This is a genomic window from Polaromonas sp. P1_E12, from assembly GCF_056405975.1.
This window is the reverse complement of sequence record NZ_JBFUBB010000004.1, coordinates 280,408-338,078: the sequence shown is the minus strand read 5'-3', so window position 1 is coordinate 338,078 and position 57,671 is coordinate 280,408. Positions and strand designations below refer to the sequence as shown.

Genomic DNA, 57,671 nt, shown 5'->3' with positions numbered 1-57,671 from the left:
CAGCAACTGGCCTGTACTTCCCAGCGCGATCAGCGGGGCCACCGGTTCGTCCTGGATCGCATGCTGAAGCGCGGCGCCTGTGCCCTGGCTCAGGTCGATGAGGCTGTTGCAGGAACTGCAGGTGATGCTTTTGCTGGCAGCCAGCGTAACCGCCACCGTCGCTCCGCAGTTGGGGCAGCTGAATTGCCTGCCGCTTTCTTCCTTGGCAGACTCGTCCTTCAGGCCAGCCAGCTTCAACTCGTCAAGCAGTACCGAGCGGCCCACCGACAGCGCCGGCGCGCCGCCACCGGATGCCGTGCCGTAGTCGACGCTGAGTACATCGCCATCCGTGCTGCGCAATTCAACCACGGCAAAAGGCATGCCCAGCGCTGGCAGGCGCGGCAGCTCGCCCTGTGCCGACAGCAGCACAACGCTCTCGTTGGAGGCCACACTGAAGGACTTGGCATTGATCGCCGTGGTGGCGCCGATGCGAAAGTTTTCTGCGGGCGGTACGGCGCGCTGCAGGCTGGTGGGCCGGCTGAAAACATAAGCGCCGTTGTCCTCGCTCAGGAAGGCCGCGCTGCCGTCGTCCAGGATGGCGTACCACTCGGTCCAGGTTCCCTGGGCGTACTTGTATTGCAGCCGGCCGACGAGCGTGAAGTTGCGGCCCTGCCAGACCCCGGAGGCCTGCAGCTGCAGGGGGCTGAAGTCGTTGAACAGTTCAGCCATTTTGCCGATGCGCGACAGCGTGTCACCATCGCGCACGACAGTGCTCTGGCAGTAGCCGCACACCGCATGGGTGGACTGCGCGCTGCGGAATTCAACAGGCGCACCGCAGCCGGGACACGGCGCGCGGTAGGCGCGTTGCTGGGTGACGTCAGTCACAGCAGATGAAGCTCAGTGCCGGACAGAAGGCACGCGCAGCGAAGGGCCGCCCCGAGCAAGCGACGGCCCCCTCGGGGGGCAGCGCAGTACACGAAGTGACAAGCGTGGGGGCCACATACTTAAACTAACTTTTTGAGCAGCTCGGCCTTCTTGGCGTCGAACTCTTCCTGTGTGAGGATGCCCTTGGCCTTGAGCTCCCCGAGCTTCTCGAGCGTTGCCATGACATCGTCGGGCTTGACCGCCGCAGCCGCCGCAGCCGAAGCCGCCTGGGCTGTGTTGCCCTGCAAGCCCTGCTGCAGGTTTTGCGCCAGCACCTGGCCCAGCGCCACACCGGCACCCAGGCCCATGGCGTCACCGGCAATACCGCTGCCGCCCCCGCCGCCTTCGGCGAACTTCGGGATGGCCTGCGCCGTCTGGTACTGCATGAACTTGCCCATGTCGTTGCCGACCATGCCCATGCCGATTTTCTGGTCGAGGATTTTTTGCAGCTCTTCGGGCAGCGAGAGGTTCTGCACCGTCATGCCCTCGAGCTTCAGGCCGATCTTGGCAAATTCGGGCACAAGCTGCGCCGCCAGCGCCTGGGCAAACACGAGCTGGTTCGCGGCCAGGTCGAGGAAGGCAATGTCGCTGGCTGCAATGGCGGCGGAAATATTCTGCAGCACCAGGCCCCGCAGCTGTCCGTCAAGGTCGGCCGTGGTGTAGCGGTCGCGTGTGCCTGAAATTTCGGTGTGGAAAAGCTTGGGGTCGGCAACACGGAAGTTGTAGTTGCCGAAGGCGCGCAGCCGGACAGCACCGAAGTCCTTGTCGCGAATGGTGATGGGCTGGGGCGTGCCCCACTTCTGGTCGATCTGCTGGCGGGTGCTGAAGAAGTAGACGTCGCTCTTGAAGGGAGACTCAAACAGCTTGTCCCAGTTCTTGAGGTAGGTCAGCACCGGAATGGTCTGCGTCGTCAGCTTGTACATGCCGGGACCGAACACATCGGCGATCTTGCCCTCGTTGACGAAGACCGCCATTTGCGATTCGCGCACGGTGAGCGAGGCGCCGTACTGGATCTCCATGTCGGCCATCGGGAAACGCCAGGCCAGTGTGCCGTCGTCGTCCTCGGTCCACTGGATGATGTCGATGAACTGTTTCTTGATGAAGTCCATTAAGGCCATAGCGCGCTCCCTTGAGTGGTTGTCGGCCACATGATACCCGCCGATAACGACGTTTTTACGTTATTTACTGGCCCTGACCGCCTCCAGCGCAGTTCAGGCCGCGGCCCTGCTCCGCGCAGTCCTGCAGGACCAGCCCGGCACTGCGCGGATCAGGGAACCCAGCCAGGCGGAAAGTCGGCACATCGGCCGCAACGCCGCCTTCGGCATCCTTGATGCCGGCGGCGCGCAGGGACTGCTGACGGCGCTCATCGCCTTCCAGGACTGGCAGCGCCGTACCGTTCACAATGCGCGCGTCACCGGTACGCTCCGCGGTACTGGCAGGGGCCGGCGTGATATTGGCTGTCGTGGCGGCCGTCGCATTCTGCAAGGTGTAATTGCCGGCGTCGGCACCTGACAGGGTGATGCCGGTAATGCTGACGGGCTTGCCATTGCCGACGGCAGGCGAATCGAAGTTTCCGGTAGCCGCCCCCACGGTGAGAACGTCCGCGCCTATGCGCCCGGTAAACGCAGCACCGCCCGTTGCCAGCGTAGCTGATGTGGTGCCGTCCTGCACCTTGTTCGCGGCGGTGATGCCGCTGACATTCGCAATCGAAGCCGGCGTGATATTGGCCGTGGTGGCGGCCGTGCTGTTGACGCTGTAGTTGACCGCATCGGTGCCGGTGATGGCAATACCGCCGACGTTGACGGTTTTACCCACGCCCGCATTCTTGTCGGCAAAGCTGGCCGAGGTGTTGCTGGCCGTGAGTACATCGCCGGCGACCCGGTTGTCGGCCAGTGTCACGGTTGCGGCAGTGCCGCCGTCGTACACCTTGTTTTGGGCCGTGGCACCCACCGTCAGGGCGCGTTGCGTGATGTTGGCGGTGGTGGCGGCCGTGGTGTTAAACGTGTAGTTTCCGGCGTCGGTGCCGGTGACGGCTATGCCGCTGACGTTCACCGTCTTGCCGGTGCCCACATTCTTGTCGCCAAAGCTGGCAGCCGTGTTGGTGGTGGCGAGCACGTCGCCGGCAACACGGTTGTCGGCAAGCGTCACGGTGGCGGCGGTTCCGCCGTCATAGACACGGTTTTGGCCTGTGGCGCTGACCGTGAGGGCTCGCTGCGTGATGTCGGCCGTGGTGGCGGCCGTGGTGTTGTACGTGTAGTTCCCGGCGTCGGAGCCGGTCACGGCAATGCCGCTGACGCTCACCGCCTTGCCTGTACCCACATTCTTGTCGCCAAAGCTGGCAGCCGTGTTGGTAGCCGTGAGCACATCGCCGGCGATCCGGTTGTCGGCAAGCGTCACGGTGGCAACGGTTCCGCCGTCATACACACGGTTCTGGCCGGTTGCGCCGACCGTGAGCGCGCGCTGCGTGATGTTGGCAGTGGTGGCTGCCGTGGTGTTGGCGCTGTAGTTGCCCGCATCGGCGCCGGTGAGGGCAATGCCGCTGACGTTCACGGTCTTGCCGGTGCCGACGTTCTTGTCGATAAAGCTCGCGGCGGTATTCGTGGCGGTCAGCACATCGCCGCTGAGGCGGTTGTCGGTCAGCGCGACGGTGGCCGCAACGCCGCCGTCATAGACACGGTTCTGGCCGGCGGCGCTGACCGTCAACGCGCGCTGCGTGATGGTCAGCGCGCCATTGGTCAAGGCCAGGGTGTAGTTTTCGCTGTTGGTACCTACGCCGGCAGTGATAGCCACCGGTCCGGCCGCCACGGCCGTCCGGTCAACGGCTGTGGTGGTGTAGTTCACGCCCAGGCTGGCGATGGTGTCGCCGTCGATCAGCCCGCTTACCACCCCGGTCAGCAGCGGGTTGGTGTCGCCATACACCTTGGTCTTGTTGTCGGCCGTAACCGTCAAGGTCGGCGCGACGCGGTAGAGGAAAGTATTTGCGCTGCCGGCCGGTACATAGCTGGCGTCGCTGTTGTAGCGCTTGCTGTAGCCGGCAACGCCCTCAAGCGTGGTGCCGGGGTCGCCGCTGTAGACCAGGTAGCGGCCAGATGCGGCCACGATGCCGCCCGCGCCCACATTGTTGACGAGCTGGCCGCCGGTGCTGACGCCGGCTGCATTGGCGCTGCCGGCCTTGAGGACGACGGCATCGCCGGTGGCGGAAGAATTCACGGCATTGTTCAACGTGAGATTTGACGCCGCGCCGGTGGTTTCAATTTTGACCGCGCCGGTGGCCGTTACGCCTGCTGTCGCGCCGACCGTGCCCACAACCAGTGCGCCGGCCTGCCTGTAGTCCACGCTGCCGGTGCTGGCGGCGAGCGTGGTGACGGCATTGCCCGCGTTTGCCAGGGTATAAGCACCCGTTCCCCCCGTCAGCGCGAGCCCTGAAGCCAGGATGGCGCCAGACTGGCTGACAGCCCCGCCTGCAGACAGGGTGGCATTGCCGGTTGTCGCAACGGCAGCCACGTCGAATCCGGCCGCGCTGCTGTACTGGATGGCCCCCGCCGCATTGGCCGTGTCTGCGGCATTGCGGGCCTGCAGGTTGATGGCGGTGCTGGTGTTGCCGCTGTTGTTGAGCGTGATGCCACCGCCGGCGTTGACCAGCGTTTTGACCTGCAGCGTGCCGGCCGTGATGTTGCCGGTACCGGCCGTCTGGGTGACCGCGCCCAGTGCCGTCAGGTTCAGTGTGCCGCTGCCGAGGTTTGAGGCCGTGCTGCCCACACCCAGGTTGACGGCGCCCGCGCTGCGCACGAAGGCGTTGGCATTGCCGGTGGTGTTGACGCTCAGGTTGCCGGCCGCCACGTCGATGCCGTTGCTGGCGTCGGTGCCGATCTGGCCGTTGGCATTGAGGGTGAGGTTCTGCGCGGTGATGGTTTGCACGCCCACATCGGTGATGGAGCCGGCATTGAGCGTCAGGGTCTTGCCGGCCAGGCCGACCGCGCCGCCTATGGTCATGGCGCCAGTGCTGGCCGTATCGCCGATGACGATGGGGCCGGTGGCGCCCGTGGCGAAGGCGCTGACTTCCGCGGCCGTGAGGTCAAAGCCCGAAGCGCCCGACAGGGACATGGTGCGGCTCGCGGTTTTGGCCTTGAGCGTCAATGCGCCACTGGTCGCCAGCGCGTTGTTGCCTGTGTTCGCGGCGATGGCGACCGTGTCGGCCGTGATCGTGATGGGCCCGCTGCCGGCAACCACGTCGACGTTGTTCTGCGTGTACGTGCCGGTGCCGGTGTCTATGGCGACAGCGTTGTTGACGGTGCTGATATTGCCAGCCACCGTTGTGCTGTTGTTGCCGTTATTCAGCGTGAAGCCGCCCGCCGCCGTGATGGCATTGAGGGTGGCGATGTTGTTGGCCTGAGTGCCGAGGTTCAGCGAGCCTGCACCCGTGCCGGCCACTGCCAGCGAGGCCGCCGTCACAGCGCCCGACTGCGTGATGTTGCCGCCGGATTGCAGCGTCAATGCCCCTGTGGTGTTGACAGCGGCCACGTCGAAGCCGGTGGCGTCGCGATAGCTGACCGCGCCATTGGCATTGGCCGTGTCGGCGGCGTTGCGGGCACGCAGATCGACCGTGGCGACCTCGTTGGCGGCATTGTTCAATGTGATGTTCGCCGTGCCGGCGGACAGCGTTTTGGCCACCAGCGTGGGTGCGGTGATGGCACCCGTCTGGGTGATGGTCGCGCCGGCCACCACTGTCAGGCTGCTATTGGCAACGGAGGTACCCAGCACCACGGCATTGGCATCGCGCAGCGAGACGTTGTTGCCGCTGGTGACGGCCACGCTGGAGAAGTTGTTGGCCGCATTGGCCAGCGTGATGTCGTTGGCTGCGCCGGCGGCCAGCGTGGTGGCGCCTGTGACCGTCACCGCGCCGGTCTGTGTGATGGCGCCGGCCGTATTCAGCGCCAGAGAGCCCGACACCACTGAGGTCCCCATCACCAGCGCATTGCTGTCGGTGATGCTGACGTTATTGCCCGTGGTGACAGCCACCGCCCCCGTGAAATCGTTGCCGGCGTTGGTCAGCGTGACGTTGTTGCCGGCGCCGGCCGCCAGAGTGGCGGTGGTCGCCTTGATGGCGCTGGTTTGCGTGAGTGCGCTTCCGGCCGTCAGGGCCAACGCACTGACGTTGAGCGCGCCATTGAGACTGATGTCGCCAGTGTCGGCGCCGGCGGTGGTGGCCGTCAGCGAGGTGGAACCGGTAACGCCCACCGAGGCACCGCCCATGGCGCCCACGGCGATGTCGTTGGCGGTCACGGCCAGCGCCGACAAGGCCAGGCTGGCGCCCGTGGTGCCGGCAATGCTCACGTCGCCGTTGCCTGCCTGCAGGATCAGCGTACGGCCCGAGGCCTGGCTGTTGACCGCTCCGTCGAACTGGATATTGGCGCCGGCACCCGCGCCGGCATTGCCGCCGCGTGAGTCCACAGTGATGCTGGCCGTATTGAGCAGTGCGTCATCCTTGATACGGACAACGCCGCCAGCACCGGAGACCGCGCCGCCGACCTGGTTGCCACCCAGCGCAGTAAGCCCGCCGGCAAGGGTGATGGTGGGCGTGGCGCCCGCTGCGTCGAGTGTGATGGCGCCTGCGTTACCGCCCGCCGCCACGCCTGTGCCGCCGTTGCCGCCGGTGGTGGTGATGGCGGCGACCGATACATTGCCGCCGGTGGAAGCCATCGACACCGCGGCGCCCTGACCGCCGGCCTGGTTGCCGCCCGCACCGTTGCCGCCAACGGCGCTGATTGCACCGGTGCTGCTGATGGCCCCCGTGGAATTGACGGTGACCGCGCCACCATTGCCACCCGAGCCGACGGTGCTGCCGTTGGTGCCGTTGGCCGTGATGGCCGCCGTGGTGACGCCCGCGCCGGAAATGTCTACCGTGCCGGCATTGCGTCCGTTGGCCGGGCCGGCAGTCGTGCCGCCGCTGGTGACTATGGCGCCAACCGCCACTGCGCCGCCGGATCCGCTAACGCTGATGTTGCCGCCATGGCCCGAAGTGCCGCCCGTAGTGGTCAGCGTACCTGCCGTGAGGTTGCCAGCCGTGTTGCTTAGGGTAATGCTGCCTGCCGAGCCGCCTGCGCCCGTGCCGGCTGCATTGCCGCTTTGCGCAGCCAGTGCACCCACCGTGACAGCACCCGCAACGGTGTTAGCCACGCCGATGCTGCCCGCATTGCCGCCGTCGCCGTTGGTGGTTCCGCCCGCACCCCCGCTGGCCGTCATGCCTGCGGTAGTGACCGCCCCCGTGGAGGTGATGCTGACGGCGCCGCCGCTGCCGCCCTTTTGACTGGACGTGGCCGCCGCCGCGCCGCCGCTGGCGGTGATGGTGCCGGTGCCCATGTTGAGGCCGGCGCCGCTGATGGTGACCGTGCCGGCATCACGGCCTGCCAGACCGCTGACCGTGGTGCCGCCGCTGGCGATGATGTTGTTGTTGAGCACCGACACCTGGCCGGCAGCAGAAAGGCTGACGTTGCCGCCGTTGCCCTTGGCACCACCGGTGGTGGTGACGGCCGCGGTGGACAGCGTTCCCGCTGCGGCGGTGTTGCTCACGGAAACACCGCCGGCCGTGCCGCCCGCGCCGGCGCCCAGCGCGTTACCGGTTTGCGCCGTCAGCGTTCCGGTGGTGATATTGCCGCTGCCGCTGTTGTTGACCGTGATGCTGCCGGCATTGCCACCGGCCGCATTGGTGCCGACCGCTGCGCCGCCGCTCGCCGTGAGATTGGTGAGCGTGAGGCCGTTGTTGCCGGTAATGGAAATCGCCGCACCGTTACCGCCGGCCTGGTCACCCGTCAGCGTGCCATTCGTGCCGCTGGCGGTCACGGTGGTGCCGGTCAGCAGGCCTCCTGTGGCCTGCAGCGTGACGGAACCTGCGTTGCGTCCCGCCGTGCCCGCGTTGGCGGTGCCGCCGCTGGAAACAACCGCGCCTGTCGTCAAAACGCCGGCCGTCGAGGTGACGCTGATGTTGCCGCCGTTGCCGTTGGCGCCACCCGTGGTGGTAAGCGCACCGACTGTCAGCGCCGTTCCGTTCAGCGTGATACTGCCGGCCGTGCCGCCGGCGCCCGTTCCGGTGGCGCCACCCGTTGAGGCCGTCACTGCCGCGGTGCCCAACGTGCCGCTGCCCGTGATGCTCACCACACCGGCATTGCCGCCGGCCTGGTTGGTGCCCAGGCCCGCGCTGCCACTGGCGCTGACCAGACCCGTGACCGAGCGGTTGACGCCCGTCACCGTGATATTGCCCGCATTGCGGCCAGCGCCGGTGCCACCGGCCAGCGCCGTGCCGCTGGTGTTCAGCGTGCCGGTGACCGTCACGCCGCCCTGCGAGGCCAGTGCGACCGAGCCGCCGTTGCCGCCTGCCGCGCCGCTGCTGTCTATCGCACCGGTCCCGATGTTGGCGCCTGCCGCGTTGTTGGTCACGCTGATGCTGCCGGCCGCGCCACCGGCGCCGGTACCCACTGCCGCGCCCGTACGTGCCGCGAGCCCACCCAACGCAATCGCGCCTGCCGTTGTGGAATTGTTCTGCACGGTGATGCTGCCGGCATCACCACCGTCACCGTTGGTGGTGCCACCCGCGCCGCCGTTGGCGGTGAGAGCGCCGGTGGTCACGGCATCGGTGGTCGTGATGCTGACGGCCGCGCCGCTGCCGCCTTTCAGGTTCGACGTGGCAGCTGCCGCGCCACCGCTGGCCGTGATGGTGCCCGTTCCCATATTGAGGCCGCCGCCGCTGATGGTGACGGTGCCGGCGTTACGGCCGGCCTGGCCGCTGACCGCAGTGCCGCCGCTGGTGGTGATGTTGTTGTTGACGATGGACACCTGGCCCAGTGCCGACAGATTGACATTGCCGCCGTTGCCCTTGACACCGCCGCTGGTGAGAATGGCCGCGGTGGACAAGGTACCGCCGGCCGCCGCGTTGGCCACGCTGACGCTGCCGGCCGTGCCGCCTGCACCTGTGCCCACCGCATTGCCGGTTTGCGCCGTCAGCGTTCCAGTGGCGATATTGCCGCTGCCGCTGTTGTTGACCGTGATGCTGCCGGCATTGCCGCCGGCCGCATTGGTACCCACGCCTGCGCCGCCGCTGGCCGTGAGGTTGGTCACCGTGATGCCGCCGGTGCCGGCAAGGGAAATCGCCGCGCCATTGCCGCCGGCCTGGTCGCCCGCCAGTGCGCCGTTGGTACCGCTGGCCGTAATGGTCGTGCCGGTGAGCAGGCCGCCCGTGGCCTGCAAGGTGACCGCTGCTGCGTTGCGACCCGCCGTGCCGGCATTGGCCGCGCCACCGCTGGTATTGATGACGCCGGCCGTCAAAACGCCCGCCGTGGACGTGACACTGACGGCGCCGCCGTCGCCGTTGGCGGTGCCTGTGGTCGTCAGCGCGCCAGCTGTGACGGCGCTGCCCGTCAGCGTGATGCTGCCGGCGTTGCCGCCGGCGCCCGTTCCTGTTGCGGCACCTGTTTGGGACGTGATGCCGACCGCGCCAAGTGTGCCGCTGCCGGTGATGCTCACCGCGCCGGCGTTGCCACCCGCCTGGTTGGCACCCAGCCCCGCGCCGCCGCTGGCGGTGATCAGGCCCGTGACCGAGCGGTTGACGCCGCTCAGGGTAATGTTGCCGGCATTTTTTCCTGCGGCGGTCACCCCGGCGCCGATAGCACCGCCGCTGGTGTTGATCGTTCCGCCGACCGTGAGAGCGCCCTGCGAACTCAGGACGACGTCGGCGCCGGCGCCGTTGGTGCCGCCATTGGCCGTCACAGCCCCTGCGATGGAGAGGGCTTGCCCGGCCGCGCTGTTGGTCACCTGCACAGCGCCGGCGGTGCCGCCCGTGCCGGCGCCGAAAGCAGCCCCGCTGTTGGAGCTCAGTGCTCCCAGCAAGATGGCGCCAGTGGTGGCCGAATTGTTGATGACGGTGATGCTGCCCGCGCTGCCGCCGTTGGCCGGCGTGGCAATGCCCGCACCGCCCGTGGTGTTGATGGCGCCGGCGGTGATGCCGCCCGCGGCAGCCGTGATTTGCACATTGGCGCCGTTGCCGCCGCTTTGGCCGGCGCCTATGCCTGGCGTGCCGTTGGCCGTGATGTTTCCGGTACCGGTGCTCACGCTTGCGCCTGAGAGCGTGACGGTGCCGGCATTGCGGCCTGCATTGCCCGTCAAGGTGACGCCGCCGGCCGTATTGATCGCGCCTGCAGCACCAGTGGACAGCGCACCCTGGGCACTCAGGGTGACGGCACCGCCGTCGCCTTTGGTGCCGCCGGTGGTGGTGATGCCTGCCGTCGTGACATTGCCGGCCGCTGCCGTATTCGTGACGGCGACGCTGGCCGCGGTGCCCCCTGCGCCCGTGCCGATTGCATTGCCGGTTTGGGCCGCCAGGGTTCCGGTGGTGATGTTTCCGCTGCCGCTGTTGTTGACCGTGATACTGCCGGCATTTCCGCCGGCAGCATTGGTGCCCACACCCGCGCCGCCGCTGGCCGCGAGATTGGTGACGCTGATGCCACTGTTGCCGGTAATGGAGATCACCGCACCGTTGCCGCCGGCCTGGTCGCCCGTCAGAGTGCCGTTCGTGCCGCTGGCGGTCATGGTGGCGCCGGTCAACAGACCACCCGTGGCCTGCAGCGTCACCGTTCCGGCATTGCGCCCGGCCGTTCCCGCATTGGCTGTGCCGCCGCTGGAAACGATCGCGCCTGTCGTCAAAACGCCGGCCGTCGAGGTGGCGCTGACAGTGCCGCCGTTGCCGTTGGCGCCGCCCGTGGTCGTCAGGGTACCAGTGGTCACTGCCGTGCCGTCCAACATGATGCTGCCTGCTGTGCCGCCCGCGCCGGTGCCCGTCGCTGCACCGGTTTGTGCTGCGATGTTGTTCGTGCCCAGGCTGCCGCTGCCGGTGATGCTCACCACGCCGGCATTGCCACCGGCCTGGTTGGTACCCATCCCTGCACCGCCGCTGGCGGTGATGGCACCGGTGACGGCGCGGTTGACGCCCGTGATCGTGACGTTGCCGGCGTTCTTGCCTGTTGCGGTCATACCGGTACCCAACGCGCCGCCGCTGGTGGTGATCAGCCCGCTGACGGTAAGGGCACCTTGTGAGCTCAGGGTGACATCGGCACCGGCGCTGTTGGTGCCGCCGTTGGCCGTGATGGCCCCCGTGGTGAGGCCTTGCCCGGCCGCATTGTTGGTCACCTGCACGGCACCGGCCGTGCCGCCAGCGCCGGTCCCGAAGGCCGCTCCGCTGCTGGAGCTCAGCCCTCCCAGTGAGATGGCGCCCACCGTCGCCGAGTTGTTGATGACGGTGATCGTGCCCGCATTGCCGCCGCTGGCCAGGGTGGCAATGCCCGCACCGCCCGTTGTATTGACGGCACCGGCTGTGATGGCGCCCGTGGCGGTGACTTGCACATTGGCGCCATTGCCGCCATTTTGGCCAGCGCCTATACCCGGCGTGCCGTTGGCGGTGATGTTGCCCGTGCCAGTGCTTACGCTTGCACCCGAGAGTGTGACGGCGCCAGCATTGCGGCCGGCATAGCCTGCCAGCGTGACGCCACCGGCCGTGTTGATGGTGCCAGCAGCGCCGGTGGACAAAGCGCCCAGCGCACTCAGGTTCACGGCGCCGCCGTCGCCTTTGGCTCCGCCCGTCGTGGTGACTCCCGCGGTCGTCAGGTTGCCCGCGGCAGCCGTATTCGTCACCGAAATGCTGCCGGCCGCACCGCCGGTACCGGTGCCCGTGGCCGTGCCGGTCTGTGCGGCCAGCGCGGCGGCAGTGATGTTGCCGGTACCGCTGTTGGTAACCGTGATGGTTCCTGCATTGCCGCCCGACGCATTGGCGCCCACACCGGCCCCGCCACTGGCGGTCATGGCTGCGCCTGCGATGCCGCCCGCGGCGACTATGGAGACTGCGCCCGCGTTGCCGCCGTTGCCGGCCGTGTTGCCGGCCGTGCCGCTGGCCGTTACAGCGCCCAGCGCGGTGATGGCGCCGGCCGCCGTGATGTTGATTGCACCGGCATTGCGGCCTGCAGTGTTGGCCAGTGCCGTGCCGCCGGTGCTGGTGACGGTGCCCGCGCTCAGTGCACCGGCGGAATTGAGCGTGATGGCGCCGCCGTCGCCGTTGTTGCCGCCCTGGGTGGTGATGTTGCCGGTGCCCAGGCTGGCGCTGGCCACGCTGTTGGTCACGGAGATGCTGCCGGCCGTGCCGCCGGCGCCGGTGGTGACCGCATTGCCGGTGCTGGCGGTCAACCCGCTCACAGCGACGTTACCGGTGCCGCTGTTAGCCAGGATGATGCTGCCCGCGTTGCCCCCGGCCGCGATGCCCGTCGTGCCAGCGGCACCGCCGCTGGCCGTGAGGGTGCCTGTGCTGGAGATGCCGCCGGTGGAGGTAATGCTGATACTGCCGCCCGTACCACCGGCCTGTCCAGCCCCCAGCCCGGCGGAACCGCTGGCGGTGATGGCGGCGGTGGTGACACCGGCGCCCGAGATGCTGACGGCCCCGCCGCTACGGCCTGGGTTGCCGGTTGTGGCAGGGCCTCCGATGGCGTTGATGGCCCCGAGCAGGTTGACAGTGCCCGTGGCGTTGAGGGTGACGTTGCCGGCATTGGTATTGCCGGCGCCTGTGGTGGTGATGCTACCGGCCGCGGTGCTGGTGATATTGGCCGCCGAAAGATTCACGCCGCCGGAAGCCGTTAGTGCGGCATTGAGGGCAATCGTGTTGCCAGCTTCAAAGCGGACCTTGTTGCCCGCCGTCATGGCCAGTGCGCTGGCCAGCGTGATGTTGCGCGAGGCCTGGAGGTACAGCTCGCTATAGCCGGTAATGTCGGCGATCTGGATGGTGTACGTGCCCGTCGGGCTCGGTGGATCGAAGAGGGCCACGTCGGGCGTGCCATCGGCATTGTTGGGCGGTGAGGACTGTATGGTGTTGTTGATGTCGATGTCCTGCGGATCCAGCAGCACCCTTCCGCCAGTGCCGGCCGGCGCGGTCACGTCGATACTGCCGCGCAGGTCCAGCTGCTGCTTGCCCGAAACCTCGACAAAGCCGCCGTCACCACCGTTGGCGCCGCCGCGCGCGCTGATGGCGCCGCTGTGGCGCGTGTCACCGTCGGCCCAGACCACCACTTTTCCGCCTTTGCCGCTGTCTGTCGCGTCGGCCCGTATCGATGCGCCTGCGGCCACATAAGTGCGTGAAGCATTCTGGACGGCCGCATTGCCGCCCTGGTAATCGCCGCCCACCAGCGCGGTGCCGCCGCCGGCTGCGCCGGAGACGTCAATGGCAGCACCGGTGTCCAGCGCCACCTTGTCGCCCAGCACCTGCACCGTGCCGCCGCTCTGGCCGGCCACCGTGCCGCTGGCGTCGAGCGTGCCCGAGACATGGACCACGCCCGTGCCACCGCCGCTCAGCACAATCGTGCCGTTGCGCTCCACGGCGGAGTTGGCGCGGATGACGCCGGACTGGTTGATGACGGTCGCCATGGCATCGCCCATGGCACTGGCCAGCACGGCAACCCGGCCGCCCGTGGCCGTGATACTGCCGCTGTTGGTGATCGCGGCCTGCGCAGCCGCGGCGTCCACCGAGAAGCGCACCAGGCCCACACCCGAGGTGTCGACCGACACACGCGAGCCCGCGAGCAGGCCGACGGAGCCGGCTTCGGCGCTGATGGCGCCGGTGTTGGTGACCTGCGGCGCAGCCAGCAGCACGTAACCGCCGCGCGCGGCGGTGATGCTGCCGTGGTTGCTGACGGCGCCCGCGCCGCTGCCGCTGAAGCTGAAGCTGTAGCGGCCGGCCATGAAGTCGCCGTTGCCGATGTCGAGACTGGAGGCGACGAGCCCACCCACATTGACCTGCGCCCCCGGGGCGAACATCACGCCGGACGGATTGATCAGGAAGACCTGGCCGTTGGCGCTCAGCGAACCGAAGATGGATGAGGCACCGTTGCCGATGACGCGGTTCAGCGCGACGGACGAGGCGCCGGGCTGCACGAACTGCATCGATTGCCCCACGCCGATGTTGAAGCTTTGCCAGTTCAGCACCGCCTTGTCGCTGGTCTGGTTGACCACCATGGCGTTGGCCGACGGCGTGCTGACGCTGGCCTGGCCTCCCACCACCTGCGCGCCTTCAGGCAAGGCGATGGCCCAAGGCGAGACAGCCGCCAGCAGTGTTGCAAGCAGGCGCGACAGCCTGCGGTCGCTGCGGATGCGGTAAGTGGCCGAGAGCTTGCGCGACAGGCGGACCACCACCGTACGCACGGACCAGGGGCGGTAGGGGGCGTGAGCGGAAGAAGTGGGGGCGGTCATGATGGGTATGCAGAGCAGGGAGTGGGGCCGGGCTAGAACCAGGCTTGGACCGACAGCCAGGCGCGCGGCGCACGGTCCGGGTCGCCGGTGGACGGCGGCGCCGTCGTCGTGCGCCATGCCAGGTAGGTCTTGACCAGGAATTTGCCGGGCTGGCCCAGCGTGGCGCCCACACCGACGGAACCGAGGCTCAGCGTGTTGGCATTGCCCGGCACAGTGGGGCCGTTCTGGTTGAAGCGAATGCGCCCATGGTCATAGAAAGCCAGCAGAGTCAAAGGCTCACCCCAGACCGTTGGGGCGAGCTGGTAACGCGACTCCAGGTTCAACAGGAAACCGGCGTCGCCGACGCCTTCCCCCACCGGGTAGCCGCGCACGCCATTGGGCCCGCCCAGAACCATTTTTTCGGCCGAGCTGAGGTTTTTCGACGCCAGCTGGGCCTGTGCCGCGACGTGAAAGCTGTAAGCGGCATCAAAAAACTGGGAGCGCTGGAATTCCAGGTTCAGCTTGCTGAAACCGCCCGCTGTGCGCAGGCCGCCGAGGCCATCGTCAAGCGCCTGATCGGCCGCATTCAGCGTGAGGCGGCCGAAGGTGGCGTTCACGGCATAGTTGTTCAGGCTGCTGCCGCCCGCCAGTTCGTCGATGAAGTTACCCGCCAGCCCCAGCCTGAGCGCGGCGATGTCGCGCTCGCTTTTGAGTGCGGGTGTGCGCGTTTCGTCAACGAGCTTTTTTTGCTCTGCACTGATGAGGCCGTACAAATTGTTGGCGCGCCCGCGCAGCAGGGGGTGGGACAGGGTGAGGCCGAGAATGTCGGCCCGGCCGCTGGCCCCCAGCGGCTCGAATTGCTTGCCCAGCGCGTAGTCCAGGCGCACCGCGCTGACACCCACCCGCGTGCCGTAAGCGCCGACCGGCACGGTGTAGCCGGCGCGGTACAGGGTCGAGCCAGCCTGGTCGCTTTGCTGGGCGCTCAAGGCCAGCACGTCACCGCGCCCCAGCAGGTTGTTGAGATTGGCACTTAACGTGACACGCGCGGCACCAGCGGCGCGCGCGCCATGGTTGTCTACGCTGACCGAGCCGTCGGCGCGCGGCCCTTTGCCCTGCACGGTGATCAGGACATCCGCCAGGCCCAGGCGATCTCCAGGCTCAACCGTAGCGCCGGCGTCATATCCCGCCAGGTCGCGCAACAGCAACACGGGCTTGTCGAGTGCGTATTCGGTAACGGCGTCACCGGACCGCAGCTGGCTGCCCACCAGTTCTTCCGCGAACGCCTTTGAGATGCCGGCGCCGTCGACACGCACAGAGACGCGGCCGACCCGCGCTTCAATGATGGTGATGGCGACAGTCCCGCCTTCTGCGGGAAACGCCTGCTCGGGCAGGTACGCCTGCGTGAGCAGATAGCCGTTCTGCCGGTAAAGCGCGCTGATGGCATTGGCGGCATCTGTGAGGCCGGCCAGATCCGTGGGCCGGTGGAGCCGGCTCGACAGCAAAGCCGCAAGTGCTTCACTGGAGAAAACGCTGTTGCCGGAAAAGCTGAACGCCGCTGGCGTAATGCGCGCAGTTCCCGCCGCTGGCTCCGCAACCCGGGGCGGTGCCAGTTCGGGCAGTGGCCCGCTACGCAAGGGCAGCAACGGTAACGAACCTTGCGGCTCCAGCAGCGTTCCGGCATCGGGCCGCACGTCTGCCCGGACCTGCGCCAGCGCAGGGACGTCCAGGGCGATGCATACGCCCAGAACCCCCCAGGCGACAAGCCTGGATGCCAGAAAGACTGAACTGCTCAAGAAGCGACCCTTTCGGTGTACAAATGCAACAAAATGTTTTATCGGTTGTAGCGCTTTGCTCTTACGCTGTCCAATATTTTTTGTTAAAACACCTCCTATTTTCGCTGTAAGTGTTTGTTTTTGCACAGTTATTTAAAGATCCTGGAAAAATAAGCCGGCACGCCGATGGCTCTTTGCCAAATGTAAGTAAATGTTCATTGCCCTATTCCCACCGACAGGCAGACAGAAGTGGTCGTCGTCCGCACGAAGGAGCACCGGTCAATAGGGATAAGAAGAGGAGGCAAAGAAGAGGGGCGGCACTCATGGGGTACGCGCCGGCCGGCAGCGCCCGTACTGGCGAGAGCTGCGCCAGAAGCCTGCGGGCGGCATGCCCAGGCCATGCTTGCTATCTTTTTGAGAGCTGCTTGCGCACGTCCAGTGGGAATGGTGAGCCGTTTGATGCCCAATCGTGGCACCGACCCGTTGGCCGGGGTTGCCCACGGGATCGCCGCCAACCGGGAGCCACCAAGCCACAGCGAAACTACCGACGCAGCAGAAGGCGCCGGTTAACGGCCCCCAAAAAAACAGGCTGGAGTCAGCCAGGCCCCCTCGCTAAAGATACGAGAAGGGGATACGAGAAGGGGAGGATGAGTGCCAGTCCCGGGGTCAGCTCAGGCTGTGCCCCACACCTCGCGTGCGGTTTCGACCACCAGGCGCAGCTTGTTGCGTTGCGCTTCCACGGCGATGTTGTTGCCGTGTACGGTGCTGCTGAAGCCGCACTGCGGTGACAGCGCGAGCTGCTCCAGCGGCGCGTATTTCGCAGCGTCTTCAATGCGGCGCTTCAGGTCGTCCTTGCTTTCCATTTCACCGAACTTGGTAGTGACCAGGCCCAGCACCACGGTCTTGCCCTTGGGCAGGTAGCGCAGGGGTTTGAAGTCGCCGCTGCGGCTGTCGTCGTACTCGAGGAAATAGGCGTCCAGGTCCATCTCCTTGAGCAGCGCCTCGGCCACCGGCTCGTAGTTGCCGGCCGCGGCGTGGGTGCTCTTGAAGTTGCCGCGGCACAAATGCATGGCCAGCGTCATGCCGGCGGGCTTTTGCGCGACCACCTTGTTGATGAATTTGGCGTAGCGGTGCGGCAGCTCGTTGGGATCGTCTCCGCGCTGGCGCGCCGCTTCACGCATTTTCTCGTCGCACAGGTAGGCCAGGTTGGTGTCGTCCATCTGCACATAGGTACAGCCGGCCGCGGCCAGGCTGCGCAGTTCGTCGCCATAGGCCTTGGCTACGTCGTCGTAAAAAGCCGGATCGAGTTCGGGATAGGCCTCCTTGCTGATGCCGGCGCGGCCGCCGCGAAAGTGCAGCATCGTGGGCGAGGGAATGGTGACCTTGGGCGTGTTGCCCGCACTGACCTGGCTTTTGAGGTACTGGAAGTCGGCGAGCTGGATGTCCTTGACGTGGCGCACCTTGTCGATCACCCGCATCACCGGCGGCGCCAGTTCCATGCTGCCGTCGGGCCGCTGGATGGTGACCGGGATATCGGTCTTCACGCCGCCGATCTGCTCGAGGAAGTCGATGTGGAAGTAGGTGCGGCGGAATTCGCCGTCAGTGATGCTTTTGAGGCCCACGTCTTCCTGGAACTTCACGATTTCGGTGATGGCCTGGTCTTCGACCTTGCGCAGTTGTTCAGGCGTGATCTGGCCCTTGGCTTTTTGCTCGCGGGCTTCCAGCAGGTACTGCGGGCGCAGAAAGCTGCCGACATGGTCATAACGGGCGGGTAGCTTGGCGGTCATGGGAAAGTCTCCATCGGTTGCAGGCACAAACCCCCATGGTATTCCAGCAAAATCACCTCTCATTGAATACAGAAATTCCGTATTTACCCTGAATTTCCCTATTTTTCTTGGCTTTTTGGCAATTTATGTATACATTGAGTATCCATGAATGCTCAGAAATCGACTTTCCCCCTGAACGCCTGGTATGCCGCCGCTTATGACGTGGAGGTGGGCCGCACGCTGCTGGCGCGCACGATTTGCAAGCAGAAGGTGGTGATGTTCCGCCGCACCGACGGCCAGGTCGCCGTACTGGAAGACGCCTGCTGGCACCGGCTGCTGCCGCTGTCCATGGGCACGCTGAACGGCGACGAGGTGACCTGCGGTTACCACGGCCTGGTCTATAACGCCCAGGGCCGCTGCACCCACATGCCCAGCCAGGAAACGCTGAACCCTTCGGCCTGCGTGCGTGCCTTCCCGGTACTGGAAAAGCATCGCTTTGTCTGGATCTGGCCCGGCGACCCGGCCAAGGCCGACCCGGCGCTGGTGCCCGACATGCATTGGAACGACGACGCAGACTGGGCCGGCGACGGCAAGCTGATCACGGTGAAGTGCGACTACCGCCTGGTCGTCGACAACCTGATGGACCTGACCCACGAAACCTTTGTGCACGGCTCCAGCATCGGCCAGCGCGCCGTGGCCGAGGCGCCCTTTGTCGCCACGCATGGCGACCGTACGGCCACCGTCACGCGCTGGATGGAAAACATCGACGCACCGCCGTTCTGGGCCGGGCAGATTGAGCACGCGCGCGGCTACAGGGGCAAGGTGGACCGCTGGCAAATCATCAAATTCGAAGCGCCCTGCACTGTGAACATCGACGTCGGCGTGGCCGAAGCCGGATCGGGTGCGCCACCCAAAGACGGCCAGCCGGGCGACCGCAGCAAGGGCGTCAATGGTTTTGTGCTGAATACGGTGACGCCGGAAACAGACGGCAGCTGCCACTACTTCTGGGCTTTCGCACGCAATTACTGCCTGGGTGAACAGCGCCTGACGCACCAGCTGCGCGAGGGCGTGGCCGGCATCTTCCGCGAGGACGAACATGTGCTGGAGGCCCAGCAAATCGCCATCGACGAACACCCGGACCACCAGTTCTACAACCTCAACATCGATGCCGGCTCGATGTGGGCCCGGCGCCTGATAGACGGACTGATCGCGAAAGAAAAACCACCGGCGCCTGTCATCACTATCCGGCTGGCGGCCTGAGGCGGGGATCATTTTTTATGCGAACCACAATCAATGCTATCAATTCAGTAGCTTCCAGCGCAGATTCCGAAAGGGCTACAGGCCAAAATAGCCTTGAAAGCGCGCAGGTGCGGGCGCAGCTTCAGCTTCGCGAGATGATCCTGGCCGGCGAGTTGCCCGGCGGAGCACGCATTGCCGAGCTGTCCATCGTTGAAAAACTCGGCTTCTCACGCACACCCATCCGCGCGGCATTGATGCGGCTGGAGCAGGAAGGCCTGCTGGAGTCGCTGCCCAACGGCGGCTACGCCGTGCGCACGTTTTCCGAACGCGATGTGTCCGAAGCGATCGAACTGCGCGGCACCATTGAAGGGCTGTCGGCGCGGCTGGCCGCCGAGCGCGGCGCACCCACCGTGGTGCTGAACGAAGCCCGCGAATGCCTGGGCAAGATCGATGCGGTGCTCAGCCAGCCTGCGCTGGACGATGAGGCTTTCTCTTCCTACGTCGCGCTGAACGAGCGGTTTCATGAACTGCTGGGTGAAATGGCCGGTAGCAGCGTCATTGCCAAGGAGCTCGAACGCGTGTTCAGCCTGCCGTTTGCGTCGCCTTCGGGTTTTGTAGTGGTGCAGGCCAATTCCCCGGGCGCTCGCGACATGCTGGTCGTGGCGCAGGACCAGCACCGACAGGTGCTCGACGCCATTGAGCAGCGCGAGGGCTCGCGCGCCGAAGCGATCATGCGCGAGCACTCACGCCTGGCCCAGCGCAACCTGCGCGCTGCCGTGGCCAGCCACAACCTGGACCAGATGCCCGGCGTGCGGCTCATACGGAAGAAATGACGTCCCCCCAAAGCGGCCTGCGGCCGCCTCCCCCCAAGGGGCGCCACCAGTGGCCCGGCAAAGCCGGTTCCACGGCGGCCCTCGAATTTAAGAGATCACGGAAAACTGAATGAAAGCCACCTCCAGCTGGACCGATGCGGTCATTGAATCTTTTGACGAACTCACGCCCACCGTGCGCGAGTTCCGCATCCGGCCCATGGGTGACGCAGCCACCGTGCAGCGCCACGAACCTGGCAGCCACCTGCAGGTACAGCTGCTGGTGGACGGCAAGCCGCAGCTTCGTTCTTACTCACTGGTCAGCGAGACCGATGGCCAAACGTATCGCATCGCGGTGAAGCGGCTGGACGACGGCCGCGGCGGTTCGCGCGCGATGTGGCAGCTGGCCGCTGGCGACCGGTTGCAGGTGAGCGGGCCGCGCAACCATTTCCCGCTGGACTTCAATGCCCCGGCTTACCTGCTGGTGGCCGGCGGCATAGGCATCACGCCGCTGGTGGGCATGGCCCAGGCGCTGGCCGACCGCTGTGCGCAGTCGGGCCGGCCGCTGCGCATGCTGTATGGCGTGCGCAGTGAATCTGAACTGGCTTACGGCGAAATGCTGCGGGCTTGCCTGGGCGAGCGGCTGCAGGCGGCCGTCGACGCGCGCATCGATTTCGCCGGCGAGATCGCAGCGCTACCGGCCGGCGCGCAAATGTATGTCTGCGGCCCGGTGCCCATGCTGGACGCGGCGCGCCATGCCTGGGAAGCCTCGGGCCGGCCAGCGGCCGACCTGCGTTATGAAACCTTCGGCAACAGCGGGCGCTTCGCACCGCAGGCTTTTCGGGTGCAAATCCCCCGCCACGCGCTGGACATCACTGTGCCGGCCGACTGCAGCCTGCTGGATGCGCTGGAGCAGGCTGGGGTGCAGGCCGTCTTCGACTGCAAGCGCGGCGAATGCGGCCTGTGCACACTGGACGTGCTGGCGGTCGACGGCGAGATCGACCACCGCGACGTCTTTCTGAGCGAGCACGAGAAACAACAAAACACGCGCTTGTGCGCCTGTGTCTCGCGCGTGGTCGGTTCGGTGACGCTGGATTCTTCCTACCGGCCCGACGCGTGAGGGGACAACTTGTGTGCGATCACCGGGTCATGCGCGCGATGATCGCGCAACCGACCGCGAACCAACAGCAACCCCGTGAGCGGCAACCCACACAATGAAGCCATGGAGGGCATGGCCGATGTGTTCACATATCGAACATTTGTGCTGATACCGCACTCATACTAGACTCGCACCGTTTTACGGCCGGATGCCGGCGACCTGAACTCCGCCGCGTTTGACGCAGCAGCAAGAACTGAAAACCACCCAGGAGACAAGCATGAAAAAACGTACCTTCCTCACCGCCGCCGCGCTGTCGGCCGCGGCACTTGCCGCCGCCCCGGCACTGGCCCAGGACAACACCTTCAAGATCGGCCTGATCCTGCCGATGACGGGCCAGCAGGCCACCACCGGCCGGCAGATCGAGGCGGCCGTGCGCCTTTACATGGCGCAGAACGGCGACAGCGTGGCGGGCAAGAAAATCCAGCTGATCGTGAAGGACGACACCTCACTGCCGGACACCACACGGCGCCTGGCGCAAGAGCTGGTGGTCAACGACAAGGTCAACGTGCTGGCAGGCTTCGGCATCACGCCCTCGGCCCTGGCCACCGCGCCCATTGCGACGCAATCCAAGACGCCCATGGTGGTGATGGCGGCGGCAACATCCAGCATCACGCAGGCTTCCCCCTACATCGTGCGCAGCAGCTTCACGCTGCCGCAGGTTTCGGTCGCCCTGGCCGACTGGGCGCCCAAGAACGGCATCAAGACGGTGGTCACGCTGGTGTCCGACTACGGCCCCGGCATCGACGCGGAGAAATTCTTCAAGGACCGCCTGACCTTTAATGGCGGCCAGGTGACCGACGCGCTGCGCGTGCCGCTGCGCAATCCCGACTTCGCGCCCTTCCTGCAAAAAGTGCGGGACAACAAGCCCGATGCGCTCTTCGTCTTCGTGCCTTCGGGCGCAGGCGCCGCGGTGATGAAGCAGTTTCTTGAGCGCGGCCTGGACAAGGCCGGCATTCGGCTGATCGCCACCGGCGATGTGACGGACGACGACCAGCTCAACGACATGGGTGACGGCGCGATTGGCGTCGTTACTTCGCACCACTACTCGGCGGCGCACCCCTCGGCGATGAACAAAAAATTCGTGGAAGCGTTTGCCAAAGCCAACAAGGGCCTGCGCCCCAACTTCATGGCGGTGGGTGGCTATGACGGCATGCGGGTAATTTACGAGGCGCTCAAAACCAGCAAGGGCCAGGGTGGCGGCGACGCGCTGCTCGAAGCCATGAAGGGCCAGCTGTTTGAAAGCCCGCGCGGCAAGATTTTCATCGACGCACAGACGCGCGACATCGTGCAGGATGTCTATCTGCGCAAGGTCGAGAAGAAGGACGGGCAACTCTACAACGTGGAGTTTGATGTGATCAAGGACGTCAAGGATCCCGGGAAGAACAAGTAACCCCCCGAAGCGCCGCTTCGCGTCGCCTTCCCCCTGCTGGGGGCAACACCAGCGGCCCGGCGAAGCCGGTTCCGCGGTATTCCTGGCACGGACCTCTCTCAAGCAAACACTGATCCTCTGGCCAAAGCATGCTGACCCTTCTTTTTGACGGAATCGCCTACGGCATGCTGCTGTTCATCCTGGCGGTGGGCCTGGCGGTGACCATGGGCCTGATGAATTTCATCAACCTCGCGCATGGCGCTTTCGCGATGGCCGGCGGCTACATCACCGTGTTGCTGATGCAGCACTTCGGCGTGCCTTTTTTGCTGTGCCTGCCGCTGGCCTTCGCCGGCTCAGCGCTGCTAGGCGCTGTGCTGGAGCGCACGCTGTACCGGCCGCTGTACAACAAGCCGCACCTGGACCAGGTGCTGTTTTCGATCGGCCTGGTGTTCATGGCGGTGGCCAGCGTGGACTACTTCGTCGGCTCGACGCAGCAGATCGTGCAGCTGCCCCAATGGCTCAAGGGCCGCACCGAGATCGGCAGCGGCGCCTGGATGCTGGGCATGGGCCACTACCGGCTGTTCATCATTGCGGTGTGCGCCGCGCTCACGCTGGGCCTGCAATACGTGCTGACTCGCACGCGCTTCGGCAGCCGCTTGCGTGCCTCGGTGGACGACCAGCGCGTGGCGGCCGGCCTGGGCATCAACGTCAACATCGTGTTCCTTTCGACCTTCGCCGTCGGCTCGGGACTGGCCGGCCTGGGCGGCGCGCTGGGCGCCGAAGTGCTGGGGCTGGATCCGAGCTTTCCGCTCAAGTTCATGATTTACTTCCTGATCGTGGTGGCCGTGGGCGGCACCACGTCGATCACCGGGCCGCTGCTGGCCGCGCTGCTGCTGGGCATTGCCGACGTGGCGGGCAAGTACTACATCCCCAAGCTGGGGGCCTTCATCGTTTACAGCCTGATGATCGTGATTTTGATCTGGCGGCCGCAGGGCCTCTTTGTGCGCAAGGGCGGCAGATAAATGAACACTCAAACGTCCCTGCTTAAAAACAGCCGCTGGAAGCTCTGGGAACCGGTGCTCTGGCTCGCCGCCTTCGCCGCGCCAGTGCTGATGCCCAGCCACGCGTCCATCATCAATGAGATCGCCATCGTCGCGCTGTTCGCGGTGTCGCTGGATCTGGTGCTGGGTTACACCGGCATCGTCTCGCTGGGCCATGCAGCCTTCTTCGGCATAGGCGGCTATGCGGCGGCGCTGTTCGCCAAGCTGGTCATGCCGGACCCGCTGGTGGGCCTGGCGGTGGGCATCGCCACCGCCACACTGCTGGGTGCCGTGTGTTCACTCACCATCCAGCGCGGCAGCGACCTGACACGGCTCATGGTGACACTGGGGGTGGCGCTGATCCTGCTGGAGCTGGCCAACAAGCTTGACTGGCTGACCGGCGGCGCCGACGGCCTGCAAGGCGTGGTGATGGGCCCGCTGCTGGGCCGCTTCGAGTTTGACCTGTCGGGCCGCACCGCCGCCTATTACTCGCTGGCCGTGCTGCTCATTTTGTTTGTGCTGATGCGTCGCCTCGTGCATTCGCCGCTGGGCGCGACACTCAAGGCGATACGCGACAACCGCCTGCGCGCCATGGCCATCGGCATTCCGGTCGCTTCGCGGCTGACCGTGGTCTACACGGTGGCAGCCGGCGTCGCGGGCGCCGCGGGAGCGTTGATGACGCAAACCACCGGCTTTGCCTCGCTGGATTTGTTTGAGTTTCATCGTTCGGCCGATGTGCTGCTGATCCTGGTGGTCGGCGGCGCTGGCTGGCTGTATGGCGGCGTAGCCGGGGCCATCGTGTTCAAGCTGATGCAGGACGCGCTGTCGTCCATCACGCCGCAGTACTGGACCTTCTGGATAGGCCTCTTCCTGGTGGTGCTGGTGCTGGTGGGGCGCGAGCGCCTGGTCCGGCCCTGGGCATGGTTGCCTAAGCACGGAGGCCAGTCATGAGCGCGGCGCCGCACAGCGACGCGGTGCTGTCCGCGCAAGGGCTGGTGATGCGCTTCGGTGGCATTGCCGCCACCAACAACGTGAGCCTGAACCTGCGTCGCGGCGCGCGCCATGCGCTGATAGGGCCGAACGGTGCGGGCAAGACCACGCTGGTCAACCTGCTGACGGGCGTTCTGCAGCCGACCGAGGGCCGCATCCTCCTCGACGGCGAAGATATCACGCGGCTGGCGCCGCACCAGCGCGTCAAGCGCGGGATGGTGCGTACCTTCCAGATCAACCAGCTCTTCGATTCGCTCACGCCGCTGGAAACGCTGGCACTGACCGTATCGCAACAAGCGGGGCTCGGCGCGAAATGGTGGCAGGCGCTGGGGCGCAACCGGCGCGTGGCCGAGCGCTGCGAACAGTTGCTGGAGCAGTTTCACCTGACCGGAGTGATGGATCAACCGACACGCATGCTGGCCTACGGAAAGCGCCGCTTGCTGGAAATCGCCGTGGCGCTGGCCTGCGAGCCGCGTGTGCTGCTGCTCGACGAACCCGTGGCGGGTGTGCCGGCCGGCGAGCGCGAAGAACTGCTGCAGACCGTGGCCGCACTGCCCGCTGACGTGTCGGTACTGCTGATCGAGCACGACATGGACCTGGTGTTCAGCTTCGCCACCACCATGACGGTACTGGTCAACGGCACGCTGCTGACCGAGGGCACGCCTGAGGAAATCGCGGCCGACCCTCAGGTCAAGGCGGTCTATCTGGGCCATGGCGAAGAGGTGGCTCATGGCTGAACTGCTCAAGGTCGACAAACTGCGCGCCGGCTACGGTGAGGCAGTGGTGCTGCACGAGGTGTCGTTCGCACTGGGCGAGGGACAGACGCTCGCGCTGCTGGGCCGTAACGGCACCGGCAAAACCACGCTGATCAACACACTGGCAGGCGCGACGCGGCAGCACGGCGGCGCCATCTCGTTCGGGGCGGGCACATCCATGGTCGCGTTGCACCATTTGCCCTCGCACGAACGCGCGGCGGCCGGCATAGGCTGGGTGCCGCAGGAGCGCAATATCTTCAAGTCGCTGACGGTGCACGAGAACCTGACGGCGGTGGCGCGCCCGGGCAAATGGAACCCCGAAGGCGTGTACGCCATGTTCCCGCGCCTGGCCGAGCGAAAGGGCAACCTGGGCACGCAGCTGTCGGGCGGCGAGCAGCAGATGCTGGCTGTGGGCCGGGCGCTGGTACTCAACCCGAAGCTGCTGCTGCTCGACGAACCGCTGGAGGGCCTGGCGCCCATCATCGTGGAGGAGCTGCTGCGCGCCATACGCCGCATCACGCGCGAAGAGGGCCTGAGCGCCATCATCGTGGAGCAACACCCGCAAGCCATTCTGGCGATTTCCGACAGCGCCGTGGTGCTGGACCGCGGCATGGTAGTCCACACCGGAACGGCCCAGGCGTTGCGCGAGCAGCCCGAGCGCCTGGACCATTTGCTGGGTGTTGCGCGCTGAGCGGCGCAGGCCCGCCAACCTGGCTTTTTTTATTTCGCGCTTAAAGCGCTCAAAAAACGGCTACGCGCCGCCATCGTGAATGAGCTCCGCGGCAAAGCGGCTTTCTGTGCTGAAAAGTCAAAAGCAATACACCTTTTTGCGTAGATTCACTTACTAGGGTTTTCCCCTCCGACGGCCTACAATCGCAGACCTTACAAGAAATTGACGGTCGACCCGACCGTTTCCGCTGGAGACCTTGCTGATGCCGACACCCCCCACCGCGACGCCCAATAGCACTGAAGCCAATCGCGAAGAAAAACGCGCCGAATTGCGCCTCGCCGCACTTGAATACCACGAGTTTCCGACCCCGGGCAAGATCGCCATTGCAGCGACCAAACAGCTGACCAACCAGCGCGACCTGGCCCTGGCTTATTCGCCAGGCGTCGCCGCACCTTGCGAAGAAATTGTCAAGGACCCGAATAACGCCTTTAAGTACACCAGCCGCGGCAACCTTGTGGCTGTCGTGACCAACGGCACCGCCGTGCTGGGCCTGGGCGACATCGGCCCTTTGGCCTCCAAGCCGGTCATGGAAGGCAAGGGCGTGCTGTTCAAGAAGTTCGCCGGCGTGGATGTGTTCGACATTGAGATCGACGAAAAAGACCCGGCCAAGCTGGTCGACATCATTGCTTCGCTGGAGCCGACCTTCGGCGCCATCAACCTTGAAGACATCAAGGCGCCCGACTGTTTTTATATCGAGCGTGAGCTGCGCAAGCGCATGAAGATCCCGGTCTTCCATGATGACCAGCACGGTACCGCCATCACCGTAGGTGCGGCCGTCCTGAATGCGCTCAAGGTTGTCGGCAAAGGTCCGGGGCAAGTCAAGCTCGTGACGTCCGGCGCGGGCGCGGCCGCCCTGGCTTGCCTGAACCTGTTGCTCAAGCTGGGCATCCAGCGCGAAAACGTGTTCGTGACCGATCTGGCCGGCGTGGTCTATGAAGGCCGCACCGAGCTGATGGACGAAGACAAGATCCAGTTCGCGCAGAAGACCGATGCACGCACGCTTGCCGACGTCATCGCTGGCGCGGACATCTTCCTGGGCCTTTCCGCCGGTGGCGTGCTCAAGAAAGACATGGTCGCCAAAATGGCCGCCAAGCCCATCATCCTGGCGCTGGCCAATCCCAATCCCGAGATCACGCCGGAGGACGTCCGGACCGTGCGCGACGACGCCATCATGGCGACCGGCCGCACCGACTACCCGAATCAGGTCAACAACGTCCTGTGCTTTCCCTACATCTTCCGCGGCGCACTGGATGCCGGGGCCTCCACCATCACCATCGAGATGGAAATCGCGGCTGTACACGCCATAGCCGAGCTGGCGCAGGCCGAGCAAAGTGAAGTCGTGGCAGCCGCCTACGTGGGTGAAAAGCTGGCGTTCGGGCCCGAATACCTGATTCCCAAGCCTTTCGATCCGCGCCTCATGATGAAGATCGCGCCCGCCGTCGCGCAGGCGGCGGCCGACAGCGGGGTGGCCCTGCGGCCCATTCAGGACATGAACGCTTACCGCGAGCGGCTGCAAAGCTTTGTCTACGCCTCGGGCACGGTGATGAAACCGATTTTCGCGGCCGCCAAGGCCGCCAGCCGCAAGCGTGTGGCCTATGCCGAGGGTGAGGAAGAACGCGTGCTGCGTGCCTGCCAGATCGTGGTGGATGAAGGACTCGCACGCCCGACACTGATCGGCCGGCCCGCCATCATTGCCCAACGCATCGAAAAATTCGGCCTGCGCCTTAAGGAGGAGCTCGACTACGACGTCGTCAATGTCGAGCAGGATCATCGCTACCGCGACTTCTGGCAAACCTATCACCGCCTCATGGAACGCCGTGGTGTGACGGTGCAGATCGCCAAAATCGAAATGCGCCGCCGCCTCACATTGATCGCCGGCATGTTGCTGCACAAAGGCGACGTGGACGGGCTGATTTGCGGCACCTGGGGCACGACGGCCCATCATCTGGACTATCTGGATCAGGTCATCGGCAAGCGCGAAGGCGTCAACACCTATGCCTGCATGAACGGCTTGTTGCTTCCGGGGCGCCAGGTGTTCCTGCTCGATACGCACGTCAACTGCGATCCGACTGCGGAACAGCTCGCGGAGATCACCACCATGGCGGCCGAGGAAATGATGCGCTTTGGCATCAAGCCCAAGGCGGCTCTGCTGTCGCATTCGAATTTTGGCTCTTCCAACCTGCCCAGCGCCCTGAAAATGCGCCGCACGCTGGAGTTGCTGCGCGAGAAAGCGCCATGGCTTGAGGTTGATGGGGAGATGCATGGCGACATGGCATTGGACGCCGATGCGCGCGCCCTCATCATGCCGAACAGCACCCTGACGGGTGAGGCCAACCTCCTGGTACTGCCCAATATTGATGCAGCGAACATTTCCTACAACCTGCTGAAAACAGCGGCGGGTGGCAATATCGCCATCGGCCCGGTTTTGCTGGGAGCAAACAAGCCCATGCACATCCTGACCGCTACGGCAACGGTGCGCCGTATTGTCAACATGACCGCACTGACGGTAGCGGATGCCAATGCGAGTCGATGAGCCAAAATTAGATAGCTAGCACTAACTTAGTGCATCAATGACCTCTCTCTTTACTGCCTAAATTTTCAGCATCCACTTGCGTTTTTTAGCCACATGCGGCAAACTACCTCTCTTGAAATTTAAGGGTTAACCCGAAAAATCGGTGGGTAACTCTGAATTCGAGAAAAAGGTTTTTTTCATGTTGCGCAATGGGTGGGCGGCCAAAACGGCCATGTTGCTGGTTTTGGCAACCGGTCTGGCCGGGTCAATCCCCAGCATGGTGCAGGCAAAGGGCCCGGTTCCGATCGGGACCATAGCGACCGTCCAATTGCCCCCCCAGGGACGCGACATGATGGTGCTGATCTACCAGGGCGGGCCTTTCAAGCATGAAAAGGACGGCGTGGTGTTTGGGAACCGGGAACGACTTCTACCGGCTCAAAGTCGCGGTTACTACCGCGAATACACCGTCAGAACGCCCGGTGAGCGCAGCCGGGGAGCCCGGCGCATCGTTTGTGGTGGCTTGAAACCTGTCGCACCTGATGCCTGTTATTACACCGACGATCACTATGCGAGTTTTCGCAAAATCGTTCAATAAATTGAACTGTGATCGTTATTTTGAGTTTTTGACTTAAGAGAAAGAGTAGCGGAGATGGATACACCACTTCGTCGGGACAACGAAACGCCTTTGCGCAAGGACGGTGAAACGCCCTTGCGCGGCGTACGTCCCAATATCGTTCAATCCATACGGGCCTTCCGGGTGCAAGACCTGCAGGATGCCGCGACACATTTAAACCAGCATTTCCTGTACGCCAACCTGGGCAACGCCCAGAGCAAGCAGGACGTGCTGGACATGATTGCGGCGCAGTACACCTTTCCGGCGCATTTCGGCAAAAACTTCGACGCACTGTACGACTGCATGACGGACCTGGTTCACAAGTCAGGCCCGCAACCCGGCTTTATTGTCGTGCTCGAGCAAATTCCGGCCAACGCCAAATTTGACAAGGAAGCGCGCGAGCAGTTGCTCGACATCTTCCGGGATGCCTCTGATTACTGGGCGGATCGCAAGATACCGTTCAGATGTTTCTATTCTTTTCTGTAGCCCGCTCCCCAGACATTGGCCAAGGGGATCGGGCGAATGAGGCCCAGCAAGCAACCGCGGAAGGCGAAGAAATCATGCCGACCGACAAATTGGTAGACGTGTCGCCACTGGCGTTGCGCATGAGCAGCCCGTTTAATGCGGGTTACTGGCTGGCAGCTGCCTGAAAAAAGGCGCGCTGTCCGGTTCACAAAAGGCCCGCTTGTTGCGGGCTTTTTTTCGCCAGGCCGGAAGTTAAGACAACGGCCGCATCCGACAGCACCGCGCCGCGACTTAAAACATGTAGTAAAGAATGCGGTGAAAATATTTGCTGATATCAATCGGGATGCGCACCAGCATCAGCTGAAGACGCGCGATGCCGGACAATCGCGGTCGAACCCGATGGCCGATTTGCGTGTCGGTTCCCGCCTGGCGGACCGGATAGGGCAACAAGGCATAGGTGTTGATACCGTGTAAATGCCTCGCCTCCATAAAGTCGTCAACGGCCATGTAAAACCGCGTTGATCGCCGTATCAGCTCCGCGGCCTCTCGCGGTCCCAGCACATAAGCCGCCGCGCCGGAAGGGTCACCCCAGTACTTTGCGTAGGGTGTGTCGCCGATGAATTTGTGCCGTTTCTCAAAGACGCCTGCGAGCCTGACCATGGGATACGGTGCCAATTCAAGCTGGGCGAGCAACGCCGTACTTAGCGTTGGAATTAATACGTCATCTTCCAGCACGAGGCATTTTTCGCCCTCGGCCAGCACTGCTCTCCAGGCATCCTGATGCGCCAGAAAACAGCCGACCTCCCCGGGCGACATGCTGTAACCATAACGAATCCGACGCGCACTTTCGCTGTAGCCTACCTCGGCCAGCCGTTCTGGGTCGACTCGCACACCATCAATCAGGCTATAGCGCAGCCCCAGCGCCATCATTTGCCGGTCAATAGTCGCTCGCCTGGTGGTCGCCTCGGGAAGTGAGATGACAAATATCTTCATATCAGGTGTACCGAACAGCTAATTGCGCAGTTGCGCTACGCTCCGCGCCAGGGCCACATACTCGGTCACCCCGACTTCTTCAGCGCGCCGCTGGACATCAAACTGCCCGCCAAAACCGTGGCTGTCCAGCCACTTTCCCAAGGTGTGGCGCAGCAACTTGCGACGCTGGCTAAAGGCGACCTGCACCAGCTCACTCAGGAGTTTGACGTCCAGCGCCACAGGCGCTGCATGCGGCACCATGCGCACCACGGCGCTATCGACCCGCGGCGGCGGATCAAAACTGTGCGGCGGCACGAACAGCACGTTTTCCATCGCGTAGCGCCACTGCAGCATCACGCTGAGCCGGCTGTAATCGCTGGTAGCTGGCACCGCCACCATCCGGTCTATCACTTCTTTTTGCAACATGAAGTGCTGGTCTTCTATGACCTCCACGGCATCCAGCAAATGAAACAGGATGGGTGTGGAAATGTTGTAGGGGAGATTGCCGACCACCCGAAGTTTTTGCCCTTCGGCACAGGCCGTTCGCGCCAGCTGGCGGACATCCACTTTCAACACGTCGGACTCAACCACGGCAAGCTGGGGGTGCAATCGCAACTGGCGGGCAAGATCGCGGTCCAGCTCAATGACCGTCAAGTGCCCCACCCGTTCAACCAAGGGTTGGGTCAGCGCAGCCAATCCAGGCCCGATCTCCACCATGGCCTGTCCTGGACGTGGAGCAATCGCCTGCACAATCCCCTCAATGACGCCTTGGTCCGTCAGGAAATGCTGGCCAAAACGCTTGCGCGGAATATGTTTCACATTGGGGGCGACCTAAAGCCGCCAGACTGGCATACAAACAAGACTGCCGTTTTTTGGAGAAGTCAGCCGGAAAGTTGACCCGCCCACGCAGCGCGAATGGAACCTTAAGGAAGGCCTGAGGCGATCTTCACAGCTGCGGTGCGTCACGGTACTCCACATAGGCGCGGCCCCGAATCTCCTGGATCCACAGTGCATAGGCTTCGTTTTGCTTTTTCTCGCGCAGCACACCGCGCGCCATCTCCCGCTGTTCACGTTGCGATAGCTGGGTCTCGCGGCGTTCAAGCACCTGAATAAGATGGACGCCAAAACGGGAAACCAAGGGATCCGAGACCTGATTGGGCGCCAGGCCGTTCATGACTTTCTCGAACTCAGGCACAAACATGCCGGTGCTTGCCCAGCCGAGGTCACCGCCTTCCTTTGCGGAGGCATCGTCGCTGTTCTCACGTGCGAGTGCTGCGAAATCAGCCTGCCCGGCCTGGATGCGTCTTTTAAAACCCGCCAGCTTCTCCACTGCGGCGGCTTCACTGAGCTGTGGCGTCAACCGGAGCAGGATATGCCTGGCATGGGTTTGTGCCACCATCATGCTGGGCATGCCGCCTTGCCGTTTTTCGATGACTTTGAGGATGTGAAATCCCGCCCCGCTCCGAACCGGCCCCGCCAGGCCCCCCGCCTGCAATTTGCTTGTCGCCTCAACAAAGAGATCCGGATAGCGGTCTGCAGTCCGCAACCCCATCAGGCCCCCCGAAGCGCGCGTGGGAGACGCCGAAACTTCGGCGGCCAGTGCCGTGAAGTCTGCACCGTTGCGGGCACGGTCCATCACCTGCTGGGCCTTGGCCTGCAGCGCTGCGACTTGATCGGGCGTGGCATTTTCCGGCACGGCCACCAGAATTTCCGCGAGGTTGAGCGCCAGCGAAGACGATGGGGTGCCGCCATCCTGGTCACGCAGAAATTGGTCGACTTCCTGCTCCGTGACCGTTGCACGAGTCTCCAGCTCGCGTTGGCGCAAACGGCTGACCAAAAGCTCGTCCCTCAATTCCGAGCGGAATTGGGCATAGTCAATCCTGTCCGCTTTCAGGCGATTGCGCAGCTCGTCGACCGTGATCTGGTTTTGGCTGGCGACGGTCTGGACCGCAGCTTCGACGGCATTGTCATCGACCCGCAGACCCGAATTGCGCGCCATTTGCAGCTGCGCCTTGTCGCTGATCAGGCGTTCCAGAATTTGTCCGACCATTTCACTGCGCGGCGGCACTGTCGCGCCCATCTGAAGCATTTGTTGCTCGGTCCGAATCAACTTGCTTCGAACCTCGTTGTTGGTAATGGGTTCGGAGTTGACCACGGCAACAATGAAGTCAGCCTGCCGCTGCGCGCTTCCTTGCGCCGACGCAGTCCGGGAGCCCGTGGCCGCGTCGGGCAGGCGCAATGTACCCGATGGCCGCAACCCCTGCGCCTGAGCACCCACCATCAGCACAATCGACAATGCCATGGCCGTTGTGGCGGCTTGAGTGGAGTTCAAAAAAAATCTTGGGACGGCGCGGTTATTAGTCATAAGTAGTAAAGCGGCTTGGCGTGCTGGTATTCTCACGCAGATATTGGTAACGTGGAACATTCGACTTCAGGGTTTCCAGGGGGTTGGAACCGAGGCGCGAAAACCCCACAAGTTCAAGCTGAAACAGGATTTTCGTATCCGAGCTTCCGGTCCCGGTTTGAGAGCGCTGCAGAACCACGCGCCCTATCCAGCAGCAACCATCGTATTCAACACCGATGATCGAGTCGACCAGTTTTTTGTCCAGCACGCTGTAATTCAGGCGCCCAACGGCATAGTAGCGGCCGCCTCCCTGGCCCTGCCCAGCGCCCAGATCTTTTCCCTTGTCGCCCCACAAATCATTGATGGGCCACTGCCAGCCCACGTCAATTTGCTCGCTGACATTGCGCTGGCGCCGGAATGCGGCACTGATGACGCGGTAATTGCTGGGGTTGTAGCGCACGCCAATCGACGCACGCTCAGATTGCTTGGTCTTCGGGTTGTACTGAACCGTACTGTCGAAAGACCACTGCGGCACCCAATTGACGGAAGCCCCGACCAGCAAGTCGCTGATGCGGTCGGTGACCGGCAATACACCCGGCAGGGTCACCTTCTGATCCTCAAAACGAAAGCGCTGCGCAATGCCGACACGCACAGCTTCAGCACCGGTCGCAGGATCCAGCAGACGCGAGGTAACGCCCAGGGTCAGCAGGTTAGCGTCTGAAATACGGTCATTACCGACAAATGCGTTTTCGGTAAAGACCGTGGCGAAGTTGAAGTCGTTGGACCCGGAGTCGTAGTTGGGCAGCAGGCTCTGGTCGCGATAGGGAGTACGCACATAAAAGGCCCGGGGCTCCAGTGTCTGGGTAAAGTTCCGGCCCAGGAACCCGGCATTACGTTCAAACTGCACGCCGCTGTCCAGGCTGAAGGTAGGCACAACACGCGACGCCGTTGTCGCACCATTGGGCAACGCTGAATCAAATTTGTAACTCGTGGCATGCAGCTGCACTTTGGGGGTGATGTACCCCGCAGGCAGCAGCCAGGGGCGGCTCAGTTGCAGCCGCGTGAATGCCCGGTCACTATTGGGCTGGTTGGTGAGCTGGCGATCTGCGGAAAAACGGGTGAAGTCGCCCTCCACCGACCAGTCAAAGCCATTGCCCAATCCCACCACCGGCGCATCCACACGGGTGTACGCCGCTGCAAACTGGGGCAGGCGGTCGTAAGGCGGAACGATGGGCGAAGTGACATCCTGCAATGTCTGCCATTTGAGCGTTCGCATGGACGAAGAAAAGAACCCGCGGGTCCACGACAAACTCGCGTCCTGGGGCAGAAGGCGCTGGGTGGTCGCCCCCTTGAGAGCTGGAAAGTCACGCCAATAATCGTTGTCACTCACCCGGTTCAGGTTGAGGTTGATGCCCAGGTCGCCGACGGATGACAGGCCGCTGCTGATGGCACCAACGTGCTGATAACTGTAGGACCAGCGGTCACGATTGCGCAACTTGTCGCCGGGCAGGAAGTTTCCCTGCAGTTCGCCTGTGTACTTCGGCTCCAGGTAGCGGAATTCGCCGGCGAGGTCCACCCCGCGTTTGGTCATGATCGCCGGTGAAAATGTCGCGTCCCGATTGGGCGCAATATCAAAGTAATAAGGTTGCCGATACTCAAACCCGTTGATTGAGCCCATGCCGATGGAGGGCGGCAGAAGACCCGACTTGCGCTTGTCGCTCAACGGAAAACTCACCCGGGGAAAAGCCAGGATAGGCACATCCTTGAAACGCACAACGGCTCCATTGGCAACGCCAACTTCGCGGTCCAGGTCAAACTCGAAGCTTCTGGCGCGCAATACCCATGAGGGCTCCCAGCTGGCCTCGTCATTGCGCTCGCAGGTGGTGTAGCTGGCGCGCTGGGCCGTCAAATGGCCTTCATCGATGAAATCGATCCGCTCCGCCTGGCCGTTGCCGCTGTTGCTGAGGAAGCGGTAGGCCGGCGTCGTGAAAAAGCCTTCAAACCGGTCCAGCTTGATCTCCAGCTCGGGACCCTCAAACCTGTTGCCCGCCCGGTTGATGCGAACATTGCCGCGGCTTTTAAGTTGGTCTTCGGGCTGGTAGTACTCAATGCGGTCCGCGCGGATGGCGGTAGACCCGCGGCGCAATTCCGCATTGCCGTCAATCACGGTTTCAAGATCGGGGCGGCCGGAAATCCGGTCGCCAAAAACAAATGTGGGGCCCTTGTCCTGGGGATCGCTGGAAACCTGCTCGGCCAGCTGGGGCGAAGACTTGAGTTTCGGGGTGTCGCCTGCGGGCCGGTCCGCGGGGGGAACAGCGGAAGGGGCCTGAAAAGGAACAGGTGACGCAGCCGGAGTTTGGGCGTGCGCCGTCCCGGCACCCGTCATCCCCAGTGCTGCGCAAACCACCAGCGTGGAGACAGCTTGAGCTATCGGGGAAAGAATAAAGGGCGAAGGGGATGCGCGGCGCATCGTTTATGTGAGATAAACCCGTTTGTAAAATCAGGCCTGATTATCCATGACCCTCCACCCCGTCCCCACAATGTCGAACCAGCGCCCAATTGCAGGGCTGGCAGGGACTCCAGAAACATGACCACCCCTTCCATTGCCTGGGCCGACCCGGCACGTGCCATGACCTTCGAAGCCTGGCTGACTGCCGCTGCCCGCCAGCACAATCTGCGGGTCGACACCATCAGGCCGGCATCAGCTGACGCAAGTTTTCGCCGCTACTTCCGGGTGGACGCAGCAACAGGCGATGGCAGTTACATCGTCATGGACGCACCACCTGCACAGGAAGATTGCAGACCTTTCGTCAAAGTCGCCGGCCTGATGAGCGGCGCCGGCTTGATTGCCCCGCGCGTACTGGCCTGGGATGAGCCAATGGGCTTCATGCTGCTAAGCGACCTGGGTGCGCAGACCATGATGGAAGCGATTAGACCGCCCGCCGAGGTTGATGCTATCGCCAGCCCCACTCCGGCGCACTACGACCTGTATGTAGATGCGGTGGAGGCCTTGGTGCGCTGGCAACTCGCCTCCACGCCCGGCGTGCTTCCGCCCTACGACGATGCACTCCTGTCGCGCGAGCTGTCGCTCTTTCCGGACTGGTATGTCGCCAGACATCGCGGGCTGGCGCTGGACACCGGCCTTCAGGACAAGCTGAACGTCATCTTCGAACAGATCAAGGCCAGCAACCTGAATTCGCTCAATGGCGCACGGGTGTTTGTGCACCGCGACTTCATGCCCCGCAATCTGATAGCCCCCACGCTTGTCGCTTCGCGTACTACGCTGCCCCCTCAAGGGGCTAATTTTCCTAGGGGCGGCCCGTCGGAAAATTTCACGGCCCCTGAGCGCGGCGCGACAGGCCTTGGGGTGCTGGACTTTCAGGACGCGGTCTACGGCCCCATCACCTACGACATCGCCAGCCTGATGCGCGACGCCTTCCTGAGCTGGGAAGAAGATTTCGTACTGGACATCACCGTGCGCTATTGGCAAAAAGCCCGCAAGGCCGGCCTGCCGGTCGGTGACGATTTTGGCGAGTTTTACCGGGCCGTGGAATGGATGGGCCTGCAGCGCCACCTCAAGATTCTGGGCATCTTTGCGCGCCTCACGCTGCGTGACGGCAAGCCCAAATACCTGGCCGACACGCCCCGCTTCATCAAATACGCCCGCAACACCGCTGCGCGCTACCGGCAGCTCGGGCCGCTGATGGTGCTGCTCGACGAGATTGAGGGCAATGAAACCCGTGTGGGCTACACCTTCTGATGCACAATCAGGCCATAGCGCCCACTGGCTCTGCGCAAGCAGCTATTATTTTTATAGCATTCACAGCAAGCACCTAACAATGCATCTTCCTGCACCAGCACCATGACCGCCCGGTTTTTCGCTGACATCGCGCTGGCGTCTGGCAGCATCGTCAGCCTGCCGCCATCCACTGCGCGCCACGTCCAGGTCTTGCGGATGCAGCCCGGCGACGCCCTGACAATATTCAACGGCCAAGGCAACGGCCAGCCCGGCAGCGAAGGGGAATTTGCAGCCACCGTCGAGCGCATGGGCCGCAGCGATGTGGAGGTCCTTATCGGCGGCTACACCGCCACGGCACGCGAAGCCAGCCGTTCCATTCACCTGGCCGTCGGCATGCCCGCCAATGACCGCATGGACTGGCTGATTGAAAAAGCCGCCGAATTGGGCGTGGCCAGCATCCAGCCCTTGATGAGTGAGCGCAGCGTGCTGCGCATCAAGGGTGAGCGAGCCGACAAAAAAATCGCGCACTGGCGGGGCGTCGCCGTCGCGGCCTGCGAGCAATGCGGCCGCAGCCGCATACCACCCGTTCACGACGTCGCTAACCTGTCTGACTGGCTCAAAGGCGCGGGGCAGGGCGCAGCTGGCGGCACCCGGCTGCTACTCTCATTACAAGACGGCAGCCGGCCGCTGGCCGAAGCGGTGGCCGCAGCTGGTGCCGGCGCACTGACCTTCCTGAGCGGTCCCGAGGGCGGCCTCAGCGCGGCTGAAGAGGCTGCGGCCATGGCTTGCGGCTTTGCGGCCGTCACCCTCGGCCCGCGCGTGCTTCGGGCCGAAACCGCACCGCTCGCCTGCCTGTCGTTTCTCGCAGTGACAAGCGGCACGCCATGAACCGCAATCTCTGGCTGCTGGCCGTCTGCCAGGGCCTCTTTCTCACCAACAACGTCACCTTCATCGCCATCAACGGCCTGGTCGGCCTGAACCTGGCACCGCTGGGCTGGATGGCGACACTGCCCGTCATGGGCTATGTGGTGGGTGGCGCGCTGTCCACGTCCGTGGTGGCGCGCACGCAAATGCGCTTCGGGCGCAAGATTTCCTTCCAGCTGGGCCTGCTGGTGGCCGCCGCCTCGGCCCTGCTGTGCTGCTATGCGGCTTACAGCAAAAATTTCTGGCTTCTGGTGGCCGCCACAGTGGTGGCGGGCTACTACAGCGCCAATGCCCAGCTCTACCGCTTTGCCGCGGCCGAGCTCGCCCTGCCGGCCTTTCGCGAGAAGGCCATTTCCCTGGTCATGGCAGGCGGCCTGCTGGGCGCCGTCGCCGGGCCCAACCTGGCGGCCTCTACGCGGGGGCTGACCGACGTGCCCTTTGCAGGCGCCTACCTGGCGCTGGCCGGCGTGGCGCTGCTGTCGATGGCGCTGCTGGCATTCATCCGGTTTCCGCCGCCGCCCGAGGCGCATGCCAGCCGCGGTGGCCGGCCACTTCGCGAAATCATGCGGCAGCCGATCTTCATCGTGGCCGCCGCAGCCGGTGCCCTGGGCTTTGGCGTGATGAACCTGCTGATGGCGGCCACGCCAATTGCCATGCAGGTTTGCGGCCTGCCGTTTTCCAGCGTCGCGCTGGTGCTGGAGTGGCACGTGATCGGCATGTTCGCACCCGGTTTTTTCACCGGTCACCTGATCCGGCGCTTCGGCACTTTGCCCATCATGGCGGTGGGTCTGGCGCTCAACGTGGTGTGCGTGCTGATCGCGCTCTCGGGCGTGGAGCTCAAGGAATTTCTGGCGGCGCTCTTTTTGCTGGGTCTGGGCTGGAATTTTCTTTTCACCGGCAGCACCACCCTGGCGCTTGAGACCTATCGGCCGGAAGAAAAAGACAAGGCGCAGGGCGCGCTCAATTTCTGTATTTTTGCCGTGCTGGCGGTTTCCTCGCTGGCCTCCGGCGTGCTGGTGACCACCCAAGGCTGGGCGCTGTTGAACCTGGGGTCACTGCTGCCGCTGGGGCTCACCGCCGCCGCGCTGGCCTGGCTTGCACTCGGCCAACGCAAGGGACAGAAGGCCTGAGAACCTGGTTACGCCTCGCACCGTGTCCGACATTGCGGTCAGGCTGGGCATGGAACCCGGTGATGTCGCCAGTTACTGCTATTGTTTTTATAGCTGTTTGCGCCCGTTCTTATTGGGCTGAAGCCGAATTTCTCTTGAGATTTTCTTAACCGCTAGAAGCGGGCGTCCAGCCAGGCCTTGAGCGTGTCAAACACCGGCTCCGACTCGACTTCATTGAATATCTCGTGATAGAGGCCCTCAAAGCACCGCGACGTCACCGTACCGGCGGTCACGGCCGGTGAGTGGGCCGCGTTTTCCGAGAAAGCGCGGCTGCCGGCCGGATTGACAAGCCGGTCCGCACCCGCATACATCAGCAGCGTAGGCGTGCGCCATTGGGCGGCGGCCGCCACCGTCGCGGGACCCGCTGTTGCGATGAATTTGCCCAGGCGTGGCGAGATTCTGTCGTGCACCAGCCGGTCGGTGAAGTATTTTTTGACCACCTCTTCATCGTGCGAGATGTAGCGCGCGTCCAGGCCGTTGCCCACACACAGGTCGGGTGCCAGCCTCGGCATAAAGGCCAGCAGCAGCTTTTGCAAGACGTTGAGCCCCGGCTCCAGCGCGGGAGAAGACATCACGAGGCCATCCACGGGGCGAATGTCCAGTGCGACAAACCGGCTCACCACCAGACCGCCCATGCTGTGGCCAAGCAGAACCAGGGGAAGATGCGCAGGCGGCTGCGGGCTTCGTCCGTCCGCGTTGACCTCCTCCAGAAGGCGCACGCAACGCAGGCGCGTGTCGTCGACTATTTCGGCCAGGTCGTCCAGCAGTGCAGTCTCATTGGGCAGCACACCACGGACCCCGCCCGATTCGCCATGGCCGCGCTGGTCGTAGGCACGCACGGCAAAACCCCAGTCGAGCAATTGGCTGGCGACATGGTCGTAGCGGCTGGCGTGCTCGCCCAAGCCATGGACCAGCAGCACCATGGCGCGCGGCGGCAACGCATGTTGACCCCCTTCGATGGCCAAAGCATCCAGTGGCCACTCATAGAGAGCCAGGTTCTCGCCGTCGCGGGCGGTGAAAGGCGCTAGGACGGTGGAATGCATGCGGCAGCAAAAGCCTGGCTTGAAACAAGCGCTGCCGGCAAACCGCGGCGCAAAGAAGGGTAGCTCACCCGCATCAACCGGGAACACGGGCCATCACATGCGCGACCGCGGCGGTCAGCTTCTTCGCATAGGGCACGTTCAGGAACTCGTTAGGGCCGTGCGCATTGCTCTTGGGGCCGAGCACACCGCAAACCATCATCTGCGCCTTGGGGAAGCCCTTGCTCAGCATGTTCATCAGCGGAATGGTTCCGCCCTGGCCTATGGTGCCGCAGGGCGCGCCGAAGAAGCTTTGCGACGCATCGTTGAGCGCGTTCTCAAACCAGGGTACGGTGCTGGGCGCATTCCAGCCGGTGGCGCCGCCGTTGCTTTCAAACGTGACTTTGGCCTGGTAAGGCGCATTGTCTTCCAGCAGTGTCTTGAGTTCCTGCACCGCGGCGCCGGCGTCGATCAGCGGCGGAAAACGCAGCGAGAGCTTGAAAGCGGTGTAGGGGCGCAGCACATTGCCTGCATCCTTGAGGGCCGGAAAGCCTTCGGCACCCGTCACGCTCAGCGTCGGCCGCCAGGTGCGGTTGAGCAGGGCTTCCACCGGGTCGGTCGTGGTGGGCAAGGCAAATGCGCTGGAGCCTTCACAGTCGTAGTGCGCCCAGGGAAAGCGCTTGTAGATTTCTTCGCCGAGGATTTTGGCGGTGGCCTGCGCCTGCACCAGCCGGTCGGCCGGAACCTCACAGTGAAAGCTCTGCGGCAGCAGACGACCGGTCTTGCTGTCTTCCAGGCGGTCCAGCACCTGGCGCATGATGCGAAAGCTCGACGGCACCAAGCCGCTGGCGTCGCCGGAGTGCACGCCTTCGGTGAGGATTTCCACCTTGAGCACGCCCGCCGCGTTGCCGCGCAGGCTGGTGGTCAGCCACAGCTGGTCGTAGTTGCCCGCGCCGGAATCCAGGCACACCACCAGCGCGACGTCGCCCAGGCGCTCACGCAGCGCATTGACGTAAGGCAGCAAATCATAGGAGCCGCTTTCCTCGCAGGTTTCGATCAGGCCAACGATGCGCGGGTGCGGCACGTTCTGCGCTTTGAGCGCCTGCACCGCGGCAATGCTGGCGTAGACCGCATACCCATCGTCGGCGGCGCCACGGCCATAAAGCTTTCCATCTTCGTACTTGGCCATCCAGGGGCTCAAATCATTGCGCCAACCGGTGAACTCGGGCTGCTTGTCGAGGTGGCCGTACATCAACACGGTTTGCGTCGAATCGGCGCGCGTGGCCGGGATCTCAAAGAACAGCACCGGGGTGCGGCCTTCGAGGCGCACGATCTCCAGCTTGAGGCCTTCGACCTTCTGCGCCTCGACCCAGGCCGCCGCATTGCGCATGACGGTGTCGATGAAGCCGTGCTGCGCCCAGTCGCTGTCAAACGTGGGGGACTTGGCTGGGATGGAGATGTAGTCGGTGATCTGTTTGACGATGTCGCCGTCCCATTGGGCCGTGACCTGGGACAAGGCCTGGGCGGCGTTAAGGATGCTGGCGGGGATTTCGCGGTGCAGTGGGGCGTTCATTGGAAAGGCTCCGGGAACAAGGGTATCGGCTTTTTTAGGACAGCGTTTTGCTGCCGCACCTGCTACTGTACGCTTCCGACACAGACCGTGCCACCGGCCAAGGGAAGACCCGCAATTGGAGAACTCAACCTACAGCGCCTCGCAGGCGGCGTGGGCAAAGATAACTCCTCTAATTGGACGAGAAAGCAGACAAGTACGCCACGGAGCCGCCATGACACCAGCAAGCCGCGCACACGCGCCATCTTCCGCCGCCACGCCTTCCACGGCAGCCGATTCCCGCATCCGCGCTGGCGTGGGCGGCTGGACCTTTGAGCCCTGGCGCGACAACTTTTTCCCAGCCGGCCTGGCGCACAGCCGCGAACTCGAATACGCAAGCCGCCGGCTGAGCGCCATCGAGGTCAACGGCACCTACTACGGCACACTCAAGCCGGCCAGCTTCAGGAAATGGCACGACGAGACGCCGGACAACTTCATGTTTTCCCTCAAGGCCTCGCGCTACGCGACCAACCGCCGGGTGCTGGCCGAGGCGGGCGAGTCCATCCAGCGCTTCACTGAAAGCGGCATCAGCGAGCTGGGCGACAAGCTGGGCCCCGTCGTCTGGCAATTCATGCCCGGCAAGGTGTTTGAAGCAGGGGATTTCGAGGCGTTTCTGTCGCTGCTGCCCAAACAGGTGGACGGCCGGGCGCTGCGCCATGTCGTCGACGTTCGCCACGAGAGCTTTATGTCGCCCGATTACCTGGCCTTGGCGCGCCGTTACAAGGTCGCCACTGTATTTACCGACTCTGACAAATTTCCGTCTTTCGCCGACCTCACGGGTGACTTCGCCTATGCCCGCCTCATGATGAGCGAAGCAGGGCTGGAGACCGGCTACGAGGAAAGTGCGCTGAACGCGTGGGTTGAGCGCGCGCGGCAATGGGCTGACGGCTCCGCGCCGGCCGACCTGCCGACGCTGGAAGAAGCCCCGGCACAGGGCAAGGCGCGCGACGTATTTGTGTATTTCATCAACGGTGCCAAGGAAAGGGCGCCGGCGGCGGCCATGGCACTTTTAAATCGCCTGGGCTTCACGCCTTCTGCCTAACCATAGACCGCCATGGCTTCGCCGAGCCGTATTTCGCGGCCGGGCGCCCACTCGGCATTGAACTGCAGCGGCCCTTTGGGAAACAGCATGACGACTGTGGAGCCCAGCAGGAAGCGGCCCATTTCCTCGCCCTGCTTGAGGCGAATGGCGGAGGCTGGCTCGTCGGGGTAATCCCATTGCCGCACCACCTTGCCGCGCGGCGGGTTCACCACGCCGTGCCACACCGTGGCCATGCTGCCAACGATGGTCGCGCCGACCAGCACCAGCACAAAGGGCCCGCGCGCCGATTCGAAAACGCAGACCACGCGCTCATTGCGCGCGAACAGCCCCGGCACGCCGCGTGCGGTAACGGGATTGACGGAAAACAGGTCGCCCGGCACATAAATCATGCGCGTCAGCCGACCGCCTGCAGGCATGTGGATGCGGTGGTAGTCCCGGGGGCTCAGATAGAGCGTAGCGAAATGGCCGTCCTGGTAATGCGCCGCCAGCGCCGCATCCCCGCCCACCAACGCAGTGGTCGAATAACTGTGACCCTTGGCCTGAAAGATCTGGTCCTTCTCGATCGCACCGAACTGGCTGATCGCACCGTCCACCGGCGAAATCAGCTCGGCATTGGCCAGCGGCCGCGCGCCGGGCTTGAGCGCACGCGTGAAGAAGTCGTTGAAGGTGAGATAGCTCGCAATGTCGGAGTTGAGCGCCTCGTCCATGTTGACCTGGTACTTGGCGACAAAGCGGCGGATGATTTCGGTGGTGACCCAGCCACGCTCGCGCGAAGCTACAAAACCGGCAAAGTTGGTCAGCGCCTGCTTGGGAAACAGGTATTGGGGGAGGACGGCGAATCGGTCGGACACTAGGCGGCTTGAATGGAGGGAGGAAGGGCCATTCTATCGACGCCGAAACGTCTTTTCCGCCGGATATCGGCGTGCTACTGTGCGGGATAACCCGCCTCGGCCAGCGCAGCCGCCACGGCTTGCCGGCCTTGCGAAGATTGCACCACAACCTTTTTGCCGGGCAAGTCCACACTGACCTGCGCCGCTGCATCCAGCGATTTGATGGCCTGGGTGACGGCGCCAACGCAGTGGCCGCAGCTCATAGCGGGGATATTAAATTCCATAAAGACTCCTTGGAAGCTGTCTGAGAGATTGGTACAGGGATTACCCAGAAGTCTGAACCTTCCCATGGGGGCAGGGTCAAGCGTAGCCCGGCAAGTCCTGCCTCGATTCAGGGCTATTACACCAAGGCGCTTGACCCTCCCATGGTGGTAAGGTTGAGACTACAGGCATGAACACCCCATCCACGTTAAAAACATCTCCCGTCATGCCGGCGCTGACCGAGTGGCAGTTTCCCGTCCAGGGCATGAGCTGCGCGTCCTGCGTGGCGCGTGTGGAACGTTCGCTGGCCAACGTCCCGGGCGTTGAGGACGTGAGCGTCAATTTCGCGACCGAACAGGCCAGCGTCAAGGTGCGCGCCGGTGTCGGCATGCACGCCCTGAGGACCGCCGTCGCCAAAGCCGGCTATAGCGTGGCCGAACAATCCTTGCGGCTCAAAATAGACGGCATGACCTGCGCCTCCTGCGTGTCGCGCGTCGAGAAGGCGCTCAAGCAGGTACCCGGGGTGCTGTCGGCCAGTGTCAACCTGGCCACTGAAACCGCGGAAGTCAGCGTGGCCGGCGACGGCGCCTTATTGCCTGCGCTGATGGCGGCAGTGGCCAAAGCCGGCTACCACGCGTGTGAAATCCCCGCTTCCGGCACTCCCGTGGACAAACCCGCCGCCGCCTGGTGGCCCATCGTGCTGGCGGCTGTCCTGTCTGCGCCGCTGGCGCTGCCCATGGTCGGGACGCTGTTCGGCAAAGACTGGATGCTGGGCGGCTGGTGGCAATGGCTGCTGGCCACGCCGGTGCAGTTCTGGCTGGGCGCACGCTTTTACCGCGCCGGCAGGAGCGCCTTGCGCGCCCGCACCGGCAACATGGATTTGCTGGTCGCGTTGGGCACCTCAGCCGCCTACGGCCTGAGCATCTATCAATTGCTGCGGCATGGCGGCCATGGCATGGCTCACCTGTATTTTGAAGCCTCGGCAGTCGTCATCACACTGGTGTTGTTGGGCAAATGGATGGAAGCGCGCGCCAAACACCAAACGACCGCCGCCATCCGCGCGTTGCAGGCGCTGCGCCCCGACACCGCGCGCCGTCGGCGCGATGGAAGGGACGAAGACGTAGCCTTGCAAGACATACAGCTCGGCGACCTGGTGGTGGTGCGCCCTGGCGAACGCATCGCGGTCGACGGCGAGATCGTCGAGGGCTCCACGCAGGTGGACGAATCGCTGATCACCGGCGAAAGCCTGCCTGTTGCCAAGCATGCGGGCGACCACGTGACTGGCGGCGCGGTCAATGCCGAAGGCCTGATCGTGGTGCGCACCACGGCCATAGGCGCGGAGTCCACGCTGGCCCGCATCGTGCGCATGGTCGAATCGGCCCAAGCCAAAAAAGCACCGATACAGCGGCTGGTGGATCAGGTCAGCGCGGTGTTTGTGCCAGTGGTGATCACCATTGCCCTGGTGACGTTGCTGGGCTGGGGCCTGGCCACGCAGGACTGGGAGGCGGCCATCCTCAATGCGGTCGCTGTGCTGGTGATCGCCTGCCCCTGCGCACTGGGGCTGGCAACGCCTACCGCCATCATGGTGGGCACCGGCGCCGCCGCACGCCAGGGCATCCTGATCAAGGACGCGGAGGCGCTGGAAGTGGCGCACAGCGTCAAGGTAGTGGCTTTTGACAAAACCGGCACGCTGACCGAGGGTAAGCCCGAACTGGTGGCGCTGGAGCCCAGCGCCATCGCTGCCGATGAGCTGCTGGCCTGGTCGGCCGCCATCCAGTCGGGCAGCGAACACCCGCTCGCCCGCGCGGTCACACGGCGCGCGGCGGAGCAGCAGCTTGAGATTCCCGCGGCGACAGAGTTGCGCGCCGTCGCCGGCCGCGGCATGGCCGCCGTGGTGGCAGGCCGCGAACTGCGACTCGGAAGCCCGCGCTTCATGCAGGAGCTGGGTCTGGACTTGAACAACCTCGCCGCACTGAACGCTCGCGCAAAAGAACTCGAAGCCGAAGGCCGCACGGTGTCATGGCTGGCCGAAGTCACCGGAACACCGCGGCTTCTCGGGCTGATGGCGTTTGGCGACACGCTCAAAAGCAGCGCGGCGCCGGCGATTGCCCGCCTCCACGCATTGGGCATTCAAACTGCTTTGGTGACCGGCGACAACCCCGGCAGCGCCGAAGCCGCGGCGCAGCAACTCGGAATAGACCTTGTACATAGCCAGGTGTTGCCGCAAGACAAAGCCGCCATCATCGGCCAGCTCAAGGCTGGCGTGCAAGCGCAAGGCGGGCGTGTGGCCATGGTGGGCGACGGCATCAACGATGCGCCGGCCCTCGCCGCGGCCGATGTGGGCATCGCGATGTCCACTGGTACCGACGTGGCCATGCACGCAGCCGGCATTACGCTGATGCGCGGCAACCCGGCTCTGGTGGCGGACGCCATCGATATTTCGCGCCGCACCTACGCCAAGATCCGCCAGAACCTGTTCTGGGCCTTTATCTACAACGTGGTCGGCATCCCGCTGGCTGCACTGGGGCTGCTCAGCCCCGTCATCGCCGGCGCCGCCATGGCGCTGAGCAGCGCCAGCGTGGTGATGAACGCCTTGCTGTTGCGCCGCTGGAAAGGAAGCACCCATGACTGACACCATTGATACAGGCCCGCTCAACATCGGCCAGGCCGCTGCGCACTCGGGCGTGTCCGCCAAGATGATTCGCCACTACGAGTCGCTGGGCCTGCTGCCCACGGTGCACCGCACCGACGCGGGCTACCGCCAATACGGCGAAAAGGAAGTGCACACGCTGCGCTTCATACGCCGCGCCCGTACCTTGGGCTTCAGCATGGCCGAGATCACCGAGCTGCTCAAGCTGTGGCAGAACAAGCGCCGCGCCAGCGCGGACGTCAAACGCATCGCACTGGCCCATATGGCCGATCTGGAGCGCCGCATCGCGGAGATGGAGGCGATGAAGCAGACCCTGGGGCACCTGGCGCATTGTTGCCAGGGCAACAGCCGGCCCGACTGCCCTATCCTGACCGAGTTGGCGGCTTGATCGCGGCTGAATGAAATGTCCGGTTCTGGCGAGCGTCAGCGAGCCGTCGGATTTATCCTGAGCTGTTGATGGACGCTCCATCGCCCTGACGAATTGCAGCATGCCACTTGTTTCTGAAACACCTATCCTGTTGCCCGACCCAACTGAAGCCGGCGCTGGCCCGGATGACTGGGCGCACATCACAGCCACACTGAACCGCCACGGCAGCGCTGTGCTGCCACAGCTGCTGAGCGCGCAGGAATGCAAAACCGTGGCCGGGCTGTATGCCGATGCATGCCATTTCCGCAGTCGCGTGGTGATGCAGCGCCACGGCTTTGGCCAGGGCGAATATCAGTACTTCAATTACCCGCTGCCGGACATCGTGGCGCGGCTGCGCACCATGCTTTACCCGCAGTTGGTCGGCGTAGCCAACGCCTGGAACCAGGCCATGGGAGTCGATGTACGTTACCCGGTTGCCCATGCTGACTTCCTCGCGCGCTGCCACAAAGCCGGCCAGGAGCGGCCTACGCCGCTGCTCTTGCAATATGGCCCCGGCGACTACAACTGCCTGCACCAGGACCTGTATGGCGAGCACGTGTTCCCGATCCAGGTCGCGGTGCTGCTGTCGCGCCCGGGCGAAGATTTCACGGGCGGCGAATTTGTGCTGACCGAGCAACGCCCGCGCATGCAGTCGCGGCCCGAGGTGGTGCCGCTGCGGCAAGGCGATGCCGTTGTGTTTGCCGTGCACCATCGCCCGGTACAAGGCAGCCGGGGGTTTTACCGGGTCAATATGCGGCACGGCGTGAGCACGGTGCGCAGCGGGCACCGGCATACGCTGGGCATTATTTTTCATGACGCGCAGTAAAGGAAATGATTTGACCTTGGGGCTTTTCGATGAAGTGCCGACACCTTATGCGGTGCCCGAGCTGATCGCGCCGGGCGCCGTGTTGCTGCGCGGCTTTGCCCGCGAGGTGGATGAAGCCTTGCTACAAGCCGTGGAAGACGTGGTCGCGGCCGCGCCACTGCGCCATCTGGTCACACCGGGCGGCTACACCATGTCGGTCGCGATGAGCAACTGCGGCGCGCTGGGTTGGGTGTCCGACCGCAGCGGTTACCGCTACGACACCAAAGACCCGCTCTCTGGCAAGCCCTGGCCTACGATGCCAGGCAGCTTCTCCGAACTCGCACTGCGCGCCGCAGCGCAAGCGGGCTTTGACCACTTCCGCCCGGACGCCTGCCTGATCAATCGCTATGAACCCGGCGCGCGGCTGTCGCTGCACCAGGACAAAGACGAAGGCAACATGGACGCACCGATTGTGTCGGTGTCGCTGGGCCTGCCTGCCGTGTTCCTGTTCGGCGGCTTGAACCGCAGCGGTCGCCCCGCGCGATACCGCCTGGTGCATGGCGACGTCGCGGTGTGGGGCGGCCCATCGCGGCTGGCCTATCACGGCGTGGCGCCGCTGGCCGAGGGTGAGCATGCGCGCCTGGGCCGGCAGCGCATCAATCTGACGTTTCGCTGCGCGCGCTGAACAGGCCGAACGCGCTCAGGCGCGTTCGCGAAATTTTTTCAACCAACCCAGACCGGCCGGCGTAGCACCGGCTTCTGCGCCGCGCAGCGGTTTGTACTCGCACCCCACCCAGCCGCTGTAGCCCAGCTCATCCAGCAACGCAAACAGATAGGGATAGTTGATCTCGCCAACATCCGGCTCATTGCGGCCAGGCGCACCGGCGATCTGCAGATGGCCCACATGGCCCGTGGGCAAGTATTTGCGCAGCTTCATGGCCAGGTCGCCTTCAACAACCTGGCAGTGGTAGAGGTCCATCTGCACCTTGACGTTGAGCGCGCCCACTTCACGGATGATTTCATGCGCGTGGTCTTGCCGGTTCAGAAAGAAACGCGGAATGTCACGCGTGTTGATGGGTTCGATCAGAAGATCCACACTCACCTTGGCCGCCAGCGTGGCGGCCTCACGCAGGTTGTTCACATAGGTGGGCTGCACTGCTTCCCGCTCCATCCCCTCCGGCAACACACCCGCCATCACGTGGATGCGCGGGCAGCCCAGCGCTTGCGCATAGTCGAGCGCAATGGCGATGCCGGCGCGGAACTCGGTCTCATGGCCCGGCAGGCAGGCCGTGCCTTTTTGCGAGGAGGCCCAGGCCTTTTCAATACTGGCCACATCCACGCCGCCGGGCGGAGCGTTGAACAGCACCAGCTGCTGGCCGTGCTGCTGCAGGATGGCTTTGAGCGCCGCTGGTTCCCATGCATACGGCGAGAGGATCTCCACAGCCGTGAAGCCGTCACGCGCAGCGGCGGCAAAGCGTTCGGCCATGGGTAGCTCGGTGTACATCCAGCTGAGGTTGGCGGCAAATTGGGGCATGGGTTTCAGGGGCTAGGTGTGTCGGGGCCAGGCGCGGACTGGCATTCCCAGAATATCCGCGCGGTGCAGTGGCGGCAAATCTCCGGATCCAGCTTGTTGAAGATGGTGGCGATGGCGGTGAACTTGTCGGGGAACTGGTGCTCTGGCCCGAGCACGCTGGTAAAGCCGGTCTTGCGCCACATGCGGATCACCTCGGGCCGCGGCCGGTGAAAGTACAGATCGCCGCCCATGGCGCGGCGTGCGGCGAGTTCAGCCTCCCAGAGCTCGGCCCCAGCCAGGTCAATGAAGTTCATGCTCTTGCCCATGACCAGCAGGTGTTTTTGCGGCTGGGACTGGGTGCGCAATGCGTGCAGGATGTCGGCCACGTGCTGGGTCGCGCCGAAATAGACCTCGCCTTCCATGCGCAGCAATTTGAGCTGCGGGCATTCTGGCAAGGCCTGGGGCGTCGCTTCCACCGACGCGTCGGCCTTCTGCGCGGGAACGACGTCAACCCCTGCGTCAACGCTGTTGTCAACGACCACGAACTGCCGGTCCAGGCCGCGGCTGTCAAAGCCCATGGTGCGCATGGCGGGCTTTGACGTGCGGTAGAGAAAAGACATCAGCGACAAAATCATGCCCAGCAAGATCGCGATCTCCAGCCGTATCGTGACGGTGGCCACCATGGTGGCCAGCGCCACACCGAAGTCGCTGCGGCTCAAGGTGAACAGCTGGCGCCAGCGCGCGAAGTCCAGCAGCGCGAACGCCACCAGCACCAGCAGCGCCGCCAGCGCGGCCATGGGGATTTGCGCGAGTAGCGGCGCGCTCACCGCCACCAGCGCCAGCAGCAACAAAGCCGAAAACACCGAGGCCAGCGGCGTGCGCGCACCGGCCTCCAGGTTGGGCATGGAGCGGTTCATCGAGCCGCAGGAAACGTAGCTTGAGAAAAACCCGCCAACGATGTTGGACAGGCCCTGGCCGCGGAACTCGCGGTTGGCGTCTATGCGTTGGCCCGAGCGCAGCGCCACCGTCTTGGCGATCGAGATCGCCTGGCCCAGCGCGACGATGGTTAGCGCAAACGCCAGGCCGATAAGGTCGGCGGCCTGCGCCCAGCTGATGCGCGGCACTTCGAACCTCGGCCAGGGTATGGGGATCTGGCCCACAGTACGCAACGAGGCGGAGGGTGCGGCACCGGGATGAAGAAGGCCGCTCCACACCCAGGCCAGCGCAGTGGCCACCGCCAATCCGATCAACATGTACGGCCAGTTGCGGCGCAGGTGGCGCAGCAGCAGCGCGACGCCCAGGGTGATGGCCGCAACACCCAGCGCCATGGGCTGGGCGGAAGTGATCTGCGTGAGAACATGTCCAAGAACCGCGGCCGCGCTGTGCTCAGGCGCGGCCGGCAGGCCCAGCAGGTCGGGCAACGCATGCACGGCGATCAGCAGCGCCGCGCCCGAAGTAAAACCAAACAGCACCGCCGGTGAAATGAAGTTGGCCAGCACACCCAGGCGCAACGCGCCAATCAGCCACTGCATGACGCCCACCATCACGGTGACGGCCAGCGCCAGCTGAATGTAGAGCGGGCTAAAGGCCATGGCCAGCGGCGAGAGCATGGCGAACAGCGCCAGCGAGTTGGCGTTGGTGGGCCCCGACATGACATGCCGGCTGGAACCGAAAAGCGCGGCGATGATGCAGGGAATCACAGCGGTGTAAAGGCCGTAGGCCGGCGGCAGGCCAGCCAGCGTTGCGAAGGCAATGCCTTGCGGCAGCACCAGCACTGCGCCCAAGAGACCCGCCATCGCATCGGCCCGCACAGTAGCAGGCGACACCTCGCGCACCCAGTCGCCAAAAAGGCGTTCCAGGAGCGGGATCGACGGCCGGGATGCGCTGGGGGCTGAGGGTTCCATCACGAGGGCCTGAGCATACCGCGCCCAGCCCCCGGTCATCCAGCGCCGCGATCAGGCCAGGCCGGACAAGCGCAGCAGCAGGCCGGCGAGCGCCGACGCCGCAATCACCTGAATCACGCCGCGCTTGTAGCGCAGCAGCGCCACGGCGGCACCCAAAGTAATGGCCAGCGCATAAAAGTCCACCCGGGCCAGCCAGGGGCCACCGGTGTTCGCGCGCAGGGCAATGTGCGCCAGGAAAAACAGCGCCAGGCTGGCGATCACGCCGACCACCGCGGCCGTGATGGCCGTGAGCGGCGCAGTGAAATGCAGCTTGCCGTGCGTGGACTCCACCAGCGGCCCACCTGCCAGAATGAACAGAAAGGAGGGCAGGAAGGTGAACCAGGTCACCACGCTGGCTGCCAGCGCCGCGCCCAGAAACAGCATGTCCGGGCCCAACACCTGCTTGGCCCAGCCGCCCATAAAGCCGACGAAGGCCACCACCATGATCAGCGGGCCGGGCGTGGTTTCACCCAGCGCAAGCCCGTCGATCATCTGCGGGCCGGTCAGCCAGTGGAACTGCTCCACCGCTCCCTGGTAGACATAGGGCAGGACCGCATAAGCGCCGCCGAAGGTGAGCAGCGCAGCCTTGGTGAAGAACCAGCCCATCTGCGTCAGCGTGGCATCCCAGCCCCGTGTCGCCATCAATGCCCCTATGGGCAATAGCCACAACACCGCGCCCACGCCCAGTACGGCGGCCAGGCGCGAAGGCTTGAAGCGGGCGTGCTCCGGTGTCGGCGTGTCGTCGTCGATCAGCGCCGGCCCATATCCAAGCCTGGCCTCGCCATGCCCCGCGCCACCGGAAAACTGTGCCGGCGAGAAGCGGGCCCCCAGCCACCCCACCACCGCCGCGCCAAGTACGATCAGCGGAAACGGCAGGTTCAACGCATAGATTGCTATAAAACTGATAGCTGCTATCGCCCATAGAACGGGGGCCTGGGCCGGTTTTCTTAATGAGCGTGAGCCGATGCGATGCACCGCCTGCAGCACAATGGCGGCGACCGCCGGCTTGATGCCGTAAAACAGGCCGGCGACCAGCGGCACATCACCAAAGGCCACATAAACCCAGCTGAGCGCGATCAGGATAAACAGTGAAGGCAGCACAAACAGCGCGCCTGCCACGATGCCGCCCCAAGTGCGGTGCATGAGCCAGCCGATGTAGGTGGCCAGCTGCTGTGCCTCGGGGCCGGGCAGCAGCATGCAGTAGTTCAGCGCATGCAGAAAGCGCCGCTCGCTGATCCAGCGTCTTTGCTCGACCAGTTCGCGATGCATGATGGCAATCTGCCCGGCGGGCCCGCCAAAGCTGATGAAGCCGAGCTTGAGCCAGAACTTGAGCGCGTCGGCAAAAGACACGGCCGACGGCCGTTCATGGGGCAAAGGGAGGGAAGAGGGCAAGGCGGTGGTCACTTGGCGGCTCCGGTCATGGCTTCTGGTTTCCAGTTGTGCGGCTCGCCTTGCGCACTGCGGCACCATGCGTAGAGCGCGTCGTATAGCGGCATGGCAGCCTCCAGCATGGCGTGGTCGTCGTCCGCGTGCAGGCGCGACAGGCCCAACGAGAACGCCAGCAGGCCGGCCGATTGCGGCGCGAGTTCGAGGCGGTCTGTATCGGCGCCACGCACGATGCGCGCCAGGGTGGCCAGCGCGGGATCTGTCAATCCAAAGGCCCGCATCAGAGTGTCAAAGCTGCACAGCTCGCCTTCATGCGAGACCGGCGCGCCAGGAATGTCGTAGGCCACGGCACCCAGCCGTTTTGCTTCACTCAGCACCTGCAGAGTCGGCACGTAGAAGAATTCCGCGCGCTCATCGATGAAGCGCCGTACCAGCCAAGGGCAGGCGATGCGGTCGATTTTGGGCCGCTCACGCGTGATCCAGCGCGAGGGCTGCTCGCCGGTGACGCCCCATTCGGGCCGCTTAAAGACGGTGGCGGGGCGCTGCGCGCGCCATTGGGCGATGTCTTGCGGCGTATCAACGCCGTCTTCACCACCTTCGATACCGCCGGCCAGCGCGTAAGCATTCCAGCCCGCGGCGCGCAGCTCGGCGACAGCATCCGCGCTGACGTTGTGTCCATAGACGCAATACACCACGACTTCGCGTGGCGGCTGTGACGCGGCAAAGGCCGCCACATTTTCCGGTGCGCAGCGCTGGGCACCTGCAATTAGACGGGGGCTTTCAAGGAATTTTCCTTTGCGCCTCACATCGAGCAGCAAAGGTGCATCGGCACGGCCCATGCGGGCGGCGAGTTCCTGGGGGGAAATGGAGGGAACGGAAAGGGTAGAGGTGTCCACGGAGTACTCCAATGAGTTGCCAGCGCTTGGACGGGACACCGTCTATCTGTGAAGATTCGGGAGGCTGAAATCCCGATGCGCGAATACTAACACCAGAGCGCGTCCTTGCGCCAATCCTAACTCCGCTGGAACTTGAAAACCGCCCGGCTGGCACGGGCATTCGGCCAAAAGCGGACTTCGCGGCCATCCTGCAAGCCGAAGGAATCCAGGATCTGCAACTGGTTTTGCAGCGCAAGCGCTTCAAAATCCTGCAGCGTGCCGACACGGATGTTGGGCGTGTCATACCACTGGTAAGGCAACACCTTCGTTACCGGCATGCGGCCGCGCGCAACAGCCAGGCGGTTGGGCCAGTGGCCGAAGTTGGGAAACACGACGATGCCGGCGCGGCCTACACGCGCGGTTTCACGCAGCATGGTTTCGGCGTTGTGCAGGTGTTGCAGCGTGTCGATCTGCAGCACCACGTCAAACGAGCGGTCGCCAAACAGCGCCAGGCCCGCTTCCAGGTTGAGCTGGATCACGTTGACGCCGCGCGCCACGCAGGCCTGGACGTTGGCGTCGTTGATCTCGACGCCGTAGCCCGAGCAGCCGCGTTCACGGATCAGGTAGTCCAGCAGCTCGCCGGTGCCGCAGCCCAGGTCAAGCACACGGGAGCCGTGCGGCACCAGCCGCGCGATGGACAGCAAATCAGCCGAGGGCTGAACATTGAGTTCGACAGGCAGGTTCATACAGCGGCCACCTTGCTCTGAAAATAGGAGCGCACCACGCCCAGGTAGCGATCATCCTCCAGCAAAAAAGCATCATGGCCGTGCGGCGCGTCGATTTCTGCGTAGCTCACGTCGCGCTGGTTGTCGAGCAGCGCCTTAACGATTTCGCGGCTGCGCGCGGGGGAAAAGCGCCAGTCGGTGGTGAAACTCACGAGCAGGAACCTGGCTGTCACATGGGCCAGCGCCTGGGTGAGGTTGCCGCCATACACCCGGGCTGGGTCGAAGTAGTCGAGCGCGCGGGTAATCAGCAAATAGGTGTTGGCGTCAAAGTACTCGCTGAATTTGTCGCCCTGGTAGCGCAGGTAGCTTTCGATTTCGAACTCGATGTCTTGCGTCGTGTATTTATAGGGGGCATCGGCATTCACCGTCTCGGCTACCGCTTGCCGTAACTGACGGCCGAACTTCTCGTTCATCACGTCGTCGCTCAGGTAAGTGATGTGGCCGATCATGCGGGCGATGCGCAAGCCGCGTTTGGGCAGCACGCCGTGACGGTAGAAATGGCCGCCGTGAAAATCGGGATCGGTCACGATGGCGCGGCGGGCGACTTCGTTGAAGGCGATGTTCTCGGCGGTGAGGTTGGGCGCGCTGGCCACCACCACGGCGTGGCGCACGCGGTCGGGGTATTGCAGCGTCCAGGCCAGTGCCTGCATGCCGCCCAGGCTGCCGCCCATCACGGCGGCAAGGGTCTGGATGCCCAGGCGGTCCAGCAGGCGGGCCTGGGCGCTGACCCAGTCCTGCACTGTGACGACGGGGAAGTCGGCGCCGTAGAGCTCCTGCGTGTCGGGGTTGGGCTGCATGGGCCCGGTGGAGCCGAAGCAGGAGCCTAAATTGTTGACGCCAATGACGAAGAAGCGGTCAGTGTCGACCGGCTTGCCGGGGCCGATCATGGTGTCCCACCAGCCTTCGGATTTGGCTATCGGCTGGCCCTGCGCATCGAGGTACACGCCCGCCACATGGTGCGAGGCATTGAGCGCGTGGCAGATCAGCACGGCGTTGGATTTGTCGGCGTTGAGCTCGCCGTAGGTCTCATAGCTCAGGTCGTAGGCGCGTATTGACGCGCCGCTCTGCAGCGGTAGCGCCTCAACGAAATGCATGCTGAGCGGGGTGGCAATAAGTGTCAAAAAATCACCTGCTGAAAACAAAAAACCCGGCATCGCTAAAGCGAGTCCGGGTTTTTGGATGTCGTCTTTAGCTGTACTTTTTAAGCGCCCGCAAGCTGAGCAAATCGGCGCTGTGGACAGTATAGCAAGCCGGGGTCACATCAAAAGCGCAGCCAGGCCCAGGCCCGCAAAGATGATCGCCGACACAATGTGCACAGCGCGCAGCGGCACCAGGCGCGTGACGCGCTCACCGAGCCAGACCACCGGCGCGTTCGCCAGCATCATGCCCAGAGTGGTGCCCGCGACCACGCTGACGATGGCGTCGTAGCGCGCGGCCAGCATCACGGTGGCGATCTGTGTCTTGTCGCCCATTTCCGCCAGGAAGAAGACCAGCACGGTGGTGAAGAACACGCCGTAGCGCGGCGGCTTTTCCTCCTCGTCCGCGTCCAGCTTGTCGGGCACCAGCATCCACGCCGCCATTGCCAGAAACGAGGCGCCCAGGATCCAGCGCAGCATTTGAGGGCCGATCAGCGTGGTGACCCAGGCGCCGGCGGCGCCGGCCAATGCGTGGTTGACCAGGGTCGCGACAAAGATACCGGAGACGATGGGCCAGGGCTTCTTGAAGCGGGCAGCGAGGATAAGCGCGAGGAGTTGCGTCTTGTCGCCCATTTCGGCGAGGGCGACGATGCCCGTTGAGACGAGGAAAGCTTCCATTCAAAAAAACTCCGGCCGAAAACCCATGACTGCACGGCATCCCCGGCCTGAAGCGGAGGCTGTGCAGTCAAAGGTCTCGCGTGATCCGAAGACCGCTTGCGCCATGTCCAGAAGAACAGGTTCCAAGGACAAGTCTGTTGACGCAAGCCCCTTTCAGGATTGAAAGGCTGGCTACTCCCCAATGACAGCTTTCATTATATCGGCGGGCGTCCAAGCGCTTTCAGACTGAAATGGTGCGCACAGTTGTTCGCTCGCACACTTGAGGCGCATTTCTTGCTTGTATTTGGTGCGATTATGGGAATTTCTCTGGAATCGCACCAATAAATAGCAATTTCATTTGAAGAGGGACTTATGGAAGCACTAAAACAGGGCTCAGATGCCTTGTTCATCCTGCTGGGCGGCATCATGGTGCTCGCCATGCACGCCGGTTTTGCCTTTCTGGAACTGGGCACGGTTCGCAAAAAGAACCAGGTCAATGCCCTGGTCAAGATCCTGGTGGACTTCTCGGTATCCACCGTGGTGTATTTCATGGTGGGCTATGGCGTAGCCTACGGCACCCATTTTTTCGTTGGCGCAGAGCAATTGGCGGCCAAAAACGGCTATGAGCTGGTCAAGTTCTTTTTCCTGCTGACCTTTGCCGCAGCCATTCCAGCGATTATTTCGGGCGGCATCGCCGAGCGGGCGCGCTTTTATCCGCAGCTCATCGCGACCGCCGTCATCGTCGGTTTCGTCTATCCCTTCTTCGAAGGCATCGTCTGGAACCAGCACTTCGGGGTGCAGGCCTGGATCAAATCGCTGACCGGTGCGGAGTTTCATGATTTCGCGGGCTCCATCGTGGTTCACGCCGTGGGCGGCTGGCTGGCCTTGCCGGCGGTGATTTTGCTGGGCGCGCGCAGCAACCGCTACCGCAAGGACGGCGCAGTGTCGGCCCATCCGCCTTCGAACATTCCTTTTCTGGCCCTGGGTGCCTGGATCCTCACTGTGGGCTGGTTCGGCTTTAACGTGATGAGCGCACAGACCATCGACAAAATCTCCGGCCTGGTCGCCGTCAACTCCCTGATGGCCATGGTCGGCGGCACACTCGCCGCCCTGGTGTTTGGCAAGAATGACCCGGGGTTTGTGCACAACGGGCCGCTGGCCGGTCTGGTGGCGGTATGCGCAGGCTCAGACCTGATGCATCCGCTGGGCGCGCTGGTGACGGGCGGCGTCGCCGGCGGCGTGTTCGTCGTGATGTTCACGCTGACGCAGAACAAATGGAAGATTGACGACGTACTGGGCGTCTGGCCGCTGCATGGCTTGTGCGGCCTGTGGGGTGGCATCGCGGCCGGCATCTTCGGCAACCAGACCCTGGGGGGGCTGGGCGGTGTGAGCTTTGGCGCCCAGCTGCTGGGCAGCGCCATGGGCGTGGCCTGGGCGCTGCTGGCGGGCTTTGCTGTCTATGGTGTCCTCAAGTCCACGATGGGCCTCAGGCTGAGTCAGGAAGAAGAATTTGAAGGCGCTGACTTGTCTGTCCACCGCATTGGCGCCACGCCCGACCGCGAAGTCAACTGGTAGCGGCGACGCAGGCGGCGCCTCTGCTACCTATTTGATAGCTGCTTGCGCCCGTCCTTATTGGGCTTGGGGCCGTTTCTTTTAAAAATCGCGCCTGGGGCCATGGGCTTCTGGCGCCTTGGGCATAAATTTCGTCGAGTTCCGGCGCACAAGCGCCACACCTGCCGCTAGACTTTCGGCCATGCCTACTTTTGAAGAGCAGCTGGTTGAACACCGCGTCTATCTCCTTCGTTTTGCGCACCTGCAGCTGCGCAACGATGAATGGGCCGAGGACGCCGTGTCGGAAACGTTGCTGGCGGCTTTGTCCAAGCCGCAGTCTTTCGGCAACCGCTCCCAGCTCAAGACGTGGCTTGTCGGCATTCTCAAGCACAAGGTCATTGACCTGATCCGCAGCAATGCGCGCATGGTGGCGGTGCCGGACGCCCACGGCGACGAAGAGGGTGACGAGCTCGACCGGCTCTCTTTCCAGGCTGACGGGCATTTCACCGAGCCGCCCAACGACTGGGGCAATCCGGACCAGACCCTGCAGCAGGTTCAGTTCTTCCAGGTACTGGACGCATGCATGGAACGCCTGCCACCTGCACTGGGGCGGCTGTTCCTGATGCGTGAGTGGCTGGAGCTTTCCTCGCAGGAAGTCTGTAAGGAACTCTCACTGACACCG

41 protein-coding genes and 1 riboswitch (2 of these 42 only partly in view) are annotated in these 57,671 nt (G+C 64.1%); of the genes, 21 read left to right on the top strand and 20 right to left on the bottom strand.

All coding sequences use genetic code 11. From position 1 onward, the window contains the following. From AC1D13_RS14040 to AC1D13_RS14020, 5 genes are all read right to left on the bottom strand, one after another. Positions 1-864, bottom strand: the 5' portion of a protein-coding gene (locus AC1D13_RS14040) for a DUF4178 domain-containing protein (RefSeq protein WP_477689738.1). 654 nt of this gene lie to the left of the window's left edge; 864 of the gene's 1,518 nt are visible here — the first part of the coding sequence; it begins with the start codon at positions 862-864; the stop codon falls past the left edge of the window. Positions 865-983: 119 nt separating this feature from the next. After that, a complete protein-coding gene (locus tag AC1D13_RS14035; RefSeq protein WP_457281947.1) occupies positions 984-2,021 on the bottom strand; it encodes an SPFH domain-containing protein in 1,038 nt (345 codons plus the stop codon). Positions 2,022-2,085: 64 nt separating this feature from the next. After that, a complete protein-coding gene (locus tag AC1D13_RS14030) occupies positions 2,086-14,175 on the bottom strand; it encodes a YDG domain-containing protein (protein ID WP_477689737.1) in 12,090 nt (4,029 codons plus the stop codon). Positions 14,176-14,207: 32 nt separating this feature from the next. Further along, positions 14,208-15,947: a ShlB/FhaC/HecB family hemolysin secretion/activation protein gene (locus tag AC1D13_RS14025; protein WP_477689736.1), complete on the bottom strand. Its 1,740-nt coding sequence runs from the start codon at positions 15,945-15,947 to the stop codon at positions 14,208-14,210. Between the two features lie 650 nt (positions 15,948-16,597). Beyond that, positions 16,598-17,713 carry a 5-methyltetrahydropteroyltriglutamate--homocysteine S-methyltransferase gene (locus AC1D13_RS14020; protein WP_457281944.1) on the bottom strand — a complete coding sequence of 372 codons (1,116 nt, stop codon included), beginning with the start codon at positions 17,711-17,713 and terminating at the stop codon, positions 16,598-16,600. 144 nt (positions 17,714-17,857) lie between these two features. On the opposite strand from AC1D13_RS14020, the gene AC1D13_RS14015 reads away from it, so the two are divergent. From AC1D13_RS14015 to AC1D13_RS13965, 11 genes are all read left to right on the top strand, one after another. Continuing rightward, positions 17,858-18,952, top strand: a complete 1,095-nt coding sequence (locus tag AC1D13_RS14015; RefSeq protein WP_457281943.1) for an aromatic ring-hydroxylating dioxygenase subunit alpha — start codon at positions 17,858-17,860, stop codon at positions 18,950-18,952. A gap of 107 nt (positions 18,953-19,059) precedes the next feature. Next, positions 19,060-19,764 carry a GntR family transcriptional regulator gene (locus AC1D13_RS14010; protein ID WP_457281942.1) on the top strand — a complete coding sequence of 235 codons (705 nt, stop codon included), beginning with the start codon at positions 19,060-19,062 and terminating at the stop codon, positions 19,762-19,764. 109 nt (positions 19,765-19,873) lie between these two features. Continuing rightward, complete coding sequence (locus AC1D13_RS14005) at positions 19,874-20,860, top strand: PDR/VanB family oxidoreductase (RefSeq protein ID WP_477689735.1); 987 nt, start codon at positions 19,874-19,876, stop codon at positions 20,858-20,860. 256 nt (positions 20,861-21,116) lie between these two features. Then, on the top strand, positions 21,117-22,289 hold the full coding sequence (locus AC1D13_RS14000) for an ABC transporter substrate-binding protein (protein WP_457281940.1): 1,173 nt from the start codon (positions 21,117-21,119) through the stop codon (positions 22,287-22,289). Positions 22,290-22,417: 128 nt separating this feature from the next. Continuing rightward, positions 22,418-23,290, top strand: coding sequence for a branched-chain amino acid ABC transporter permease (locus AC1D13_RS13995; protein ID WP_457281939.1), 873 nt, complete (start codon positions 22,418-22,420; stop codon positions 23,288-23,290). Beyond that, positions 23,291-24,259 carry a branched-chain amino acid ABC transporter permease gene (locus AC1D13_RS13990; RefSeq protein WP_477689734.1) on the top strand — a complete coding sequence of 323 codons (969 nt, stop codon included), beginning with the start codon at positions 23,291-23,293 and terminating at the stop codon, positions 24,257-24,259. It begins immediately after the preceding gene. Then, complete coding sequence (locus AC1D13_RS13985; protein ID WP_457281937.1) at positions 24,256-25,035, top strand: ABC transporter ATP-binding protein; 780 nt, start codon at positions 24,256-24,258, stop codon at positions 25,033-25,035. The genes AC1D13_RS13990 and AC1D13_RS13985 overlap by 4 nt, the downstream gene beginning before the upstream one ends. Next, positions 25,028-25,744 (top strand): ABC transporter ATP-binding protein, encoded by a 717-nt coding sequence (locus AC1D13_RS13980; RefSeq protein WP_457281936.1) that lies wholly within the window; start codon positions 25,028-25,030, stop codon positions 25,742-25,744. Before AC1D13_RS13985 ends, AC1D13_RS13980 begins: the two co-directional genes overlap by 8 nt. Positions 25,745-25,985: 241 nt before the next feature. Next, positions 25,986-28,316, top strand: a complete 2,331-nt coding sequence (locus tag AC1D13_RS13975; protein WP_457281935.1) for an NADP-dependent malic enzyme — start codon at positions 25,986-25,988, stop codon at positions 28,314-28,316. A gap of 178 nt (positions 28,317-28,494) precedes the next feature. After that, entirely contained in the window at positions 28,495-28,890 is a 396-nt protein-coding gene (locus tag AC1D13_RS13970) for a guanyl-specific ribonuclease (protein ID WP_457282089.1), read from the top strand. Positions 28,891-28,944: 54 nt separating this feature from the next. Then, positions 28,945-29,394, top strand: coding sequence for a barstar family protein (locus tag AC1D13_RS13965; protein WP_348050784.1), 450 nt, complete (start codon positions 28,945-28,947; stop codon positions 29,392-29,394). Between the two features lie 270 nt (positions 29,395-29,664). Here AC1D13_RS13965 and AC1D13_RS13960 read toward each other — a convergent pair whose 3' ends face one another. The 4 genes from AC1D13_RS13960 to AC1D13_RS13945 all read right to left on the bottom strand — a co-directional run bounded on the left by AC1D13_RS13960 (position 29,665) and on the right by AC1D13_RS13945 (position 35,159). Then, positions 29,665-30,366 carry a glycosyltransferase family 25 protein gene (locus tag AC1D13_RS13960; protein WP_477689733.1) on the bottom strand — a complete coding sequence of 234 codons (702 nt, stop codon included), beginning with the start codon at positions 30,364-30,366 and terminating at the stop codon, positions 29,665-29,667. A gap of 18 nt (positions 30,367-30,384) precedes the next feature. Beyond that, positions 30,385-31,164: a 16S rRNA (adenine(1518)-N(6)/adenine(1519)-N(6))-dimethyltransferase RsmA gene (gene rsmA, locus AC1D13_RS13955; RefSeq protein WP_477667064.1), complete on the bottom strand. Its 780-nt coding sequence runs from the start codon at positions 31,162-31,164 to the stop codon at positions 30,385-30,387. A gap of 127 nt (positions 31,165-31,291) precedes the next feature. Then, positions 31,292-32,710 carry a peptidylprolyl isomerase gene (locus AC1D13_RS13950; RefSeq protein ID WP_457282088.1) on the bottom strand — a complete coding sequence of 473 codons (1,419 nt, stop codon included), beginning with the start codon at positions 32,708-32,710 and terminating at the stop codon, positions 31,292-31,294. Then, a complete protein-coding gene (locus tag AC1D13_RS13945; RefSeq protein ID WP_477689732.1) occupies positions 32,703-35,159 on the bottom strand; it encodes an LPS-assembly protein LptD in 2,457 nt (818 codons plus the stop codon). The genes AC1D13_RS13950 and AC1D13_RS13945 overlap by 8 nt, the downstream gene beginning before the upstream one ends. A gap of 117 nt (positions 35,160-35,276) precedes the next feature. Between AC1D13_RS13945 and AC1D13_RS13940 the strand changes: the two genes are divergently transcribed. The 3 genes from AC1D13_RS13940 (at position 35,277) to AC1D13_RS13930 (ending at position 38,482) form a co-directional block, all read left to right on the top strand. Then, positions 35,277-36,449, top strand: a complete 1,173-nt coding sequence (locus tag AC1D13_RS13940) for an aminoglycoside phosphotransferase family protein (RefSeq protein ID WP_477689731.1) — start codon at positions 35,277-35,279, stop codon at positions 36,447-36,449. 102 nt (positions 36,450-36,551) lie between these two features. After that, entirely contained in the window at positions 36,552-37,316 is a 765-nt protein-coding gene (locus AC1D13_RS13935; RefSeq protein WP_457281930.1) for a 16S rRNA (uracil(1498)-N(3))-methyltransferase, read from the top strand. Next, positions 37,313-38,482, top strand: a complete 1,170-nt coding sequence (locus AC1D13_RS13930) for an MFS transporter (RefSeq protein ID WP_457281929.1) — start codon at positions 37,313-37,315, stop codon at positions 38,480-38,482. Before AC1D13_RS13935 ends, AC1D13_RS13930 begins: the two co-directional genes overlap by 4 nt. A gap of 152 nt (positions 38,483-38,634) precedes the next feature. Here the strand turns inward: AC1D13_RS13930 and AC1D13_RS13925 are convergent, their stop codons facing one another. Both AC1D13_RS13925 and AC1D13_RS13920 read right to left on the bottom strand, forming a co-directional pair. Further along, a complete protein-coding gene (locus AC1D13_RS13925) occupies positions 38,635-39,564 on the bottom strand; it encodes a lysophospholipase (protein WP_477667062.1) in 930 nt (309 codons plus the stop codon). 73 nt (positions 39,565-39,637) lie between these two features. Further along, positions 39,638-41,113, bottom strand: a complete 1,476-nt coding sequence (locus AC1D13_RS13920; RefSeq protein WP_477689730.1) for a M20 family metallopeptidase — start codon at positions 41,111-41,113, stop codon at positions 39,638-39,640. 211 nt (positions 41,114-41,324) lie between these two features. Here AC1D13_RS13920 and AC1D13_RS13915 point away from each other — a divergent pair, with 211 nt between their 5' ends. Further along, a complete protein-coding gene (locus AC1D13_RS13915) occupies positions 41,325-42,191 on the top strand; it encodes a DUF72 domain-containing protein (protein ID WP_477667060.1) in 867 nt (288 codons plus the stop codon). Here AC1D13_RS13915 and asd read toward each other — a convergent pair. Beyond that, positions 42,188-43,042, bottom strand: coding sequence for an archaetidylserine decarboxylase (gene asd, locus AC1D13_RS13910; protein WP_477667059.1), 855 nt, complete (start codon positions 43,040-43,042; stop codon positions 42,188-42,190). The two genes, AC1D13_RS13915 and asd, sit on opposite strands and share 4 nt — an antisense overlap. A 74-nt stretch (positions 43,043-43,116) precedes the next feature. Then, a complete protein-coding gene (locus AC1D13_RS13905; protein WP_457281924.1) occupies positions 43,117-43,305 on the bottom strand; it encodes a heavy-metal-associated domain-containing protein in 189 nt (62 codons plus the stop codon). Between the two features lie 167 nt (positions 43,306-43,472). Between AC1D13_RS13905 and AC1D13_RS13900 the strand changes: the two genes are divergently transcribed. From AC1D13_RS13900 to alkB, 4 genes are all read left to right on the top strand, one after another. Continuing rightward, entirely contained in the window at positions 43,473-45,914 is a 2,442-nt protein-coding gene (locus AC1D13_RS13900; RefSeq protein ID WP_477667058.1) for a heavy metal translocating P-type ATPase, read from the top strand. After that, positions 45,907-46,320 (top strand): Cu(I)-responsive transcriptional regulator, encoded by a 414-nt coding sequence (cueR, locus tag AC1D13_RS13895; protein ID WP_477667057.1) that lies wholly within the window; start codon positions 45,907-45,909, stop codon positions 46,318-46,320. Before AC1D13_RS13900 ends, cueR begins: the two co-directional genes overlap by 8 nt. 100 nt (positions 46,321-46,420) lie before the next feature. Further along, positions 46,421-47,164 (top strand): 2OG-Fe(II) oxygenase, encoded by a 744-nt coding sequence (locus AC1D13_RS13890; RefSeq protein ID WP_477667056.1) that lies wholly within the window; start codon positions 46,421-46,423, stop codon positions 47,162-47,164. A 10-nt stretch (positions 47,165-47,174) separates the two neighbouring features. Next, positions 47,175-47,828, top strand: coding sequence for a DNA oxidative demethylase AlkB (gene alkB, locus AC1D13_RS13885; RefSeq protein ID WP_477689729.1), 654 nt, complete (start codon positions 47,175-47,177; stop codon positions 47,826-47,828). 15 nt (positions 47,829-47,843) lie between these two features. Here the strand turns inward: alkB and otnI are convergent, their stop codons facing one another. From otnI to AC1D13_RS13850, 7 genes are all read right to left on the bottom strand, one after another. Then, entirely contained in the window at positions 47,844-48,677 is an 834-nt protein-coding gene (otnI, locus tag AC1D13_RS13880; RefSeq protein WP_457281919.1) for a 2-oxo-tetronate isomerase, read from the bottom strand. A gap of 5 nt (positions 48,678-48,682) precedes the next feature. Then, complete coding sequence (locus AC1D13_RS13875; RefSeq protein ID WP_477667054.1) at positions 48,683-50,560, bottom strand: SulP family inorganic anion transporter; 1,878 nt, start codon at positions 50,558-50,560, stop codon at positions 48,683-48,685. 51 nt (positions 50,561-50,611) lie between these two features. Continuing rightward, positions 50,612-52,003: a chromate efflux transporter gene (gene chrA, locus AC1D13_RS13870; RefSeq protein WP_457281917.1), complete on the bottom strand. Its 1,392-nt coding sequence runs from the start codon at positions 52,001-52,003 to the stop codon at positions 50,612-50,614. Next, a complete protein-coding gene (locus AC1D13_RS13865; RefSeq protein WP_457281916.1) occupies positions 52,000-52,881 on the bottom strand; it encodes a chromate resistance protein ChrB domain-containing protein in 882 nt (293 codons plus the stop codon). Before AC1D13_RS13865 ends, chrA begins: the two co-directional genes overlap by 4 nt. 116 nt (positions 52,882-52,997) lie before the next feature. Beyond that, entirely contained in the window at positions 52,998-53,606 is a 609-nt protein-coding gene (gene metW / locus AC1D13_RS13860; protein ID WP_477689728.1) for a methionine biosynthesis protein MetW, read from the bottom strand. Continuing rightward, positions 53,603-54,766, bottom strand: a complete 1,164-nt coding sequence (gene metX / locus AC1D13_RS13855; protein ID WP_477689727.1) for a homoserine O-succinyltransferase MetX — start codon at positions 54,764-54,766, stop codon at positions 53,603-53,605. The genes metW and metX overlap by 4 nt, the downstream gene beginning before the upstream one ends. Before the next feature lie 135 nt (positions 54,767-54,901). Next, positions 54,902-55,459: a TMEM165/GDT1 family protein gene (locus AC1D13_RS13850; RefSeq protein ID WP_457281913.1), complete on the bottom strand. Its 558-nt coding sequence runs from the start codon at positions 55,457-55,459 to the stop codon at positions 54,902-54,904. Then, positions 55,449-55,651: riboswitch (yybP-ykoY riboswitch) on the bottom strand. Its footprint overlaps the gene before it by 11 nt. Positions 55,652-55,810: 159 nt before the next feature. Between AC1D13_RS13850 and AC1D13_RS13845 the strand changes: the two genes are divergently transcribed. After that, complete coding sequence (locus tag AC1D13_RS13845; RefSeq protein ID WP_477689726.1) at positions 55,811-57,013, top strand: ammonium transporter; 1,203 nt, start codon at positions 55,811-55,813, stop codon at positions 57,011-57,013. Positions 57,014-57,191: 178 nt separating this feature from the next. Continuing rightward, positions 57,192-57,671 carry the 5' portion of a sigma-70 family RNA polymerase sigma factor gene (locus AC1D13_RS13840; RefSeq protein ID WP_477689725.1) on the top strand. Its footprint extends 87 nt past the window's final position, so only the first 480 of its 567 coding nucleotides appear in the window; the start codon lies at positions 57,192-57,194; its stop codon lies off the right edge, out of view.

Excerpts from the sequence above, each read along its gene's own strand:
- AC1D13_RS14035 (WP_457281947.1), bottom strand. The coding sequence starts at position 2,021 with ATGGCCTTAATGGACTTCATCAAGAAACAGTTCATCGACATCATCCAG.
- AC1D13_RS14030 (WP_477689737.1), bottom strand. The coding sequence starts at position 14,175 with ATGACCGCCCCCACTTCTTCCGCTCACGCCCCCTACCGCCCCTGGTCC.
- AC1D13_RS14020 (WP_457281944.1), bottom strand. The coding sequence starts at position 17,713 with ATGACCGCCAAGCTACCCGCCCGTTATGACCATGTCGGCAGCTTTCTG.
- AC1D13_RS14015 (WP_457281943.1), top strand. The coding sequence starts at position 17,858 with ATGAATGCTCAGAAATCGACTTTCCCCCTGAACGCCTGGTATGCCGCC.
- AC1D13_RS14005 (WP_477689735.1), top strand. The coding sequence starts at position 19,874 with ATGAAAGCCACCTCCAGCTGGACCGATGCGGTCATTGAATCTTTTGAC.
- AC1D13_RS14000 (WP_457281940.1), top strand. The coding sequence starts at position 21,117 with ATGAAAAAACGTACCTTCCTCACCGCCGCCGCGCTGTCGGCCGCGGCA.
- AC1D13_RS13995 (WP_457281939.1), top strand. The coding sequence starts at position 22,418 with ATGCTGACCCTTCTTTTTGACGGAATCGCCTACGGCATGCTGCTGTTC.
- AC1D13_RS13990 (WP_477689734.1), top strand. The coding sequence starts at position 23,291 with ATGAACACTCAAACGTCCCTGCTTAAAAACAGCCGCTGGAAGCTCTGG.
- AC1D13_RS13985 (WP_457281937.1), top strand. The coding sequence starts at position 24,256 with ATGAGCGCGGCGCCGCACAGCGACGCGGTGCTGTCCGCGCAAGGGCTG.
- AC1D13_RS13980 (WP_457281936.1), top strand. The coding sequence starts at position 25,028 with ATGGCTGAACTGCTCAAGGTCGACAAACTGCGCGCCGGCTACGGTGAG.
- AC1D13_RS13975 (WP_457281935.1), top strand. The coding sequence starts at position 25,986 with ATGCCGACACCCCCCACCGCGACGCCCAATAGCACTGAAGCCAATCGC.
- AC1D13_RS13970 (WP_457282089.1), top strand. The coding sequence starts at position 28,495 with ATGTTGCGCAATGGGTGGGCGGCCAAAACGGCCATGTTGCTGGTTTTG.
- AC1D13_RS13965 (WP_348050784.1), top strand. The coding sequence starts at position 28,945 with ATGGATACACCACTTCGTCGGGACAACGAAACGCCTTTGCGCAAGGAC.
- AC1D13_RS13960 (WP_477689733.1), bottom strand. The coding sequence starts at position 30,366 with ATGAAGATATTTGTCATCTCACTTCCCGAGGCGACCACCAGGCGAGCG.
- AC1D13_RS13950 (WP_457282088.1), bottom strand. The coding sequence starts at position 32,710 with ATGACTAATAACCGCGCCGTCCCAAGATTTTTTTTGAACTCCACTCAA.
- AC1D13_RS13945 (WP_477689732.1), bottom strand. The coding sequence starts at position 35,159 with ATGCGCCGCGCATCCCCTTCGCCCTTTATTCTTTCCCCGATAGCTCAA.
- AC1D13_RS13940 (WP_477689731.1), top strand. The coding sequence starts at position 35,277 with ATGACCACCCCTTCCATTGCCTGGGCCGACCCGGCACGTGCCATGACC.
- AC1D13_RS13935 (WP_457281930.1), top strand. The coding sequence starts at position 36,552 with ATGACCGCCCGGTTTTTCGCTGACATCGCGCTGGCGTCTGGCAGCATC.
- AC1D13_RS13930 (WP_457281929.1), top strand. The coding sequence starts at position 37,313 with ATGAACCGCAATCTCTGGCTGCTGGCCGTCTGCCAGGGCCTCTTTCTC.
- AC1D13_RS13925 (WP_477667062.1), bottom strand. The coding sequence starts at position 39,564 with ATGCATTCCACCGTCCTAGCGCCTTTCACCGCCCGCGACGGCGAGAAC.
- AC1D13_RS13920 (WP_477689730.1), bottom strand. The coding sequence starts at position 41,113 with ATGAACGCCCCACTGCACCGCGAAATCCCCGCCAGCATCCTTAACGCC.
- AC1D13_RS13915 (WP_477667060.1), top strand. The coding sequence starts at position 41,325 with ATGACACCAGCAAGCCGCGCACACGCGCCATCTTCCGCCGCCACGCCT.
- AC1D13_RS13905 (WP_457281924.1), bottom strand. The coding sequence starts at position 43,305 with ATGGAATTTAATATCCCCGCTATGAGCTGCGGCCACTGCGTTGGCGCC.
- AC1D13_RS13900 (WP_477667058.1), top strand. The coding sequence starts at position 43,473 with ATGAACACCCCATCCACGTTAAAAACATCTCCCGTCATGCCGGCGCTG.
- cueR (WP_477667057.1), top strand. The coding sequence starts at position 45,907 with ATGACTGACACCATTGATACAGGCCCGCTCAACATCGGCCAGGCCGCT.
- AC1D13_RS13890 (WP_477667056.1), top strand. The coding sequence starts at position 46,421 with ATGCCACTTGTTTCTGAAACACCTATCCTGTTGCCCGACCCAACTGAA.
- otnI (WP_457281919.1), bottom strand. The coding sequence starts at position 48,677 with ATGCCCCAATTTGCCGCCAACCTCAGCTGGATGTACACCGAGCTACCC.
- AC1D13_RS13875 (WP_477667054.1), bottom strand. The coding sequence starts at position 50,560 with ATGGAACCCTCAGCCCCCAGCGCATCCCGGCCGTCGATCCCGCTCCTG.
- metW (WP_477689728.1), bottom strand. The coding sequence starts at position 53,606 with ATGAACCTGCCTGTCGAACTCAATGTTCAGCCCTCGGCTGATTTGCTG.
- AC1D13_RS13850 (WP_457281913.1), bottom strand. The coding sequence starts at position 55,459 with ATGGAAGCTTTCCTCGTCTCAACGGGCATCGTCGCCCTCGCCGAAATG.
- AC1D13_RS13845 (WP_477689726.1), top strand. The coding sequence starts at position 55,811 with ATGGAAGCACTAAAACAGGGCTCAGATGCCTTGTTCATCCTGCTGGGC.